The 57,671-nt window shown below is 65.0% G+C and carries 49 protein-coding genes (1 of these 49 running past the window's edge); 35 read left to right on the top strand and 14 right to left on the bottom strand.

Annotated elements, in window-relative coordinates:
- Positions 1–257 precede the first annotated feature (257 nt).
- The 9 genes from wecB (at position 258) to epsA (ending at position 11,507) form a co-directional block, all read left to right on the top strand.
- Positions 258–1,364: a non-hydrolyzing UDP-N-acetylglucosamine 2-epimerase gene (gene wecB, locus ACP7DD_RS07195; RefSeq protein ID WP_426174032.1), complete on the top strand. Its 1,107-nt coding sequence runs from the start codon at positions 258–260 to the stop codon at positions 1,362–1,364.
- Between the two features lie 27 nt (positions 1,365–1,391).
- The gene (locus ACP7DD_RS07200; RefSeq protein ID WP_426174033.1) at positions 1,392–2,114 is read left to right on the top strand and encodes a WecB/TagA/CpsF family glycosyltransferase; all 723 of its coding nucleotides are present in this window, start codon (positions 1,392–1,394) and stop codon (positions 2,112–2,114) included.
- A 41-nt stretch (positions 2,115–2,155) separates the two neighbouring features.
- Positions 2,156–3,157: a UDP-glucose 4-epimerase GalE gene (gene galE / locus ACP7DD_RS07205; protein WP_426174034.1), complete on the top strand. Its 1,002-nt coding sequence runs from the start codon at positions 2,156–2,158 to the stop codon at positions 3,155–3,157.
- 18 nt (positions 3,158–3,175) lie between these two features.
- Positions 3,176–4,339, top strand: a complete 1,164-nt coding sequence (locus ACP7DD_RS07210; protein WP_426174035.1) for a sugar phosphate nucleotidyltransferase — start codon at positions 3,176–3,178, stop codon at positions 4,337–4,339.
- Positions 4,336–5,754, top strand: coding sequence for a mannose-1-phosphate guanylyltransferase/mannose-6-phosphate isomerase (locus tag ACP7DD_RS07215; protein WP_426174036.1), 1,419 nt, complete (start codon positions 4,336–4,338; stop codon positions 5,752–5,754). The genes ACP7DD_RS07210 and ACP7DD_RS07215 overlap by 4 nt, the downstream gene beginning before the upstream one ends.
- 228 nt (positions 5,755–5,982) lie before the next feature.
- Entirely contained in the window at positions 5,983–8,997 is a 3,015-nt protein-coding gene (locus tag ACP7DD_RS07220) for an ExeM/NucH family extracellular endonuclease (protein WP_426174037.1), read from the top strand.
- Between the two features lie 15 nt (positions 8,998–9,012).
- The gene (locus ACP7DD_RS07225; protein ID WP_426174038.1) at positions 9,013–9,636 is read left to right on the top strand and encodes an NF038129 family PEP-CTERM protein; all 624 of its coding nucleotides are present in this window, start codon (positions 9,013–9,015) and stop codon (positions 9,634–9,636) included.
- A 278-nt stretch (positions 9,637–9,914) separates the two neighbouring features.
- Positions 9,915–10,637 (top strand): phosphate regulon transcriptional regulator PhoB, encoded by a 723-nt coding sequence (gene phoB / locus ACP7DD_RS07230; protein ID WP_426174039.1) that lies wholly within the window; start codon positions 9,915–9,917, stop codon positions 10,635–10,637.
- A gap of 12 nt (positions 10,638–10,649) precedes the next feature.
- Positions 10,650–11,507: an XrtB/PEP-CTERM-associated transcriptional regulator EpsA gene (epsA, locus tag ACP7DD_RS07235; protein ID WP_426174040.1), complete on the top strand. Its 858-nt coding sequence runs from the start codon at positions 10,650–10,652 to the stop codon at positions 11,505–11,507.
- Here the strand turns inward: epsA and ACP7DD_RS07240 are convergent.
- The gene (locus ACP7DD_RS07240; protein WP_426174041.1) at positions 11,467–11,799 is read right to left on the bottom strand and encodes a hypothetical protein; all 333 of its coding nucleotides are present in this window, start codon (positions 11,797–11,799) and stop codon (positions 11,467–11,469) included. The two genes, epsA and ACP7DD_RS07240, sit on opposite strands and share 41 nt — an antisense overlap.
- 333 nt (positions 11,800–12,132) lie before the next feature.
- On the opposite strand from ACP7DD_RS07240, the gene ACP7DD_RS07245 reads away from it, so the two are divergent.
- Complete coding sequence (locus ACP7DD_RS07245; RefSeq protein ID WP_426174042.1) at positions 12,133–12,570, top strand: hypothetical protein; 438 nt, start codon at positions 12,133–12,135, stop codon at positions 12,568–12,570.
- A 74-nt stretch (positions 12,571–12,644) separates the two neighbouring features.
- Positions 12,645–13,349, top strand: a complete 705-nt coding sequence (locus tag ACP7DD_RS07250; protein WP_426174043.1) for a 2OG-Fe(II) oxygenase — start codon at positions 12,645–12,647, stop codon at positions 13,347–13,349.
- Between the two features lie 299 nt (positions 13,350–13,648).
- Here the strand turns inward: ACP7DD_RS07250 and ACP7DD_RS07255 are convergent, their stop codons facing one another.
- Together ACP7DD_RS07255 and ACP7DD_RS07260 are read right to left on the bottom strand one after the other, a co-directional pair.
- Positions 13,649–16,885 (bottom strand): S8 family serine peptidase, encoded by a 3,237-nt coding sequence (locus tag ACP7DD_RS07255; protein WP_426174044.1) that lies wholly within the window; start codon positions 16,883–16,885, stop codon positions 13,649–13,651.
- A 37-nt stretch (positions 16,886–16,922) separates the two neighbouring features.
- Entirely contained in the window at positions 16,923–17,597 is a 675-nt protein-coding gene (locus ACP7DD_RS07260) for an NF038120 family PEP-CTERM protein (RefSeq protein WP_426174045.1), read from the bottom strand.
- 794 nt (positions 17,598–18,391) lie between these two features.
- Between ACP7DD_RS07260 and gspG the strand changes: the two genes are divergently transcribed.
- From gspG to ACP7DD_RS07315, 11 genes are read left to right on the top strand one after another with little or no spacing between them, the layout of a single operon-like run.
- Positions 18,392–18,832: a type II secretion system major pseudopilin GspG gene (gene gspG, locus ACP7DD_RS07265; protein WP_426174046.1), complete on the top strand. Its 441-nt coding sequence runs from the start codon at positions 18,392–18,394 to the stop codon at positions 18,830–18,832.
- Positions 18,833–18,846: 14 nt separating this feature from the next.
- Complete coding sequence (locus ACP7DD_RS07270) at positions 18,847–20,022, top strand: type II secretion system F family protein (RefSeq protein WP_426174047.1); 1,176 nt, start codon at positions 18,847–18,849, stop codon at positions 20,020–20,022.
- Positions 20,019–21,719 (top strand): GspE/PulE family protein, encoded by a 1,701-nt coding sequence (locus ACP7DD_RS07275; protein WP_426174048.1) that lies wholly within the window; start codon positions 20,019–20,021, stop codon positions 21,717–21,719. Before ACP7DD_RS07270 ends, ACP7DD_RS07275 begins: the two co-directional genes overlap by 4 nt.
- Entirely contained in the window at positions 21,712–22,515 is an 804-nt protein-coding gene (locus tag ACP7DD_RS07280; protein ID WP_426174049.1) for a hypothetical protein, read from the top strand. Before ACP7DD_RS07275 ends, ACP7DD_RS07280 begins: the two co-directional genes overlap by 8 nt.
- Positions 22,512–23,057: a PilN domain-containing protein gene (locus ACP7DD_RS07285; protein WP_426174050.1), complete on the top strand. Its 546-nt coding sequence runs from the start codon at positions 22,512–22,514 to the stop codon at positions 23,055–23,057. The genes ACP7DD_RS07280 and ACP7DD_RS07285 overlap by 4 nt, the downstream gene beginning before the upstream one ends.
- Complete coding sequence (locus tag ACP7DD_RS07290; protein WP_426174051.1) at positions 23,054–23,635, top strand: hypothetical protein; 582 nt, start codon at positions 23,054–23,056, stop codon at positions 23,633–23,635. The genes ACP7DD_RS07285 and ACP7DD_RS07290 overlap by 4 nt, the downstream gene beginning before the upstream one ends.
- Entirely contained in the window at positions 23,632–24,165 is a 534-nt protein-coding gene (locus ACP7DD_RS07295) for a hypothetical protein (protein WP_426174052.1), read from the top strand. The genes ACP7DD_RS07290 and ACP7DD_RS07295 overlap by 4 nt, the downstream gene beginning before the upstream one ends.
- On the top strand, positions 24,165–26,102 hold the full coding sequence (locus ACP7DD_RS07300; RefSeq protein WP_426174053.1) for a secretin N-terminal domain-containing protein: 1,938 nt from the start codon (positions 24,165–24,167) through the stop codon (positions 26,100–26,102). The genes ACP7DD_RS07295 and ACP7DD_RS07300 overlap by 1 nt, the downstream gene beginning before the upstream one ends.
- Positions 26,099–26,569, top strand: coding sequence for a type II secretion system protein (locus ACP7DD_RS07305; RefSeq protein ID WP_426174054.1), 471 nt, complete (start codon positions 26,099–26,101; stop codon positions 26,567–26,569). Before ACP7DD_RS07300 ends, ACP7DD_RS07305 begins: the two co-directional genes overlap by 4 nt.
- Positions 26,563–26,940, top strand: a complete 378-nt coding sequence (locus tag ACP7DD_RS07310) for a type II secretion system protein (protein ID WP_426174055.1) — start codon at positions 26,563–26,565, stop codon at positions 26,938–26,940. The genes ACP7DD_RS07305 and ACP7DD_RS07310 overlap by 7 nt, the downstream gene beginning before the upstream one ends.
- Positions 26,941–26,944: 4 nt before the next feature.
- Positions 26,945–27,595 (top strand): type II secretion system protein, encoded by a 651-nt coding sequence (locus ACP7DD_RS07315; RefSeq protein ID WP_426174056.1) that lies wholly within the window; start codon positions 26,945–26,947, stop codon positions 27,593–27,595.
- A 7-nt stretch (positions 27,596–27,602) separates the two neighbouring features.
- Here ACP7DD_RS07315 and murJ read toward each other — a convergent pair whose 3' ends face one another.
- The gene (gene murJ, locus ACP7DD_RS07320; RefSeq protein WP_426174057.1) at positions 27,603–29,159 is read right to left on the bottom strand and encodes a murein biosynthesis integral membrane protein MurJ; all 1,557 of its coding nucleotides are present in this window, start codon (positions 29,157–29,159) and stop codon (positions 27,603–27,605) included.
- Positions 29,160–29,400: 241 nt separating this feature from the next.
- Between murJ and rpsT the strand changes: the two genes are divergently transcribed.
- A complete protein-coding gene (rpsT, locus tag ACP7DD_RS07325) occupies positions 29,401–29,664 on the top strand; it encodes a 30S ribosomal protein S20 (protein WP_099788800.1) in 264 nt (87 codons plus the stop codon).
- Positions 29,665–29,855: 191 nt separating this feature from the next.
- Here rpsT and ACP7DD_RS07330 read toward each other — a convergent pair whose 3' ends face one another.
- Complete coding sequence (locus ACP7DD_RS07330) at positions 29,856–30,419, bottom strand: pseudouridine synthase (protein ID WP_426174058.1); 564 nt, start codon at positions 30,417–30,419, stop codon at positions 29,856–29,858.
- Positions 30,420–30,587: 168 nt separating this feature from the next.
- On the opposite strand from ACP7DD_RS07330, the gene ACP7DD_RS07335 reads away from it, so the two are divergent.
- The 4 genes from ACP7DD_RS07335 (at position 30,588) to ACP7DD_RS07350 (ending at position 36,957) form a co-directional block, all read left to right on the top strand.
- A complete protein-coding gene (locus tag ACP7DD_RS07335) occupies positions 30,588–32,819 on the top strand; it encodes an NADP-dependent isocitrate dehydrogenase (protein ID WP_426174059.1) in 2,232 nt (743 codons plus the stop codon).
- A gap of 148 nt (positions 32,820–32,967) precedes the next feature.
- Positions 32,968–33,930, top strand: coding sequence for an IS1595 family transposase (locus ACP7DD_RS07340; RefSeq protein WP_426174060.1), 963 nt, complete (start codon positions 32,968–32,970; stop codon positions 33,928–33,930).
- A gap of 110 nt (positions 33,931–34,040) precedes the next feature.
- Entirely contained in the window at positions 34,041–35,294 is a 1,254-nt protein-coding gene (gene icd / locus ACP7DD_RS07345; RefSeq protein WP_426174061.1) for an NADP-dependent isocitrate dehydrogenase, read from the top strand.
- Positions 35,295–35,559: 265 nt separating this feature from the next.
- Entirely contained in the window at positions 35,560–36,957 is a 1,398-nt protein-coding gene (locus tag ACP7DD_RS07350) for a methyl-accepting chemotaxis protein (protein ID WP_426174062.1), read from the top strand.
- 57 nt (positions 36,958–37,014) lie between these two features.
- On the opposite strand, the gene ACP7DD_RS07355 is transcribed toward ACP7DD_RS07350, so the two are convergent.
- Positions 37,015–37,137, bottom strand: a complete 123-nt coding sequence (locus ACP7DD_RS07355) for a hypothetical protein (protein ID WP_426174063.1) — start codon at positions 37,135–37,137, stop codon at positions 37,015–37,017.
- A gap of 136 nt (positions 37,138–37,273) precedes the next feature.
- On the bottom strand, positions 37,274–37,477 hold the full coding sequence (gene cspE / locus ACP7DD_RS07360; protein ID WP_010395943.1) for a transcription antiterminator/RNA stability regulator CspE: 204 nt from the start codon (positions 37,475–37,477) through the stop codon (positions 37,274–37,276).
- Between the two features lie 326 nt (positions 37,478–37,803).
- On the opposite strand from cspE, the gene clpS reads away from it, so the two are divergent.
- Positions 37,804–38,106: an ATP-dependent Clp protease adapter ClpS gene (clpS, locus tag ACP7DD_RS07365; protein ID WP_426174064.1), complete on the top strand. Its 303-nt coding sequence runs from the start codon at positions 37,804–37,806 to the stop codon at positions 38,104–38,106.
- Entirely contained in the window at positions 38,103–40,403 is a 2,301-nt protein-coding gene (gene clpA / locus ACP7DD_RS07370) for an ATP-dependent Clp protease ATP-binding subunit ClpA (RefSeq protein WP_426174065.1), read from the top strand. Before clpS ends, clpA begins: the two co-directional genes overlap by 4 nt.
- Positions 40,404–40,485: 82 nt before the next feature.
- Here clpA and ACP7DD_RS07375 read toward each other — a convergent pair whose 3' ends face one another.
- The 3 genes from ACP7DD_RS07375 to ACP7DD_RS07385 form a co-directional block, all read right to left on the bottom strand.
- A complete protein-coding gene (locus tag ACP7DD_RS07375; protein WP_426174066.1) occupies positions 40,486–41,199 on the bottom strand; it encodes an anti-sigma factor in 714 nt (237 codons plus the stop codon).
- On the bottom strand, positions 41,196–41,762 hold the full coding sequence (locus ACP7DD_RS07380) for a sigma-70 family RNA polymerase sigma factor (RefSeq protein ID WP_426174067.1): 567 nt from the start codon (positions 41,760–41,762) through the stop codon (positions 41,196–41,198). The genes ACP7DD_RS07375 and ACP7DD_RS07380 overlap by 4 nt, the downstream gene beginning before the upstream one ends.
- Positions 41,763–41,850: 88 nt before the next feature.
- The gene (locus tag ACP7DD_RS07385; RefSeq protein WP_426174068.1) at positions 41,851–42,396 is read right to left on the bottom strand and encodes a DUF3455 domain-containing protein; all 546 of its coding nucleotides are present in this window, start codon (positions 42,394–42,396) and stop codon (positions 41,851–41,853) included.
- Between the two features lie 240 nt (positions 42,397–42,636).
- Here ACP7DD_RS07385 and ACP7DD_RS07390 point away from each other — a divergent pair, with 240 nt between their 5' ends.
- Positions 42,637–43,380, top strand: coding sequence for a hypothetical protein (locus ACP7DD_RS07390; protein ID WP_426174069.1), 744 nt, complete (start codon positions 42,637–42,639; stop codon positions 43,378–43,380).
- Positions 43,381–43,424: 44 nt separating this feature from the next.
- Here the strand turns inward: ACP7DD_RS07390 and ACP7DD_RS07395 are convergent, their stop codons facing one another.
- From ACP7DD_RS07395 to prpR, 3 genes are all read right to left on the bottom strand, one after another.
- Positions 43,425–44,606: a trans-sulfuration enzyme family protein gene (locus ACP7DD_RS07395; protein WP_426174070.1), complete on the bottom strand. Its 1,182-nt coding sequence runs from the start codon at positions 44,604–44,606 to the stop codon at positions 43,425–43,427.
- Positions 44,603–45,979, bottom strand: coding sequence for a pyridoxal-phosphate dependent enzyme (locus ACP7DD_RS07400; RefSeq protein ID WP_426174071.1), 1,377 nt, complete (start codon positions 45,977–45,979; stop codon positions 44,603–44,605). Before ACP7DD_RS07400 ends, ACP7DD_RS07395 begins: the two co-directional genes overlap by 4 nt.
- Positions 45,980–46,072: 93 nt before the next feature.
- Positions 46,073–47,683, bottom strand: a complete 1,611-nt coding sequence (prpR, locus tag ACP7DD_RS07405; protein ID WP_426174072.1) for a propionate catabolism operon regulatory protein PrpR — start codon at positions 47,681–47,683, stop codon at positions 46,073–46,075.
- A 208-nt stretch (positions 47,684–47,891) separates the two neighbouring features.
- Here prpR and prpB point away from each other — a divergent pair, with 208 nt between their 5' ends.
- The 5 genes from prpB to ACP7DD_RS07430 all read left to right on the top strand — a co-directional run bounded on the left by prpB (position 47,892) and on the right by ACP7DD_RS07430 (position 56,905).
- On the top strand, positions 47,892–48,776 hold the full coding sequence (prpB, locus tag ACP7DD_RS07410; protein ID WP_426174073.1) for a methylisocitrate lyase: 885 nt from the start codon (positions 47,892–47,894) through the stop codon (positions 48,774–48,776).
- Between the two features lie 24 nt (positions 48,777–48,800).
- Positions 48,801–49,970: a bifunctional 2-methylcitrate synthase/citrate synthase gene (gene prpC / locus ACP7DD_RS07415; protein WP_426174074.1), complete on the top strand. Its 1,170-nt coding sequence runs from the start codon at positions 48,801–48,803 to the stop codon at positions 49,968–49,970.
- 10 nt (positions 49,971–49,980) lie between these two features.
- Positions 49,981–52,575 carry a Fe/S-dependent 2-methylisocitrate dehydratase AcnD gene (gene acnD, locus ACP7DD_RS07420; protein ID WP_426174075.1) on the top strand — a complete coding sequence of 865 codons (2,595 nt, stop codon included), beginning with the start codon at positions 49,981–49,983 and terminating at the stop codon, positions 52,573–52,575.
- 2 nt (positions 52,576–52,577) lie between these two features.
- Complete coding sequence (gene prpF / locus ACP7DD_RS07425; RefSeq protein ID WP_426174076.1) at positions 52,578–53,768, top strand: 2-methylaconitate cis-trans isomerase PrpF; 1,191 nt, start codon at positions 52,578–52,580, stop codon at positions 53,766–53,768.
- Positions 53,769–54,022: 254 nt separating this feature from the next.
- Positions 54,023–56,905, top strand: coding sequence for a sensor domain-containing protein (locus ACP7DD_RS07430; RefSeq protein WP_426174077.1), 2,883 nt, complete (start codon positions 54,023–54,025; stop codon positions 56,903–56,905).
- 6 nt (positions 56,906–56,911) lie between these two features.
- Here the strand turns inward: ACP7DD_RS07430 and xth are convergent, their stop codons facing one another.
- Positions 56,912–57,671, bottom strand: partial view of an exodeoxyribonuclease III gene (gene xth, locus ACP7DD_RS07435; RefSeq protein WP_426174078.1) — the 3' portion only. Its footprint extends 5 nt past the window's final position; 760 of the gene's 765 nt are visible here — the last part of the coding sequence; its start codon lies off the right edge, out of view; the stop codon is at positions 56,912–56,914.

Raw genomic sequence — 57,671 nt, forward strand, 5'->3', positions numbered from 1 at the left:
ATCGCCCTGAAAAGCGGCTAGAACTTGGTTCTCAGGAGGCATGCGGGTTTGGATCGATAAATTTCGACTGATCATCGATAAAACCCGAAGGTATTCATGCCTTTTTCAACGCCCTGTTAGGGTGGTACTCGGGCAGCTACGAAAACCGGGAGCCGTGTGATGTTCTCAAAATAACAACACAATCGGACGGGGTTCCGGTAGCGTGCCGGATTACAATCATGTTTTTCTAACGAACGCTGATGCTGAAGGTGTAAAGAATGCTTATCTATTTGGTTGCGGGCGCCAGGCCCAACTTCATGAAGATCGCCCCGATCGTACGCGCGCTCCAGGCGCAGCAGACGCTGTCGTTCAAGATCATCCACACCGGCCAGCATTATGACCGCGACATGAACGACGTCTTCTTCGAAGAGCTCGGCATTCCCCAGCCCGACCTGTTCATGGCTGCCGGCGGCGGCAGCCACGCCCAGCAGACCGCCAAGATCATGATCGGCTTCGAGGACCTGTGCGTCGCCGAACGCCCGGCCGCGGTGCTGGTGGTGGGCGATGTCAATTCGACGCTGGCCTGCTCGATCGTCGCCAAAAAGCTCAACATTCCGGTCGCCCACGTCGAAGCCGGCCTGCGCAGCGGCGACATGACGATGCCTGAAGAAATCAACCGCCTCGTCACCGACAGCATCTCCGACTGGTTCTTCGTCACCGAGCCGGCGGCCGTCGGCCACCTGAAGCGCGAAGGCAAGAGCGACTCGGCCATCCACTACGTCGGCCACGTGATGGTCGACAACGTGCTGTTCCAGGCCGACAAGCTGACCCGCACCGACACGTCCGGCTTCGACACCGCGGCATTCAAGGCGGCGGCGACCGAAAATGGCGGCCGCTACGGCGTCGTCACCTTGCACCGCCCGAGCAACGTCGACGAAGCCGGCAACTTTGCCCGCATCGCCGGCGCGCTGAAGGAAATCGCCGCCGAGCTGCCACTGATTTTCCCGGTGCACCCGCGCACCCGCGCCAACCTGGAAAAGTTTGGCATCGACTTGGGTCCCAACATCACGCTGGCCGGGCCGCAAGCTTACATGGCCTTCCTGAACCTGTGGAAAGACGCGGCGGTGGTGCTCACCGACAGCGGCGGGCTGCAGGAAGAAACCACCGCGCTCGGCGTGCCGTGCGTGACGATCCGCGAAAACACCGAGCGCCCGGTCACCGTCGACGAAGGCTCGAACGTGCTCGTCGGCACCGACCCGGTCAAGATCCTGGCCGAGACGCGCAAAGTGCTGCGCGGCGAAGGCAAGCAGGGCAAGCGCCCGCACCTGTGGGACGGCAAGGCGGCCGAGCGCATCGTCGAGATCCTGACGCGCGAACTGGCCTGACCGACTGAAATGGCCGAGCGGATCACCATGATGGGCTGTCCGATCGACAATCTGTCGATGGAGGACACGCTCGCCACGATCGAAGGCTTCATCCGCTCCGGCCTGCCGCACCAGCATGTGGTCGTCAATGTCGACAAGCTCGTCAAGGCCAGCCGCGACGAACAGCTGCGCCGCATCATCAACGAGTGCGCGCTGATCAACGCCGACGGCATGCCGGTCGTGTGGGCCGCGCGCCTGCTCGGCAAACCGCTCAAGGAGCGCGTCGCCGGCGTCGACCTGTTCGAGGCGCTGATGGCGCGCGCGGCCGCCAAGGGCTGGCGCGTGTTTCTGCTCGGCGCCCGCGAAGACGTGGTGCAGGCGGTGCGCCAGACGTACCTGCGCAAGTATCCGCAATTGGCCATCGCCGGCGTGCGCAACGGCTACTGGAGCGGCGCGCAGGAAGAAGCGGGCGTCGTCGAGCAGATCCGCGCCAGCGGCGCCGACCTGCTGTTCGTGGCGATCAGCTCGCCAAAAAAAGAGCAGTTCCTCGGCCGCTACCAGGCGGCCATGAAGATTCCGTTCGCCATGGGCGTCGGCGGCGCCTTCGACGTTGCCATCGGCAAGGTCAGGCGCGCGCCGCGCTGGATGCAGACAGCCGGCCTGGAATGGTTCTTCCGCTTCCTGCAAGAACCGCGGCGCATGTTTCGCCGCTATTTTATCGACGACATGGCCTTCATCTGGCTGCTGATCAAGGAAGCGGCGCGGCGCTGAGCGCGGCGCCGTCAATCACATTTTAGAAAGCGACTCATCGAATGGATATTCTGGTTACTGGCGGCATGGGATACATCGGTTCCCACACCTGCGTCGAACTGCTCAATGCCGGCCACCAGGTCGTCATTCTCGACAACCTCAGCAACGCCGACCGCGGCGTGCAGCAGCGCATCGAAACGATCACCGGCAAGCCGGTCGGCTTCGTCGAGGCGGACATCCGCGACCGCGCCGCCGTCGAAGCGGCCTTCAACATGCACAACATCGACGCGGTGATCCACTTCGCCGGCCTGAAGGCGGTCGGCGAATCGGTCGCGCAGCCGCTGCGCTACTACGACAACAACGTCACCGGCAGCATCGTGCTGTTCGAAACGATGGCCAAGTTCGGCGTCACCACGCTCGTGTTCAGCTCGTCGGCGACGGTGTACGGCGACCCGGCCTCGGTGCCGATTACCGAAGACTTCCCGCTGTCGGCCACCAATGCCTATGGCCGCAGCAAGCTGATGATCGAGGAAATGCTGCGCGACGTCTCACGCGCCGAGCCGGCCTGGCGCATCGCGCTGCTGCGCTACTTCAACCCGGTCGGCGCCCACGAGAGCGGCCTGATCGGCGAAGAGCCACAGGGCATCCCGAACAACCTGGTGCCATTCATCGCCCAGGTCGCCACGGGCCAGCGCGAGCAGCTGTCGGTGTACGGCGGCGACTGGCCGACGCCGGACGGCACCGGCATGCGCGATTACATCCACGTCGTCGACCTCGCGCTGGGCCACGTCAAGACGCTCGACAAGCTGGCGACATCGGCAGGGGTAGTTACGTACAATCTTGGCACGGGGCGTGGCAACAGCGTTCTGGAAATGGTGCGCGCATTCGAGCAGGCCAGCGGCAAGAAGATCCCTTACCAGATCGTCGCGCGGCGCCCGGGCGACATCGCCAAGTGCTATGCCGACCCGGCGCGCGCCAGCGCCGAGCTGGGCTGGACGGCGACGCGCGACATCGCCCAGATGTGCGCCGATTCCTGGCGCTACCAGACCACGCCAAAAAAATAACACGACACGAGGACGATTATGAAAGCCATGATTCTGGCGGCAGGCAAGGGCACGCGGGTGCGCCCGCTGACGTACGATGTACCAAAACCGATGATTCCGTTGCTGGGCAAGCCGGTGATGGCCTATCTGGTCGAGCACCTGGCCAAGTATGGCGTGACCGAAATCATGGTCAACGTCAGCTACCTGCACGACAAGATCGAGGACTATTTCGGCGAAGGCGACCAGTTCGGCGTGCGCATCGGCTATTCGTTCGAAGGCTACACCAAGGACGACGGCGAAGTTGTGCCGATGCCGATCGGCTCGGCCGGCGGCATGAAGAAGATCCAGCAGTTTGGCGGCTTTTTCGACCAGACCACGATCGTGCTGTGCGGCGACGCCCTGATCGACCTCGACCTCAAGGCGGCGCTGTTCGAGCACCGGCAAAAGGGCGCGATGGCGTCGGTCATCACCCGCGAAGTACCGTGGGACAAGGTGTCGAGCTATGGCGTCGTCGTCAGCGACGCCGACGGGCGCATCACCGAGTTCCAGGAGAAGCCCGACCAGGCCGACGCCCGCTCGAACTTCATCAGCACCGGCATCTACATCTTCGAGCCGGAAGTGATCGACCTGATTCCGGCCGGCGTGCCGTTCGACATCGGCTCCGAGCTGTTCCCGCTGCTGGCCGAGCGTGGCCTGCCGTTCTACGCCCAGCGCCGTCCGTTCAACTGGCTCGACATCGGCACCATGTCGGACTACTGGGAAGTGCTGCAAAACGTGCTGACGGGCGAAGTGGCGCACATGGACATGCCCGGCACCCAGATCAGGGATGGCGTCTGGGCGGGCCTGAACACGAGCATCGACTGGGACGGCACCACCATCGAGGGGCCGGTGTATATCGGCTCTGGCACCCGCATCGAAGCGGGCGCGCACATCGTCGGGCCGACCTGGATCGGCCATGGCAGCCACATCTGTGAAGGCGCCGAGGTGGTGCGCAGCGTGTTGTTTGAGTATACTAGGCTGTTACCCGACGTCAGCTTGCATGAAATGATCGTGTTCAAGGACTACAGCGTCGACCGCAGTGGTGAAATGAAGCACGTGTCCGATTATGCGTCCGAAGAATGGGTCAACGCGCGCGATCGTCGCAACCGCCGCCGCAAGGAAGGCGTGCCCGCTACCAGCCAACAAGAGAAAGAACGCCAATGAAAATCTATCCAGTCATCCTGTCGGGCGGCGCCGGTACGCGCCTGTGGCCACTGTCGCGCGCGGTGCTGCCCAAGCAGCTGCTGCCGCTGGTGTCGGACAAGACCATGCTGCAGGAAACGGCGCTGCGGGTGGCGGACTGGCCTGAATTGATGGCGCCGGTGGTGGTGTGCGGCAACGAGCACCGCTTCCTCGTCGCCGAGCAGATGCGCGAAATCGGCGTCGCCCCGCTCGGCATCCTGCTCGAACCAAGTGGCCGCAACACGGCGCCGGCGGTCGCCGCCGCCGCCTACTTCCTGATGCGCATCGATCCGCAGGCGGTGATGCTGGTGCTGCCGGCCGACCATGTCATCGAACACCGCGGCGCCTTCGCCGCCGCCGTTGCGCGCGCCGCCGCGATGGTCGAGGACGGCGCGCTGGCGACCTTCGGCATCGTGCCGACTGGCCCTGAAACCGGCTACGGCTACATCCACCGCGCCGGCGCCGTCGACGGCTCCGACGGCTGCTACCAGGTCGACCGCTTCGTCGAAAAGCCGAACCGCGCCACCGCCCAGGAATTTCTGCGCGACGGCGGCTACTACTGGAACAGCGGCATGTTCCTGTTCAAGGCCGAGCGCTACCTGGCCGAACTGACCGTGTTCCGTCCGGAGATCGCCGCCGCCAGCGAAGCGTCGGTGCGCCTCGGCTACAGCGACCTCGATTTCTGCCGCCTGCACGAAGATTCTTTCAACGCCTGCCCGTCCGACTCGATCGACTATGCGGTCATGGAACGCACCGCGCACGCCGTGGTGGTGCCGGCCGATATCGGCTGGAGCGACGTCGGCTCCTGGTCGGCGCTGTGGGATGTGCAGAAGCACGACGCCGAAGGCAACAGCCAGCGCGGCGACGTCTACCTCGACGGCGTGTCCAATTCGCTGGTGCGCGCCGAGAGCCGCATCGTCGCCGTGGTCGGCGTGCGGGACTTGATCGTCGTCGAAACGCCGGACGCGGTGCTGGTGGTGCACAAGGACCACGTGCAGCGCGTCAAGCAGGTGGTCGATCATTTGAAACTCAACGAACGCACCGAGCACCTGCACCACACCAAGGTGTACCGCCCGTGGGGCCACTACGAGGGCATCGACGCCGGCGACCGCTTCCAGGTCAAGCGCATCACCGTCAAGCCGGGCGAGAAACTGTCGCTGCAGATGCACCATCACCGCGCCGAGCACTGGGTCGTTGTCAGCGGCACCGCCCGCGTGACGTGCGGCGAGTCGATCAAGCTGCTGTCGGAAAACGAGTCGACCTACATCCCGATCGGCATGAACCACCGGCTGGAGAACCCGGGCAAGCTGCCGCTGCACATCATCGAAGTGCAATCCGGCAGTTACCTGGGCGAGGACGATATCGTCCGCTTCGAGGATATCTACCAGCGCGCGTAACGGCGTTGGCATCGTGAAAAGGAGGCTGCGGCCTCCTTTTTTTGGGCCCGGTGCAAGCGAACTCAGCCGTATTGAGCTGAACGGACTAATCGTTGGTCATCATGGTGTCACCGAGTCCACTTAATATCGATTTTGCTAATAGCCAATGCTTTTTGATAACTTGCGCGGCTGCGCAGCAATATTAGATTTGCAACATGATCCGTAACCTCCACCGACCAGGACTGCTCAATGAAAAAGCCCGTTGCATCGATTAATTCCCCCGGCCAGCTGACTGTGCTGGCAGCTTTGCTCGCGGGACTGTGCGCGCCGGCATTTGCCGTCGACTCTGGCGCGAAGGTTGTTATCAGCCAGGTCTACGGCGCCGGCGGCAACGCCGGGGCAAGCTATCGCAACGATTTCATTGAGCTGTTCAATCGCAGTAACGAAGAGGTTTCGCTGGGCGGCATGTCGGTGCAGTACGCCGCCACCAAGGGCGTGTCATGGGCCCGCACCAACCTGAATTCGGTGATCTTGCAGCCAGGCCAGTACTACCTCGTCGGCGAAGCGTCCCAGGCAACGGTCGGTTCCACAACGCCGACGCCTGACCAGATCGGTACAATTGCAATGGCCGGCGGCGCCGGCAAGGCGGCGCTGGTGAGTAACACGACGTTGCTGACGGGTGCCAATCCGACCGGCGCCACTGTGCTCGACCTGGTCGGGTACGGCACCGGCACCGACGGCTTCGAAGGCAGCGGGCCGACCGGTACCCTCGGTGCGACCGTGTCGGCAAGCCGCCTGGCCGCCGGCTGTACCGATGAGAACAACAACGCGGCTGACTTCATCACCGGCGCCGTTGCCCCGCGCAACAGCGGCACCATTGCCGCCTGCGGCGTCGTCACGCCGCCTGCTAACAAGCCGATCGTTGCCAGCTGCCCTGCGTTCTCGGTCGCGCAGGGCATCGGCGGCTCCGGCGGACTCAGCGCCACCGATGAAGACAGCATCGTTACTGGCGCCAGCATCACCAGCGGCGCGCTCAGCGGCATCACGCTGGGCACCTTTACCGCCGCCGGCAGCGATGGCCAGGCCGGCAGCGTCAACCTGAGCGTTGCCGCCAACGTTGCGCCTGGCACGTATGCGCTAGGCATCACGTTCGTCAACAACGAAGACCAGAGCGCGGTGTGCAGCGCCAGCGTTACGGTGCAGCCGAACGCTCCGGCAACCCTGAAAATCATGGATCTGCAGGGCCACGGCGCGCCTAGCGCCTACAACAACACCGTGCGCACCGTCGACGGCGTGATCACCTTCAAGTTCCCCGGCACCGGCTACTTCATCCAGGACCAGAACGGCGATGGCGACCCGACCACGTCGGACGGCATCCTCGTGTTCGGAACGACCACCAGCGCTGCCGTCGGCGACCTGGTGCGCGTGACCGGCACCGTGTTCGAATACAAGCCGGCCAGCCAGTCGGTCAGCTATACCGAGATCAAGGACGCGACGTCGGTAGTGCGCCTCGGCGCCGGCACCGCCATTACGCCGACCAACGTGAGTATGCCGATGGACCTCTCCAGCGTGCAGGGCATGCTGGTGCGCTTCCCGCAGTCGCTCGTCATCAACTCGGTCGCCTCGCTCGGCACCAACGGCCAAATTACGCTTGCATCGGTACGGCGCGAAACCCCGACCAATCGCTATCGTCCGAATACGCCGGAAGCGATCGCGCTGGCCGCGGCCAATGCGATTGACCAGATTGTGCTCGACGACGGCATCTTCGTGCAGCCGAACCCGATTCCGTTCATCGGTGCCGACAACACCGTGCGCGCCGGCGATACCGTCGAGAACGTCGTCGGCGTGGTCGACTTCGGTTCGATCGGCAACCAGGACAACGCCTACAAGCTGCAGGTGCCATCGGTGGCCGGCGTCGAAATCGTGCGCCGTAACCCGCGCACCGGCCCGCCAGCCGTCGCCACCGGCAACGTGCGCGTGGCCAGCGCCAACGTGCTCAACTTTTTCACCACGTTCACCAATGGCGCCACCATCTTCGGCGCCACCGGCCAGAGCTGCTACCCGACCGCCAGTACCAGCACCAGCACGTCGAACTGCCGCGGCGCCGACAACCTGGCCGAGTTCAACCGCCAGCGCGACAAGATCGTCAACGAACTGGTGACGCTTGACGCCGATGTCGTCGGACTGATGGAAATTCAGAACAACGAGAACGTCGCCGTCCACTACCTGGTCGACCAGATGAACGCAAAGACCGGCTTCACCACCTACGCCTCGGTGGCGTTGCCTCCTGCGCGCGGCACCGATGCCATCCGCGTGGCGATGATCTACAAGCCGAACGTGGTCACCCCGGTCGGACTTCCGATGTCCGATGGCGACAGCGTCAACAACCGCGCACCGCTGGCGCAGACGTTCAAGGCCAACAACAACGGCGGCAAGTTCTCCGTCATCGTCAACCACCTCAAGTCGAAGGGCAGCTGCGGCACCGGCGCCAACGCCGACCTCGGCGACGGCCAAGCTTGCCACAATGCCACCCGCGTCGCGCAAGCGCAGCGCCTGGCGACCTACTTCATCCCGCAAGTGAAGACTGTGTCCGGCGACGACGACGTGCTGGTCATCGGCGACATGAACGCCCACGGCTTCGAAGACCCGATCCATGTGCTCACCAGCACCGGCATGGTCAACGAACTGGAGCGTTTCGGCCGCCCGAACGGCATCGTCTACTCGTACAACTTCGACAGCCTCAGCGCCTACCTCGACCATGCGCTGGCGTCGCCGTCGCTCGATGCCCAGGTCGTCGGCGCCACCGAATGGCACAACAACTCGGACGAGCCGGAAATCATCGACTACAACCTCAATGACAAGCCGCAGGACCTGTACGCCAACAACGCTTACCGCGCGTCGGACCATGACCCGGTCCTCGTGAGCCTGAACCTGCTTGGCACGTTCGCCGACGTCACTGCCAGCTTCTCGCAATACCGCTCCGGCATGGCGTGGAACCGCACCAACAACCAGTTCACCGGCACGCTGGCGCTGACCAACACGACGGCCGCTGCCGTCACCGGCCCGTTCAACGTCGAGTTCGCTGGCCTGCCGGCCGGTGTCACGCTGCTCAATGCCACGGGCATGCGCAACGGTGTGCCGTACATTACCGTCAACACCGCATCGGTCGCGGCTGGCGCCAAGTTGACGGTCTCGACCGTGTTCAGTAACCCAAGCAAGGGCGCAATCCCCTACACCGCCACCATTTCTTCCGGCTCTTTCTAAAAATAAGGACACATCATGTTTAATCCTAAAACCTTCCTAAGCCAGTGCCTGCTGGCAGTCGCACTGCTCGGCAGCTCGCTCGCTGCCATTGCCGGACCGACCTTTAACGTGAGCCTCAACACCACTGGCCTGAGCGGCACGGGTTCGGTCGATTTCTTGCTCAACCCGGCGGTCACTGCGCTGCCGCTGACTGCCAAGGTAAGCAATTTTTCCTCTAACTTTGGCGCTTTCCTCGTGACCGGTGATGCTGCTGTCGACGCCAACGGCAACTTCACGCTGTCGAACCTGAGCGCGGACAACTTCGTCGTGCGCGCCGCTGGACTCGGCAATACGTTGAGCTTCGACCTCAACTTCGACGGTGCGTTTTTTGACCGCATTGGCACCGAAGGCGGCCTGTTCTCATTCGGCCTGAACGGTGCTAATGGTGACCTGATCGGCTTTGCCACTTTCGATTTCAACGCCTCGCTGCTGCCGATCGTGGTCGACGTGACTGGCTTCGCCAACGCCACGATTACCTTGGTGGGCGTCAATGCCGTGCCGGAACCATCGTCGATGCTGATGATGATGACCGGCCTCGGCCTGGTCGGTTTCACCGCTCGCCGCCGCAAGTCGCGGGCCGAGGAAGCCGCAACGGCCTAAGCTGCCGCGCGGGCCGCGCGCCCGCATCGTCAAGGACACATGTGCTCGGAAACGACACATGTGTCTTTTTTTTGCCCGTTTTTAATCTTGCCGGACTGCGTTGCCGAGCAGCGCTGCTCGAATGGCGACGGCCTCTACGCAGGTATTTATTTGGTAAAGCTCTGAATCGCCAAACAAAATCGTATTGTCAAACGACGCAGTCTTGGTGCATAGTGAATTATTGTTGTCGAAACACACACAGTATTGTCAGTAAATATATTTTTGCCAAGGTTTGCGTCATGTCAGCATACATTCTCGTCGTCGAAGCCGAGCCCGCCATTCAGCAGCTGATCGGGTTGAACCTGAACCGCGCCGGCCACCGGGTCACGTGCGTGCCGGATGCCGAGGCGGCGCTCGAGTCGCTCGAAGACGCGCTGCCGGAAATGGTGCTGCTCGAATGGGACCTGGCCGGCCAGAACGGCATCGCGCTGATCCGCCGCCTGCGCGCCCATCCGCGCGCGCGCGACGTGCCGATCATCATGGTGTCGGCGCGCGGCGGCGAGCAGGACAAGGTGCTCGCGCTCGAATCGGGCGCCGACGACTACATCACCAAGCCGTTCAGCCCGCGAGAAATGATTGCCCGCATCCACGCCTTGCTGCGCCGGCGCGCGCCGCATGCGGCGGTCGACACGGTACAGATGGCCGGCCTGCGGCTCGACCCGAGCACGCACCGCGTCACCGCCGGCGCCCAGCAGCTGAGCCTGGGGCGGGTTGAATTTCGGCTGCTGAACTTCCTGATGCACCACCCGGAGCGCGTGCACACCCGCTCCCAGCTGCTCGACAAAGTGTGGGGCAGCGACGCCTTCCTGGGCGAACGCACCGTCGACGCCCACGTCGGCCGCTTGCGCAGCGCCTTGCAGGCCAGCGGCCACCAGGAGCACATCGAAACGGTGCGCGGCAGCGGCTACCGCTTCGTCGCGTGGGACGCGCGCGTCAAGCTGGGCTGGCAAAGCGCCGCCTGAGCCTGAGCCAGCTTGGACCCCGTCGTCATCCTCAGCAAGTTCGAGCAGGAATACCTGCTGCGGGCAATCGAAGCGTCGGTGCAGGTGCGCGACTTGCGCCAATTCTATCTGTGGACCCAGGGACAGTTGCAGGCCTTGCTGCCGCACCAGTTGATGCTGTGCATGCAGTTCGACGGCGCCGACACGCTGGTGCGGCTCGAATGCCTGCACGCGGGCGTGCTGGGCGAGGCGGTGCAGCGCCAGTTGTGCGATCCGGCCGACGGCCTGGCGCTGCGGCTGGCGCGCCATTGCCGTGCCAGCGACCGGCTGCCGGCGCTGACCGGCGGCGGGCGCCGCGCCGGCGACGCCACGCTCGAGCTGTTCCGCCGCGAGCTGCAGCTGGCCGGCTTCGACAATCTGGTCGTGCATGGCAGCGGCCGGTTGGCGGGCGCGGCCACGCTGTTTGCGCTATGCGGCTGGGAAACGCCGCCATCGGCGCGGCATGCGTATTTTCTTGCACTGCTGCTGCCGCACCTGCACCTGGCGCTGCTGCGGCTGTCGGAGTCGGGCGTGCGCGATGCCGCGCTGGACGCGGCCGACACCATCGCGCGCCCGCTGAGCGCGCGTGAAACGGAGATTCTTGGCTGGGTGAGGGAAGGCAAGAGCAACTACGAAGTGGGCTGCATTCTCGGCATCAGTGCCTTGACGGTCAAGAACCACCTGCAGCGCATCTACCGCACGCTGGGAGTGAGCAACCGCACCCACGCTTTGTCGCGCTGCATGTCGCTGCACTTGTTCGAACGGTCCGCCGGCACCGGTGCCGCGGCCAACGGCACCGCCGAGCGCCTTCTTACAGCGCCTGGCCGGGCGCGGCGGGCGCTGCCTCGCTAGCGACGGCAACGTCTGCCAGCGGCTCAGTGGAAGTTGTCGGCTCGACCGGTTCTTCATGCTGCGGCTGCGGCTGCTGCACCGCGCTGAAGCGGTACTGTTCGGCCAGGCCGTCGACGATGCGCGGCTGGTTGCAGCCTTCCGCTTCGCAGTCGGCGACTGGGGCAGCGCTATGACCGATCAGCGACGCGGTGCTGGTGAAGCCTGCTTGCTGCGGGGTCGAGCTGCCGCCACATGCGGCCAGCACGGCCAGCGCGGCAACAGCAAGCAATGATCGAATGTTCAAAGATGTCATGGCGGGGTCTTCAAGATCGTCCTTAATGGAGAACAATTGTATTGAAGAATTTTTCCATTCGCCAATCATTTTTTGATTAGGAAGCCAGGAAGCGAGATGTTGAACAGAAGTTAGCGACACGATCAGCGAGGTAGTCGCTTATTGTAGGAACTAAGTTACATGGAATACTGAACACTGATTTGTAACAATTTCCCCACAACAACACGTCGTACTGCCGGGTTGACCTTGAATTCGCAGTGTTCTGCGATAAGTTTTTGCACCGAGCACAATTGCCGAGATCGCGTCATTCAAATCGCGCTTGACCGCGTCTCCACGTCACGCGATGATGTGTCGATGAGACATCTTTCCCTGATTTTTCTGCTCGCCTGCGCGGCATGCAGCAGTGCCACATCATCGGTGTCACCGCCGCCGCCTGCCGCCACTGCAAGTGCGCCCGGCCAACAGGGCGCCGTTGCAGAATTGCGCGCCCGCATCGACGCACAACTGGGCGATGCTGCCTGCGATGGACCCCAGCAATGCCACAGCATGCCGGTCGGCGCCCGGCCTTGCGGCGGCCCGGACGGCTTTATCGCGTGGTCGAGCAAGCGCACCGACGAGAAACAGCTGGGTGCGCTGGTGGCGCGGCATGCCGCCGCCCGCAGGGAAGAAAACATGCGCAACGACATGAATTCGACCTGCCAGATCGAGACCAACCCCGGGGCCACCTGTCAGGCAGGGCGATGCATGTTGCGGCCTCGTGGTCTCGGCGCCCAGCCAGCCGACGCATCCTGAAGTGATCTTGCCTGGCCTGGCACGTCGAGCGGCTGCCGCATTGATTCCCTGTTTTTTTGCAACGAGCTCTCGACATGCCCTCCGCCGATTTCATTGAAATGTCCGATAACGCCGTCGATGCCGCCCTTTGCCGCGCCTGGATCGAGCGTTTCGAAGCGAGCGGCCAGGCGCAACGCGGGCTGACCGGCAGTGGCCTGGATCTGACGATGAAAGACAGCTGGGACATCCAGCTCGATCAGGCGTCCGGCTGGTCCGATGTGGCCCTCGGACTCAACCAGGCGGTGCTGGCAGGATTCAAGCAATACCTGCGCCGCTACGCGTATGTGGCGCTGGCCCCGCTGCAGCTGAAGATGCAGGATCCGGCCACCGGGCAGCAGGTTTTGCTCGATGCCGGCGGGGTCGCCGCGCTGTCCGACGTGTTGCTAACGGGGCTCATTGCGAAGGTATTCAGATTCGGCAGCATCAATATCCAGAAATACGTGGCCGACCAGGGCGGCTATCCGTACTGGCATTGTGAGCAATACCCCAAGCGCGACCAGGGCGAGGCCTTGCACCGCGCTCTGCTGTGGACCGTGTATCTCAACGATGAGTTCGACGCCGGCGAAACCGAATTTCTATACCAGCAGGTCAAGGTGAAGCCGACAACCGGCAGCTTGCTGATCGCGCCGGCCGCGTTCACCCACACCCACCGCGGCAACCGCCCGGTCGGCGGCAACAAGTACATCGCCACCAGCTGGATCCTGTACCAGCGCGCTGAAACGCTGTTCGGCGTGGCCTGATCAGGCAACAGCGGGGCGCTCTGGCCTGTTGCGTTTGGCCGTATGGTCGACACGAAAGACCCGAAAACGTCGAGGCAACCCGACCTGATGACTGCAGCGCAGGAGCTTGGGCAGCAGCGCAGTGCCAATCCCTGACGAACGTAGCGCGGACACCAACGCGATCATCCGCAGGTGGATTTCCGCCCCCCTGAAGTCGAGCTGGAAAGTTGCGTTCGCGGCATCCAAAAAAAGGCCGCGGCACCTTTCGGTGAAGCGGCCTTTTTACCGGGCTGCCCTGGCGGACAGCCCCGAACTAGCGATCAGTCGTCGCTGCTGACGATCGGCTTCGAACCGGTTCCCAGTGGTACCGGGTCGTTGGTCTGGATGTCGATCAGCGTTGTGCCCGACGCCACGCCGCCGACTTTGAACGTCGCCGCGCCGAGGAAGCGCTGGCCGGTTGCCAGGCCCGACCAGCTCATGCCGACCGATGCGGTGCCGCCGACATACGCGTTGGCAGGTACCAGCACCTTGAAGTTGCCGCCGACGTCGCTTGGCGAAACGATCCACGACGACAGAGTAGCCGTGGTGGTCGCACGCGTCTGCTTGTTGTAGGCAATCACGCAGGCCTTGTAGGTGCCTGGCGCCGGGTTCAGGAACGTCACCGACTCGTTCGATCCATCGTTGCCGCTGCTGCCGACGACCGCGTTCGCCGCGTTCAGGATGACCAGGTCGAGATCGTCCACCGCATCGGGGATGCTGCCGGCGGTCGTGTCGGCGTTGTACAGCGAGAAGCGTGCCGCCAGTGCGCCGGCCGGAACGACGAAGCTCGTCAGCCGCACGGCTGCATCGGTGCCGGCCACGCACAACGGCGCCTGCGTCGCCGTGCTGACGGCGCTGAAGGTAAACGTATTGCGCGCCGCCGTCTTCAGGCCGCCCTTGTCGACGCTCATCGGCCCGGCGAAACCGGTGCCGATGGTGAGCATCTTGCTGCCGCTGACCGCTTCGCTGTAGACCAGCGAAGGCACCGCCAGCGCGGTGCCGCGCACGCTGATCGGGCTGCGCACGGTGTGGCCGTGCTCGTCCGCCAGGACCAGGTTGCCGAAGCCCCAGGCGTTCAGCGGCGTCGTCGTGCGGGTTACCTTGACGGTGAAGGTCTGGCTGGCGCCTGGCGCGACCGTAAAGCTGGCCGGCGTGACCACCGCGCCATAGCCGCTGATGGTCGCCGTCGCGTTGTAGGTCGACGACACCGGGTAGACGTTCTTGACCGTGCGGGTGAAGGTTTGCGTGCCGAGCACCGTGCTCGACGTCAGCGACGGCAAGTTCAGGTCGGACGCTTTCATCGAGCCGTAGAAGTTGCAGTTGCCCGCCGGGTAGAGCTGCGTGTTCGGCGCCGCCAGGCCGCAGGACAGGCGCAGGTAGTCGATCTGACCGGCGTCGTACACCAGCCCTGGATCGCTGGCGCCGTTTGGTGCCACGTGGCCGGCGCCTTGCGCGAACGGCATGTTGCCCGCTGCGGTGGTCGAGCCGGTGGTCCATGGCAGGATCGCCGTGACGCCGTCGTTGAGCGTGTCGGTAGCCGACGTCATCATCGCCGACTTGATCATCGCTGGCGACCAGCTCGGGTTCTGCTGCTTGAGCAGCGCGGCGATGCCGGCGATGTGCGGGCTGGACATCGACGTGCCGGAAATGATGCTGGCGCCGGTCTTGGTGGTGGCGCCGCCATTTTTCAGCGTCGTCACTTCGGCCGCCGTCAGCGCCGGCGTGTAGGAGGCGACAATATCGCTGCCCGGCGCGGCGACGTCCGGCTTGAGCATGTTGGCGTCGCCCACGTTTGGTCCGCGCGACGAGAAGCCGCTGATGAACGGCGCCGGCTTGTCGAGGAAGGCCTGGGCCTTGGTCAGCTCGGCCATCGGGGCGGCGTTGGCGGCGATGTACGCTTTCAGCAGGGCGCCATCGCCCTGGCTGATGTGAACTGTCGGCACCGCGTGCACTTCGCTCACGAGGCCGGCGCCGTTATCGGACAGCACCATGCCGACGCCACCGGCGGTTCGCACCGCAGCGCTCTTCGACACGCGCCCGTTGTTGCCGCGGTCGCAGACGACAATCTTGCCGGCCACCATCGCCGGATCCATCGCGGCGTTCGACGACGCCGTCGTGCCGGCCGGGAAACCCGGGAAGGTGGTTGCACCAGCCGTATTGCGGTCCGTCTCGGTGTAGCAGAAGCGGCGCGCCATCTTGTCCTGGTCCGTCAGCGCGTCATACGCCACGACGCCGGCGTTGCGGGCGTCGACGATGCCCGCGCTTGGCAGCGCAGACTGGTTCAGCGAGGCGCCGCGGTAGCGTGCGCCGCTGCCTTCGATGACATCGGCGCCGACGCTGCGGTTATGGGTGGCCGACGCCACCGTCGCGTGCCACGGCCCCAGGTTGGCGGTAGGGGCGGTGGCGGGACCGGAGTTGCCGGCCGACGCGGCGACGAAAATGCCGGCGTTCGACGCGTTCAGGAAGGCTACTTCCTGCGGGTCGGTGATCAGGCCGCCGCCGGCGGTCGGGCCGATCGAGTAGTTGATGACGTCGACGCCGTCCTTGATCGCCTGGTTGACGGCGGCCACGGTGTAGGCGCTGGCGCAGCCGCCAGTGGTCGGCGTCGCCCGGTAGCAGACCTTGTACATTGCCAGGCGCGCGCGCGGCGCCATGCCCGACAGGGAGCCGAGGTCGACGCCGCTGATGGTGACCGGCACGCCGGCGTTGCCGCCCGCGGTCGACAACGTGTGCGAGCCGTGCCCGCCACCGCTGCCGGTGGTGCCGTCGCGGCCCGACAGGAAGTCGCCCGCGTCGATCGCGATGGTGCCGGTCGAGCCGATGTACGAACGGATACCGAGCAGCTTGTTATTGCAGTCCGACGCCTTGATGCCAGGTTTGATTTCGCAGCCGATGCCTTTCCATTTGGCCGGCGCCGCGCCGTACACCTGGGTGCCGCTGGCGGCATGGGTCGGCACGCCGTTGGCGTCGACGCGGTCGGCGAAGCTGAGGTTCTCCGGCCACACGCCGCTGTCGAGCATGGCGATGATGATGTCTTCGCCGGCGGCGCCCTTGCCGCCGACCTTGCTCCACAGGCTGTTCGGTTGCTCGAGGCCGAGGAAGTTCGGGGTGCTGCTGGTGTGCGGCTGGTGCAGGACATCGGCATGGATGCTCAGCACGCCGGCGTTTTTCTTCAGTGCGCGTACTTCGGCGTCGGTCAGGTTGGCGGCAAAGCCGTTGAGCGCGACGTCGTAGCGGTGCGTGACATTGGCCGGGTCGATCGTGGCCAGCACGTCGTTCTGTTTCTGCTCGAGGTAGGCGATGTAGCTCTGCACGTTCGCCGCCGTGATGTCGAGGTAGGTGCCTGGCGCCGGCTTGGTCGCCGGCAGGCCGGCGATGCCGCCTTCATACGAGGCCGCCGCTGCCGCCGGCAGCTGGACGATATACGAACGGCGCACTTCCTGGGCGTGCGCGCTGAACGCGATGCCGGCCACCAGCGTCATGACTGCCAGTGAGATTGGATGGAGTTTCTTGTTCATTTGAGTGATCCCGGATCTGAAAGGTGAGGGGAGTGAATCAAGCGGATTGGCGGCGGCGGGTGGCGGCGAACAAGCCGGCCAGGCTCAGCGCGACCAGCGGCAGGCTGCCCGGCTCAGGAACATACGTGATGTTGTCGATGGCGAACTGGGCCTGGTTGCCGGCGGGGTTCGCGCAGGCGCTGCGGTCGGCGTTGTACACGCAGGCGCTGAAGGTGGCCTCGGTGAAGCGCATCTGGCCGAAGGCGCCATCGAAGTTCCAGCGGGCGAACGCGAAGTCGCCATTCACGTTTTGCAGCGAGAAGTCCTGCGCTACGGTGCTGCCGTCGTTACCCATGACGATCAGGCGGCCGACCGACTGGCTCAGCTGGGTCGGCACGGGCAGGATGAAACCGAAGTCGAGACCGGTCAGGTTGAAGTCATTACCGCTCAGGCCGAAGCTGACGGCGCCGTCGTTGAGAGCTGCGTAGTAGATGCTCCGGTTGCCGGTCGGGCATACGCCGATGAAGCAGGAGAACGGATCGCTGCCATTCAAGGTGGCGCCGTCGAAGCCGCCCTGGCCGCGCACCGTGATGGTCTGGAGGCCATCGGTGAGCACGTCACCGTTGGAGTAGATGCCTGGGCCAAATGCCTCGAACGTCACCGTGCCGGCCGACGCCGAACCACAAACGCTGGCGAAAGCCATCGCGACCGCTAAGCTGATAATTTTTTTCATTTTGTTCGTCCCCGTCAAGTGCTTGATTATTTTGTATCGGTCGTGGCACCGCTTGTGGCGGCGCCCTCTCCCAGGCTTGGTAGCAACACTCTCCAAATTTTTCAGATTGTCACCAAATATAGCAAAGGAAGCAATTAACCTGTAGAGAAAGTTAACGGATATTATTTTTGATTCTAACTATTTCCAGAATAAAATTCTGTTACTACTGGGAAAATTGATTTTCGCCGCATGCAGACGAGTTGAAAAAATGCAGCAAATTCGCGACATCGTGGAAATGCCTTTTCTTTTCGACAGCGCTGTGATAGCGCAGGGAGACATCGTTGATCGGGATTGCCGACGCCCTGTTTCCAGCTTTGAATAGCTGGTTGAACTGAACTATAGCTTCGGCGATAACTTGTGTGAAAATAAGTTCATCGTTTAATAAACGCTTTTTTCAGCTTATTTTGAAATTTCCTGCGGTTTTGCCTACTAGGATTGGGCTCGGTTGCACGTCTAGCCTGGTGCTCGCAAGGTCACCCAGGATCGATTGATGTGTCGTAATTAACGAACACTCACGCGCAAAGTTCACATTTCGACATTGGCAGTGTTCAACGCGCGGGCATGGCGGGCGCCGTTCAGGGTGGCACTGCGCGCAGAATTTTCCTATGTGAACATGCCCTGTGGCGCCGATCGATACCGGTAAAGAAGAGTTGTGGGAATTGCGAGCCGCATGGTAGCCTTGCACGCCAAAATCGCGCTTTGCCCCACGAGGGCGGGGCCGCTCGAACCCACGCAGCGCAACAGGAGTCGGTCTGATGTATTCAGCAATCAAACAGGGCACCGCCCGTCGCCAGCGTGACAACGGCTTCACCTTGCTCGAGCTGCTGGTCGTGATCGTCATCATCGGCCTGCTGGCGGCCTACGTCGGCCCGAAATATTTCTCGCAGCTGGGCAAGTCGGAAGTGACCATCGCCAAGGCGCAGATCGGCGCCTTCGAAAAGTCGCTCGACACCTATCGCCTCGACGTCGGCCGTTATCCGAGCACCGAGGAAGGCCTCGCCGCGCTGCTCGTAGCGCCCGCCACCGGCGCCGGCAAGTGGAACGGTCCGTACTTGAAGAAGGCGTTGCCGCCCGATCCGTGGGGCCACCCGTTCCAGTACCGCGCGCCCGGACCGAAGGGCGAATACGAAATCGTCTCGTTGGGCCGCGACGGTCAGGCCGGCGGCAGCGGCGACGACGCCGACATCACCAACTAGGGCGGACCGAGAACATGCAGTACGTGGTGCGCGCCCTGTCGGCCAACGCCGTGGTCGAACAGCTGAGCATCGATGCGCTCGATGAAGCCGACGCCCGCCGCCAGGTCGAGGCGCGCGGCCTGTTCGTCTCGAACGTCAAGCGCCGCGGCGGCGCCCGCACCAAGGGCGGCATTTCGCTGGTGCTGTTCAGCCAGGAATTGCTGGCGCTGCTGTCGGCCGGCCTCGGCGTCGTCGAAGCGCTCGAAGCGCTGCTCGAGAAGGAAGCCAATCCGGCGCTGGCCAACGTGCTTGGGCGCCTGCTCGCCGGCCTGCGCGAGGGCAAGCGCTTTTCCAGCGTGCTGGCCGAACAGGCCGACCGCTTTCCGCCGCTGTACATCGGCATCGTCAAGGCGGCCGAAGGCACCAGCGACCTGCCACGCTCGCTGGCGCGTTACATCGACTACCAGCAGCGCATCGACACCGTGCGCGCAAAGATCGTCAGCGCCGCCATCTATCCGATGATCCTGCTCGCCGTCGGCGGCGCCGTCAGCGGCTTCCTGATTACCTACGTCGTGCCGAAGTTCGCCGAGGTCTACCAGGGCGCCGGGCGCGACCTGCCGTTCATGTCGCGCCTGATGCTGTCGTGGGGCCAGTTTGCCGCCAATCACACCGCGCTGCTGTTGGCCGCCATCGGCGCGCTCGCCGCGCTGCTCATTTTCGGCGTGCGCCACGTGCTCGCGCGCGGCGGCGTCGCCGGCCTGCTGGCGCGCCTGCCTGGTCTGCGCGAGCGGGTGCGCATCTATGAGTTGTCGCGCCTGTACCTGACGCTCGGCATGCTCAGCGAAGGCGGCATCCCGATCGTCCATGCGATCGACACGGTGCAGTCGATGGTTTCGCCCGACGTGCGCGCCGGCCTGCAGCAGGCGCGCCTCGAGATCGAATCGGGCCAGCCGCTGTCGAGCGCGTTTGCCGCCAACGGCCTGACCACGCCGATCTCGCTGCGCATGCTGCGCGTCGGCGAGCGCACTGGCGACATGGGGCCGATGCTGACCCAGTCGGCCGCTTTTTACGACGGCGAAATCAGCCGCTGGATCGACCGCTTCACGCGCACCTTCGAGCCGCTGCTGATGGCCGCGATCGGGCTGGTGGTGGGCGCCATCGTGGTGCTGCTGTACATGCCGATTTTCGATCTGGCCGGAGACATGTCGTGAACGCGCCGCTGACGGCGCCCGCGCCGCTCGACCCGGCCTTGCTGGCGCGCTGCCGCGCGCGCAGCGCGCAATCGCAGCGCTCGCTGGTCGACGAGATCGAAGCCGAAACCGGCGCCGACCCGCGCCAGCTGGTGCGCGCGCTGGCCGCGCCGTTCGGCCTGGCGGTGGCCGAAACGGCCGACATGCTGGCGTTCACGCCGGCGTTCGACCTGCTGCCGCTGTCGGAAGCGCTGGCGCGCCGCTGCGTGCTGCTCAGAAGTCCCACGCGCGAACTGATCGGCGTGCTGGCCGACCCGTTCGACCTCGACCTGCAAACCTGGCTGGGCGCGCGCGCGCGCGCCACCGCGCAGCAGCCGCTGCAGACACGCCTGGCGCTGGCCTCCGACATCCAGGCCTATCTCGGCAAGCACGAGGAGTCGGCCCGCGCCGTCGACAGCCTGTCGCCCGGCGTGCTCGATGCCAAGCGCGACGGCAAGACCACCGCGGTGCTGTCGTTCGCTTCCGTCAGCGAAGCGGCCAGCCCGGCGGTCCGGCTGGTCAACTCCACCTTATATGACGCCCTGAAGGCCGGCGCCTCCGACATCCATCTCGAGAGCACCGCCGGCGGCCTGGCCGTCAAGTACCGCATCGACGGCGTGCTCGATCACGCCACCGCCGTCAACGGCATCGAAGTGGCCGAGCAGGTCATCTCGCGCCTGAAGGTGCTGGCCGAACTCGACATCTCCGAGCGCCGCATCCCGCAGGACGGCAGTTTCCGGGTCGAGTCGGGCGGGCGCGAGATCGACCTGCGCGTGTCGATCATGCCGAGCATTCACGGCGAGGACGCGGTCATCCGGATCCTCGACAAGCGCGCCATGATCGAAGCCTACGGAGCATTGACGCTGGAGGCGCTCGGCTTCGACGCCGCCTCGCTCGTGTCGCTGCGTTCGCTGGCGCAGGAAGCCTACGGCATGCTGCTGGTGACCGGCCCGACCGGCTCCGGCAAGACCACCACCTTGTATGCGGCGCTGACCGAGATTAACAATGGCCGCGAGAAGATCATCACGATCGAAGACCCGGTCGAATACCAGCTGCCCGGCATCCTGCAGATCCCGGTCAACGAGAAGAAGGGGCTGACGTTCGCCAAGGGCCTGCGCTCGATCCTGCGGCACGACCCGGACAAGATCATGGTCGGCGAAATCCGCGACCGCGAAACCGCCGAAATCGCCGTGCAGTCGGCGCTGACCGGCCACCTGGTGCTCACCACCGTGCACGCCAATAACGTGTTTGACGTGTTCGGCCGCTTCACCCACATGGGCATCGACCCGTATGCGTTCGTCTCTGCGCTCAACGGCATCTGGGCGCAGCGGCTGGTGCGCACCAACTGCCCGCACTGCGCCACCGCGTATCGGCCCGACGACGCCGAACTGGCCGCCGTCAACCTGGCCCGCGTCGACGTCCAGGACTGGCTGTTCATGCAGGGAAAAGGCTGCGGCGACTGCCGCGGCACCGGCTACAAGGGGCGCCGCTCGATCGCCGAAATCCTCACCCTCAACGACGAGATCCGCGAAATGATCGTCGACAAGCAGCCGATCCGCAAAATCAAGGCGGCCGCTTACGACAACGGCACCCGCAGCCTGCGCCTGGCCGCGCTCGACCTGGTCAAGCGCGGCGCCACCACGCTCACCGAAATCAAGCGGGTGACCTTGCATGCGTAGCGGCTTTGGCAAAGCGCTGCGCCTGGGCGTGGCAACGGGCGGCATCGCGCTGGTGAAAACGAGCCGCTGGGGCGGCGCGCCGGCCGATCTGCTGGCCGAACACGCACTCGGACCGGGTGCGCTCGACCATGCCGACAGCGTGCGCGCGGCGCTCGCCGCCGTGCTCGAAGGCCACGCCGGCTGGCCGCTGACGATCGTGCTGGCCGACGACCTGGTGCGGCTGTGGCAAGTTGCGCCGCCCGCCAACACCACCCGCCTGGCCGACCTCGAAGCGGCAGCGGCGCTGCGCTTCCAGCGCCTGTATGGCGAGCCGGCCGCCGGCTGGACCATCCAGGCCGGCTGGGATCCGGTGCGCCCCTTCCTCGCCGCGGCGCTGCCGCGCGCGCTGCTCGGCGCGCTGGGGCAGGGCGCCGCGCTGCAGCGCTTGAACGCCGTTGAAATCGTGCCGCAGTTCGTCGCCGTGCTCAATCGCTTCGCCGGCGCGCTGCGTGCCGGCGCCTGGTTCGGCGTCGTCCACGGCGGCGTGCTCACGCTCGGCGCCGTCGAAGCGGGCGGCCAGGCCGTTGGCGCCGTGCGCGCCGCGGCCGTGCCCGACGGCGCCGACGCCGCCTGGCTCGCCGCCCACGTCGGACGCGAGGCGCTGCGCATGAACGTGGCGGCGCCGCAGCGGCTGCAGCTATGGGGCAGCGTGCCGCCTGCGTGGCTGGAAGCGGGCGCCTGCACCCGGCTTGGCGCCGCCGCGCCGGGCGGCTGGTCGGCCGCCGCGCTTCTTGCCGCCAGCGGGAGCGCCGCATGAAGCGCGTGCGCATCGATTTCGCGCCACCGAGCCTGGCGCGCACGCTGCATCGCACCGGCGCCCTGGCGTGGAGCCTGGCGCTGCTGGCGCTGCTGCTGTGCGCCGGCGCCGGCTTCATTGGCTGGCAGACGATGGCGCGCCAGCGCGCGCTCGACAACCAGCTGGCGCTGGTGCGCGCCCAGTCGGCCACGCCGGTGGTGGTGCTCGCCGCCGCGCCGCCCCCGCCGGTCGGCGCGCCGCAGGCTGCCGCCATCAACGCCGCCGTCATGCAGCTGAACCTGCCGTGGCGCGCGCTGCGCGACGCGGTTGCCGACGCCACGCCGAAAGGCGTCGCGCTGCTGGCGCTCGAACCCGATCCGCGCCGCTTCAGCATGAAGATCACCGCCGAAGCGAAAACCAGCGACGAGATGATCGGCTATATCGAGCGGCTCAAGCAGCAGGAGCTGTTTACCGCCGTCGCGCTGCAGCGCCACGAGATCAACGAGCTCGATCCGAACAAGCCGATCCGCTTCCAGATCGACGCCCAGTGGAGCGCCCGATGAATGCCGCAACCGTCCTGGCGAGTTGGTACCTGCGCCTGCGCCTCGCGCTTGCCGCGCTCGGCCCGGTGGCCGCGGTCGCCATCGTGCTGTGCGTGGCCGCGGCGCTGTCGCTGGCCTGGCTGCTGCCGGCACGCGCGCTGCAAGGCCAGCGCCAGGCCGCCGCTTTGAACCAGGCGATGACGCCGCCGCTGCGGGTCGCGCTGCCGGCGGCGGCGCCGGCCAACGCCGACCACAACCTGGCGCTGTTCTACGACACGCTGGGCGAGCGCCGCTATGCCGAGCAGCAGGTCAAGACGCTGTTCGCGCTGGCGCAGAAGACCGGGCTGGTGCTCAGCCAGGGCGAGTACAAGAGCGCATACGACCAGAACGGCCGCTTCCATACCTACCAGGTCAACCTGCCGGTCAAGGGCAGCTACGGCGCCATCTGGCAGTTCGGCATGCAGGCGCTGCGCGCCATTCCATTCGCCTCGCTCGACGAGATCAGTTTTCGGCGCGACACCATCGGCGCGCCGGCCGTCGAAGCGCGCGTGCGCCTGACGCTGTACCTGGCCGACCAGGCGCCGGGAGCGCCGCGATGACGCCGCGCCACCTGTTGATGGGCGCCGCACTGGTCGTCGCCGCCGGCTTTGCCGTGTTCGGCGACAAGACCCCGGGCGGCGGCGACGTCGTCGAACCGGTCGTGCGCGCACCGATAGCTGCCGCCGCTGCGCCGGCACGCGTCGACGCTGCCGCGGCGCCGAAAGCTGCCGCCGCCGCTCCGGTTATCCTGCGCCTGCTGCCGCGCGAAGAGCTGATCGCCGCCGGCGATGGCGCCGACGCTTTCGGCAGCCGTGACTGGACGCCGCCACCGCCGCCGCCGCAACCTGTCGTGGCGCCGCCGCCGCCGCCGCCGACCGCGCCGCCGCTGCCATTCACCTTCGTCGGCAAAGCCGTCGAAAAGGGTGAATGGGAAGTGTTCCTCGCGCGCGGCGCCGAGACTTTGATCGTGCGGAACAAGACCGTGATCGACGGCGTGTACCGGGTCGACGCCATCGCGCCGCCGGCCATGACGTTCACCTACCTGCCGATGAATCAGGTTCAACAGCTTAATATTGGAGTACGCGACTGATGGCTCACCGTCTAATTGGCACCCGCCGCCCGCTTCTCGCGCGCCGCGTCGTCGAACGTCTGGCGCTGGGCTGCGTGGCGCTGGCGCTGGCCGGCTGCGCCGCGCAGATGGCCTACCGCGACGGCGAAAAACTGGTCGCCGACGGCCAGGTCGAAGCGGGCCTGGTCAAGTACCGCGAGGCGGTCGCCGCCGAACCTGGCAACGCGCGCTACAAGAGCGCCTTCCTGCAGGCGCGCGACCGCAACACCACGCGCCTGGTCGAACAGGCCGAACGCGAACTGGCCAACGGCCAGGCCGAGCTGGCGCTGCAAAACTACCAGCGCGCGCTGGCGCTCGATCCGGCCCACGAGCGCGCCCGCGCCGGCCTGCGCCTGGTCGAAGCCGACGCCCGCCACGCCGTGCTGATGGCCGACGCCGCCGCCGCCTTCGACAACAAGGACTACGAGCTGGCGCGCCAGAAGACCGCGGCGATCCTGTCCGAGCGCCCGAACCACGAAGCGGCGCGCCTGCTGGCCGCGCAGGTGACCGAGAAAACGTCGGCGCCGGCCGCCGAAGCCGGGCTGTCGGCCGCCTATAAACTGCCGCTCAATATCGAGTTTCGCGACGCCTCGCTCAAGCAGGTGTTCGAGGTCATCTCGCGCCGCTCGGGCCTGAACTTCCTGTTCGATAAAGACGTCAAGACCGACCAGCGCACCTCGATCTTCCTGAAGAACAGCACCGTCGAAGCGGCCATCTACTATCTGTTGGTCAGCAACCAGCTCGAGCAGCAGGTCATGGACGGCAACACCATCCTGGTCTACCCGAACAACGCGGTCAAGCTGAAGGAATACCAGGAGATGACGGTGAAGACCTTCTTCCTGGCCAATGCCGACGCCAAGGTCGTCGCCAATACCCTCAAGACGATCCTCAAGTCGCGCGACGTCGTCGTCGACGAGAAGCTGAACCTGGTGATCCTGCGCGACAGCCCGGAAGCGGTGCGCCTGGCCAGCCGCCTGGTGGCGCTGCAGGACGTCGCCGAACCGGAAGTCATGCTCGACGTCGAGATCCTCGAGATCAAGCGCAGCCGCCTGATGGACCTCGGCATCTCGTGGCCGTCGAGCCTGGGCTTCGCGCCGCTGCAAACGCCTGCCGGCGGCGCGCTGACGATCAACGCGCTGCGCAACCTCAACTCCGGCAACATCGGCGTCACCGGCGTGTCGCTCGTCGCCAACGCCAACAAGACCGACGGCGACTCCAACACGCTGGCCAACCCGCGCATCCGCGTGCGCAACCGCGAAAAGGCCAAGGTCGTCATCGGCGACAAGGTCCCCAACATCACCACCATCATCACGCCCGGCACCAGCGGCGGCTTCGCTTCCGAGGCGATCAACTACGTCGATGTCGGCCTGACCCTGAACGTCGAGCCGACCATCTACCTCAACAACGAAGTGGCGATTCGCATTTCGCTCGAGGTGTCGAACCTGGTCGATTCGATTACCACCAAGTCCGGTTCGGTCGCCTACCGCATCGGCACCCGATCGGCCGCCACCATGCTGCAGCTTAAAGACGGCGAGAACCAGGTGCTCGCCGGCCTGATCAACAACGAAGACCGCACCAGCGGCAGCAAGGTGCCAGGCTTTGGCAGCCTGCCGATCCTCGGCCGCCTGTTCGGCAGCACGCGCGATTCGACCGACAAGACCGAGATCGTCTTGTCGATCACGCCTCACCTTGTGCGCAACATCCAGCGTCCGGCGCAGGGCGCGTCGGAGTTCTCGGCCGGCACCGAGACGAGCTTTCGCCGCCGTCCCGACACCAACGTCCGCGCGCCGGTCGTGATGCCGGCCGTGATTCCGGCCGCGCCGGTGCCGGCCACCGTCACGGTCACGCCGGCCGCGCCGTCGCCGACCAACACTGGCGTCATCGTCACGCCGCTGCCGGCGGCGCCGCCGGCGCAATGACCATGCGCGGCTTCACGCTGATCGAGCTGCTCGTCACGCTGGCGATCCTGGCGCTGCTCGGCACCATCGTCGCGCCGGCCGCGCAGGTCACCGTGCAGCGCCGCCACGAGCAGGAGCTGCGCCAGTCGCTGCGCGAGATTCGCGCCGGCATCGACGCCTACAAGAAGGCCAGCGACGAGGGGCGCGTCGCCAAAGGCGCCGGCGCCACCGGCTACCCGCCCAAGCTGGACCTGCTGGTCGACGGCGTGCCTGACCTGCGCAGCCCGAAGGCGCAAAAGATTTTCTTCCTGCGCCGCCTGCCGCGCGACCCGTTCAATGCCGAAGCCGGCGTGCCGCCGTCGCAATCGTGGGGCAAGCGCAGTTACGCCAGCGAAGCGGCCGACCCGCGCGAAGGCGACGACGTCTACGACGTCTATTCAACCTCGGAGCGGACCGGCCTGAACGGCGTGCCGTACCGCAAATGGTGACGCGCCGGCGCGGCTTCACCCTGATCGAGCTGCTGGTGGTGCTCGGCATCGTCGCGCTGCTGCTGACGCTCGCGGTGCCGCGCTTTTTCCCGAGCATCGACAGCGCCAAGGAGACCATCCTGGCCGACAACCTGCGCAACACGCGCGCCGTGATCGACCAGTTCTACAGCGACACCGGGCGCTATCCCGATTCGCTCGAACAGCTGGTGGAGAAAAAATACCTGCGCGCGCTGCCGCTCGACCCGATCGCCGAGAGCACTGTCAGCTGGATCGTGGTGCCGCCGGAAGACGACAGCAAGGGCGCCGTCTACACGATCAAGAGCGGCGCGCCGGGCAACGACCGCAGCGGCAAGCCGTATCTGGACTGGTAGCCAGATGGCGTGCCGCACACGTTGGCAGCACCAGGGCGGCTTCACCTACCTCGGCCTGATCGTGCTCGTCACCGTCATCGGCCTGGTCGGCGCCGCCACGCTGAAGATCGATTCGCTGATGCGCCGCGCCGCCGCCGAAGAAGAACTGCTCGACATCGGCGCCGCCTTCAGCAATGCCCTCGACAGCTACGCCGCCGCCACGCCGCAGGGCCAGCCGCTGCATCCGCCCAGCCTGAACGAGTTGCTCAAGGATTCGCGCACGCCCGGCGTGCGCCGCCACCTGCGCAAGATCTTCGTCGACCCGGTCACCGGCAGGGCCGACTGGGGCATCGTCTACCAGGCCGGCCAGGTCGGGGTGGTCGCGGTGTACAGCCTGTCGAAGGCGCCGCCGCTCAAGATCGGCAACTTCGCCGCGCGCTTTGTCGGCTTCGAGAACAGGCAGCACCTGTCGGACTGGAAGTTTGCCGCCGGCGCAATCGTGCCGGCGCTGCCGGCCACGTCGCCACAGCCGGGCGCCCCGGCCGCGCCCGTCGCCGAGCAGCCGGTGATGCAGGAAATCGTGCCGCCGCCGCCCGAGCCGGCGGCCGAGCCGGAAGAAAAAGACCAGGAGCCGGCCGAAGCGGGCAAGCCGCCGGTACGCAAGGACGAAAGCTGAGGCTCTCCTAGCGCGCGCGGCGCTTGAAGTCGCCCAGCCTGAAGCCGAGCACGAACAGCACGCCGAAGTAGCTGATGGCGCACACGCCGATGATGGTAAACAGCGCGCCGGCCCGCAGCCACGGCTGCGCCTGCATCGCGGCCCAGTCGAGCCGCTCTTGCGCGTACCACGCCATCGCGCCCATCACGCACACTGCCACCACCAGCTTGGCGAAAAACGCCGGCCAGCCGGCTTGCGGCACGAAGATGTCGCGCCGCCGCAGGACGATGTACAGCAGCAGCGCGTTAAAGCATGCGCCGATGCCGATCGACAGCGCCAGGCCGGCCACCTGCATGTTCATCTGCCAGACGAACAGGTAGTTCATGATCTGGGTGGCGACCAGCACCACCAGCGCGATGCGCACCGGCGTGCGGATGTCCTGGCGCGCATAAAACGCCGGCGCCAGCGTCTTGACCAGGATGATGCCGACCAGGCCGGCACTGTAGGCCATCAGCGGCAGCGCCGCGGCGTGGATCGTCGGCGCGGTGAATTTACCGTAATGGAACAGCGTGGCGATCAGCGGCTCGGCCAGCGCGGCCATGCCGACCGCCGCCGGCAGCGCCAGCAGGAACGTCAGCCGCAGGCCCCAATTCAGCAGCGCCGAATATTCCTCGGCGTTGTCGTCGGTGTTCGCCTTCGCCAAGTTGGGCAGCAGGATGGTGCCGAGCGCGACGCCGAGCATGGCGGTCGGGAACTCCATCAGGCGGTCGGCGTATTGCAGGGCCGACACGCTGCCGGTGGCCAGGCGGGTGGCGATGCTGGTATTGATCAGCAGGCTGATCTGGGCGGCCGACACGGCGAACACGGCCGGGCCCATCTTCTTCAGGATGCGCCGCACGCCAGGGTCGCGCAGGGCGGCCAACGGGCTGATGCCGATGCGCGGCAGCATGCCGATCTTCATCAAGGCCGGAATCTGGATGCCCACTTGCAGCAGGCCGCCGACGCATACCGCGATGGCCATCGCGTAGATCGGCGTCGCCATGTAATTGACCAGCACCAGCGCGGCGAAGATCGAGCACAGGTTCAGCAGCACCGGGGTGAAGGCCGGGATCTTGAACTGGCTCCAGGTATTCAGGATGCCGCCCGACAGCGCGACGAACGACATGCACGCTATATAAGGGAACATCAGGCGCGTCATCCAGACGCCGGCTTCGAAGGCGTCGGGCTGGTCGGTCAGCGTGCCGCCCAGCCACATCAGGATGAACGGCGTGGCGGCGATGCCGGCCAGCGCCACCGCCATCGTCGCCCACAGCAGCACCGTGGCGGCGTGATCGACCAGCGTCTTGGTCTGCGCCTCGCCATGCTTGTTCTTGTATTCCGACAGGATCGGCACGAACGCCTGCGAGAAGGCGCCCTCGGCAAACAGGCGGCGCAGCAGGTTGGGCAAACGGAAGGCGACGATGAAGGCGTCGGTGAACGCCGAGGCGCCGAAAGCGCGGGCAAACAGGCTCTCGCGCAGCAATCCGGTGACTCGGGACAGCATGGTCATGCTGGAAATGGCGGCGAGGGTTCTGAGCAAGTTCATGGCGCGAGATTATAGCCCGGCAACAGCGGCCGAAGCGCCTACGCCCAACAAATGTTGATTTTTGAATTGCCGGGGACGGATTAATTCGCTATAATCGAAGGCTGTACAGAATTCTGTTACGCAGACACACTTGTTTGACAGGCACTGGTTTGACAGCAAGGTCGTTCAGAAAGTATGGACTTACCGGTTTGCCAGACGCTTGTGTTTGCAAACGCAACTTGACCCCGATTTAGGAAATTCCATGGCAAATACCGCACAAGCGCGCAAACGCGCTCGTCAAGCAGTTAAGCAGAACGCACACAACTCGTCGCAGCGTTCGACCCTGCGTACAGCAATCAAGGCTGTGCGTAAAGCGATCCAGGCTGGCGACAAGGCAGCTGCTACGACGATCTTCCAGGCATCGGTCTCGAAGATCGACAGCATCGCCGACAAGAAAATCATCCACAAGAACAAGGCCGCTCGCCACAAGAGCCGCCTGGCTGCTGCCCTGAAAGCGCTGGCTTAACAGCCGCGTTGGCGGCTGCTTCGGCGGCTGCTGCAGGAAGTACCCGTGGTTAAAAAACCCGCCTGACTCCGGTCCGGCGGGTTTTTTGCGCTTGCTTCACAACATCAATTTCTGGTGTCAGGTCTGACATTAGTACATCAGTCCGTTTGATCGGGCGGACTCATGTACTAATGTCGGACCTGACACCAGCATTAGATTTTTTTCAGCGCGCCGGCCGGTACCGCCACCGATTCTCCCGGCATCAGCGGATGCGTCGCCAGCGAAAACGGTCCGATACTGCTGCGCACCAGCCGCAGGGTAGGGTAGCCGACCGCCGCCGTCATCCGCCGCACCTGGCGATTTTTTCCCTCCTGCAAAGTGACGGCGATCCAGCTGGTCGGCTTCTCGAGCCGCACCCGGATTGGCGGCGCGCGCGGCCACAGCCACTCGGGCTCGGCAATCTTGACGGCGCGGCAAGGCTTGGTGACGAAGTCGCCCAAATCGAGCGGCGCCTGCAACCGCCCCAGCGCCGCCGCGTCGACGTCGCCGTCCACCTGCACCAGGTAGGTCTTCGCTTCCTTGTGATCCGGATGGGCAATGCTGTGCTGCAGGCGGCCGTCGTCGGTCAGCAGCATCAGGCCCTCGCTGTCGGCATCCAGCCGTCCGGCCGGATAAATGCCCGGGGTGGCAATGAAATCGGCGAGCGACTCGCGCCCCTCCTGCGGCGTAAACTGGCACAGCACGTTAAATGGCTTGTTAAATAGAATCAGGGGCATAGGCGATTGGTCTGGCTGAAAGCCAATTGTTAGTGTCGTAAACCGTAGCGCCTAGTAAAATACTGGTGCATAATGTGAAACGTGTCTCTTATGTCTTATAGAAGACCTTTCGAGCCCGCACCTATAATTGTAACCAGTTTCAGATTCCAGACCTCCGAGGATAAGCGCATGAGCAGTGATCAGACCATCATTTACACCTTGACCGACGAGGCGCCGCTGCTGGCAACCCACGCCTTCCTGCCAGTCGTCAGCGCGTTTGCCAAAGCGGCCGGCATCACCGTCGAGAGCAGCGACATATCGGTTGCCGCCCGCATCCTCGGCGCGTTTCCCGAGCGCCTCAAGCCCGAGCAGCGCGTGCCGGACGCGCTGTCCGAACTGGGCAAGCTGACCCTGACGCCGCAAGCGAACATCATCAAGCTGCCGAACATCAGCGCTTCCGTGTCGCAGCTGGAAACGGCCATCGAGGAACTGCAGGCCAAAGGCTACGACATTCCGCACTACCCGGCCGCGCCGAAGACCGACGAAGAAAAAGAGATCAAGGCCCGCTACGGCAAGTGCATCGGTTCGGCGGTGAACCCGGTCCTGCGTGAAGGCAACTCGGACCGCCGCGCCCCGCGCGCGGTCAAGGAATCGGCCCGCAAGAACCCGCACGCGATGGGCGAATGGTCGGCTGCCTCGCGCACCCACGTCTCGCACATGACCGAGGGCGACTTCTACCACGGCGAAAAGTCGATGACCCTGGAAGCGGCGCGCGACGTCAAGATGGAACTGATCACCAAGAGCGGCCAGACCGTCGTGCTGAAGCAGAAAGTGTCGCTGCTGCAAGGCGAGATCATCGACTCGATGTTCATGAGCCGCAAGGCGCTGCTGGCGTTTTACGAGCAGCAGATCGAGGACGCCAAGAAGACCGGCGTGATGTTCTCGCTGCACGTCAAGGCGACAATGATGAAGGTGTCGCACCCGATCGTGTTCGGTCACTGCGTGCGCATGTTCTACAAGGAAGCGTTCGAAAAGCACGGCGCGCTGCTCGACAGCCTGGGCGTGAACGTCAACAACGGCATGGCCGACCTGTACAACAAGATCGCCGAGCTGCCGGTGTCGCAGCGCGATGAAATCATTCGCGACATCCACGCCTGCCAGGAAGACCGTCCGGCGCTGGCGATGGTCGATTCGGCCAAGGGCATCACCAACTTCCATTCGCCCAACGACGTCATCGTCGACGCGTCGATGCCGGCGATGATCCGCGCCGGCGGCAAGATGTACGGCGCCGACGGCCGCCTGAAGGAAGTCAAGGCAGTCATCCCGGAGAGCACCTTTGCCCGCATCTACCAGGAGATCCTCAACTTTTGCAAATGGCACGGCGCCTTCGATCCGAAGACCATGGGCACCGTGCCGAACGTCGGCCTGATGGCCCAGCAGGCCGAAGAGTACGGCTCGCACGACAAGACCTTCGAAATACCGGAAGACGGCGTGGCCAACATCACCGACCTGGCAACGGGCGAAGTATTGTTGAGCCAAAACGTCGAGCAGGGCGATATCTGGCGCATGTGCCAGGTCAAGGACGCGCCGATCCGCGACTGGGTCAAGCTGGCCGTCACGCGCGCGCGCAACTCCGGCATGCCGGCGGTGTTCTGGCTCGACCCGTACCGTCCGCACGAGAACGAGCTGATCAAGAAAGTGCGAACCTATCTGAAGGACCACGATACGAGCGGCCTCGACATCCAGATCATGTCGCAAGTGCGCGCCATGCGCTACACGCTCGAGCGCATGATCCGCGGCCTCGACACCATTTCCGTCACCGGCAACATTTTGCGCGACTACCTGACCGACCTGTTCCCGATCCTGGAACTGGGCACCAGCGCCAAGATGCTGTCGATCGTCCCGCTGATGGCCGGCGGCGGCATGTACGAAACCGGCGCGGGCGGTTCGGCGCCGAAGCACGTGCAGCAGCTGGTCGAAGAAAACCACCTGCGCTGGGATTCGCTCGGCGAGTTCCTGGCGCTGGCCGTGTCGTTCGAAGACCTCGGCATCAAGACCGGCAACGCCAAGGCCAAGATTCTCGCCGCCACGCTCGACGACGCCACCGGCAAGCTGCTCGACAACCGCAAGTCGCCGTCGCCGAAAACCGGCGAACTCGACAACCGCGGCAGCCAGTTCTACCTGTCGATGTACTGGGCGCAGGAATTGGCCAAGCAGACTGACGACGCCGAACTGGCCGCGCATTTCGCGCCGCTGGCCAAGTCGCTGACGGACAACGAAGCGAAGATCGTCGCCGAATTGCTGGCAGTGCAGGGCAGGCCGGTCGATGTCGGCGGCTACTACAAGCTCGACGAGGCCAAGGTGTCGGCCGCGATGCGTCCTAGCGCAACGTTCAACAATGCGATCGCGACGCTGGCTTAAGCTCAGGCTGCAAGTGGACACAAAAACCCCGCGCGGCCATCTGGCCGCGCGGGGTTTTTTATGGCTATGTCACCGTTAGGTGGGGGATTTTGAACTAACGCCCAACCGTTGAGGTCTGAACCAGACCTTATCGCGTTGGGAGGCCCTGGTGGATCCGGGCAAATTCGGGCAGTTCATCGAGCAGGCCGCCACGCTGACGCTGCGTCAGCGCACCGACCTTGCCGATTGCTTGAACCGTACTTCGCTGCGCGAACAGACCTGCGCGCTGATCGAATCGACCTGGCGCAAGACGTGTCCGCACTGCAGTTCCGGGCGCTTGCATCGTCACGGCCACGCGCACGGGCTGCAACGCTATCGCTGTGTCGACTGCGCCCGCAGCTGCAACGCGTTGACGGGCACGCCGCTGGCCAGAATGCGCGAGCGCGGCAAATGGCTGCCCTACCTGGACGGCAGGCTGCAGTCGAACACGGTGCGCCGCGCCGCGACAGTCGCCGGCGTCCACAAGAACACCAGTTTTCGCTGGCGCCACCGGTTCCTGATGCAAACCAAGCGCGACCGCATTTGTCCGCTTTCGGGCGTCACCGAAGCCGACGAAACTTATCTGCTCGAGTCGCAGAAGGGATCGCGCCAACTGAACCGGCCGGCGCGCCGCCGTGGCGGGTCGGCCCGGAGGCGCGGCATTTCGCATGAGCACGACTGCATCCTGGTGGCGCGTGACCGAAGCGGCAGGACGGTTGACTTTGTCACGGGACGGGCGCCGCTGCGGCACGCCCACCTGCAGCGCTGCCTGGCGCCGGCGCTGGGCACCGATATTCTGCTGGTCACCGACGGCCATCCTGCCTACCGGGTGTTTGCCCGCGCGAGCGGGATCCCCCACCATGCCGTCAACCTGTCGGCCGGGGCGCGCGTGGCAGGCGATATGCACGTGCAAAACGTCAACGCCTATCACAGCCGGTTCAAGCAATGGCTGCATGGATTTCACGGCGTTGCAAGCCGGTATCTGCCGAATTACCTGGGTTGGCAGTGGGCGATCGACGGTGGCCGCATCGATTCACCGGAAATGTTGCTCAGGTCGGCGCTCGGCGCCTTCCCACACTTAATGGTGACATAGCCTTTTTTATCGATTGACGACTCAAAAAGTCGTTTTCACTTTTGAGTGGCATAATCTTGACTCTTATGCACGACCGGCAGTCGCAGCAACGTCCAATAGGGAGACACACAATGTACCAACACATCACCGTCCCGGCCGAGGGCCAGAAAATCGGCGTCAACGCCGACCTGTCGCTCGCAGTGCCGGATAATCCGATCATTCCCTTCATCGAAGGCGACGGCACCGGCATCGACATCACGCCGGTCATGATCAAGGTGGTCGACGCCGCGGTCGCCAAGGCCTACGGCGGCGCGCGCAAGATCAGCTGGATGGAAGTGTTCGCCGGCGAGAAGTCGACCTCCGTGTACGGCCCCGACGTGTGGCTGCCGGAAGAAACGCTCGGCGCCGTCAAGGACTACGTCGTCTCGATCAAGGGTCCGTTGACGACGCCCGTCGGCGGCGGCATCCGTTCGCTCAACGTGGCGCTGCGCCAGCAGCTCGACCTGTACGTGTGCCTGCGCCCGGTGCGCTATTTCGCCGGCGTGCCGTCGCCGCTGAAACAGCCCGAGAAGACCGACATGGTCATCTTCCGCGAGAATTCGGAAGACATCTACGCCGGCATCGAGTGGCAGCAGGGCTCCGAGGGCGCCAGGAAACTAATCGATTTCCTGATCAAGGAAATGGGCGTCAACAAGATCCGCTTCCCGGCAACGTCCGGCATCGGCATCAAGCCGGTCTCGATCGAAGGCACCGAACGCCTGGTGCGCAAGGCGATCCAGTACACCATCGACAACGACAAGCCGTCGGTGACCATCGTCCACAAGGGCAACATCATGAAGTACACCGAGGGCGGCTTCCGCGACTGGGCGTACGCGCTGGCGCAGAAGGAATTCGGCGCCGAGCTGATCGATGGCGGCCCGTGGATGAAGTTCAAGAACCCGAAGACCGGCCGCGACATCATCATCAAGGATTCGATCGCCGATGCCTTCCTGCAGCAGATCCTGCTGCGGCCGAACGAGTACAGCGTCATCGCGACCCTGAACCTGAACGGCGACTACATCTCCGACGCGCTCGCCGCCCAGGTCGGCGGCATCGGCATCGCGCCGGGCGCCAACATGTCCGACTCGGTGGCCATGTTCGAAGCGACCCACGGCACCGCGCCGAAATACGCCGGCAAGGATTACGTCAATCCCGGCTCGATGATCCTGTCGGCCGAAATGATGCTGCGCCACATCGGCTGGCTCGAAGCTGCCGACCTGATCATCTCGTCGATGCAAAAATCGATCACCTCGAAGCGCGTCACCTACGATTTTGCGCGCCTGATGGAGGACGCCACCCAGGTGTCGTGCTCCGGCTTCGGCGACGTCATGGTAGAAAATATGTAGATGTTTGCCGGCCGAGCAGCTCGGCCGCCGCATCCGCCAGGCCCCGCTTTCCGATCGATGCGGGGCTTTTTTCATCGGAAAAACGGATCGATGTGGCGGTTTGGACAACGCAATAGCCACTTGTTGTAGCGCCGCCGCGGCGGCTGTTCGATTGCGAATGAATATGTGCGCCGACGCGTTATAATTTCCTCCCGATAATTAAAATGTCCGTGTATCCATGAACTCTTCAGTGATGAGGAAGCATTTTCGCCAAGCCGACCGCCTGATGCTGGTCATCCTCTGGGGCCTGTTTGTCATGGCGCTCGGATTGTCCGCCTTGCACGACACGCTGCGCTGGGCGCTGTGGATCGGCTTGCCGGCGGCGCTGTTGCCGACCGCGATGATCGTCTATAACGGCGGCACCCGGCTGACCGCGTCGACGGTGGCGGTGGCGCTGATGGTGTTTAGCGGCTTGCACATCCACCAGGGCGGCGGCATCAACGAACTGCACTTCGGCATTTTTGTGCTGCTCGCTTTCCTGCTGTGCTATCGCGACTGGGTGGTCATCGTTGTGGCCGCGGCCACCATTGCCGTCCACCACCTGTCGTTCAACTACCTGCAGGAACTGGGCTTCGGCGTGCGCTGCATGACGGAACCGGGATTCGCACGCGTACTGGTGCATGCCGCGTACGTCGTCGTCGAGTCGGCCGTGCTGTGCTTCCTGGCCGTGCTGTCGCGCCGCGAAGCGATCCAGGCGGGCGAACTGGCGTTCGGCGTGGCCGGCTTGTCGCGCGGCGCCCCCGGCAGCATCGACCTGCGCCAGCCGGCGCACGCCGCCACCAGCGTTACCGCCCAGGCGCTGCACGACATGATCGATACTTTGCATGGCGCGCTCGAACGGGTGCAGACCGGCGTCGGCGCGATTGCCGGCGCCTCGCGCGAAATCGCGTCAGGCAATATCGACCTGTCGCAGCGCACCGAGCACCAGGCTGGCGCGCTGCAAGGCACGGTCGCGTCGATGGAAGCGCTGACCGAACGGGTCCGCCAGAACGGCGACAATGCGCGCCTGGCCAACCAGCTGGCCATCTCCGCTTCCGGCGTCGCCGTCAGCGGTGGCGAAGTGGTAGCGCGGGTCATCGAGACGATGGCGTCGATTAATCAGTCATCGAAGAAAATCGTCGACATCATTTCGGTGATCGACGGTATCGCCTTCCAGACCAACATCCTCGCGCTGAATGCCGCCGTCGAGGCAGCCCGCGCTGGCGAGCAGGGTCGCGGATTTGCCGTGGTCGCATCCGAAGTTCGCAACCTCGCGCAGCGCTCGGCCGCCGCGGCGAAGGAAATCAAGACGCTGATCGGCGACTCGGTCGGCCGCGTCGAAACCGGCACGGCGCTGGTGAGCACGGCGGGAACGACGATGGGCGAAATTGTCGCCAGCGTCGAGCGCGTCACCGGCATCATCGGCCAGATCAGCGCCGCCAGCCAGGAGCAGGAGGGCGATATCGGCCGCATCAACCTGGCCCTCACCGACGTCGATGCGGTAACCCGGCAAAATGCGGCACTGGTGGAACACGCGGCGACGGCTTCCCAATCGCTGCAGGATCAGGCCGACAGCCTCTCCGCCGTCGTCGCCACGTTCACGCTCGATGCGGCTGGCCGCCGGCGCCCGCGGATCGACGCCTGACGCCGCGTCTGTCGACAGCAAAACGTCGCTGCTAGCACTTTTGCCGGTCTTGCTCTGCTAGTAATAGTAACTGTCTCCGATTTGCGGCACTTCGGCGTCCGGATGCGCGAAAAGGCGGCCACGGCCGGGTTCGCGCACCACACCTGCAGCTGTGTCGTCGCCGGTGTCGATCTGCGCCACAGATGCGCCGGAACCGGACGGCAGGCGATCGTCAACCCAAGCGTGCGCAGCCTGTTTTCCGAAAACGGTACAGTGCGAACAATCGCGAGGGCGAAAAAAAACCCCGCCGCAGCGGGGTTTTTTACATCGGGTGTTTTTACGCAGCCTGGATGTTGGAAGCTTGCTTGCCTTTAGGGCCTTGCGTGACTTCGAATTGAACTTTTTGACCTTCTTTGAGGGTCTTGAAACCGTTCATGTTGATCGCGGAGAAGTGCGCAAACAGATCTTCGCCGCCGTCATCTGGAGTGATGAAGCCAAAACCTTTGGAATCATTGAACCACTTAACTGTACCTGTTGCCATAAAAAGAACTTTCAAAAAAAACTAATCACACGAGCCATAAAAGCAAGAAGCTTCTTGCCTCCTCCTCAGCCTACTTACTTCTTATCTATCAACAAGTACAAAAAGTACAAGTCAATAACCGCATTGTTGGCGGAATAACTATTGAAGTCAAGCGCTTTTGAACAGGGGTTGTTTTTTTGGCTAGATGGGTCTGAAACGCAACTCTTGATTTTTCGAATCGGGTCGCCATCTGCGCACTAGTCGGAAAGCGCGTAAGATGGAAAACAAATGTAAATGCCCTGATCTTTACGCATTGCATCACCTTCGAAAGCATTAGAATAAAGCGTATGGCGACCAAGCAAGATACCGAACAAGTACTGGAGCGGCAGACCGTCAAACCGCCGCCGCTGTATCAGGTGGCACTGCTGAACGACGACTATACGCCGATGGAGTTTGTAGTGGCCATAATCGAGGAGTACTTCAACAAGGATCGGGAGACGGCGACGCAGATCATGCTGGCCGTTCACCGCCATGGTAAAGGGGTGTGCGGAGTGTTTTCCAAAGATATAGCGTGTACCAAAGTGGAGTTTGTTTTAACGCATGCGCGCAAGGCGGGGCATCCCCTGCAGTGCGTGATGGAGGAAGTATGATTGCGCAGGAATTGGAAGTCTCTTTACACATGGCCTTTGTCGAAGCACGGCAAGCACGGCATGAATTTATTACCGTTGAGCATTTGCTGTTGGCGCTTCTGGACAACCCATCGGCCGCTGAAGTCCTGCGCGCCTGTGCGGTCAACATCGATGACCTGCGGAAAACCTTGACGAACTTTATCGGCGATAACACGCCGACGGTGCCGGGCACGGGCGAAGTCGATACCCAGCCGACGCTCGGATTCCAGCGCGTGATTCAGCGTGCGATCATGCACGTCCAATCGGCGTCGAACGGCAAGAAGGAAGTAACCGGCGCCAATGTGCTGGTGGCTATCTTTGGCGAGAAAGACTCGCATGCCGTTTACTACCTGCACCAGCAGGGCGTGACCCGCCTCGACGTGGTCAATTTCATTTCGCACGGCGTGCGCAAGGATCAGCAGGCTGATACCCAGAAGACTTCCGAAGGCGTCGAAGAAGCGCAGGTCGAAGGTCAGCCGAAGGAAAGCCCGCTCGACCAGTTCACCCAGAATCTGAACAAGGCCGCCGCCGAAGGCAAGATCGATCCGCTGATCGGCCGCGAGGACGAAGTCGACCGCGTCATCCAGATCCTGTGCCGTCGCCGCAAGAACAATCCGCTGCTCGTCGGCGAAGCCGGCGTCGGCAAGACCGCCATCGCCGAAGGCCTGGCCTGGCGCATCACGCAGGAAGAAGTGCCTGAAATACTGCAGAACGCGATCGTCTATTCGCTCGACATGGGCGCGCTGCTGGCCGGCACCAAATACCGCGGCGACTTCGAGCAGCGCCTGAAGGCGGTGCTCAAGCAGCTCAAGGAAATGCCGCACGGCATCTTGTTCATCGACGAGATCCACACCATCATCGGCGCCGGGTCGGCATCGGGCGGCACGCTCGACGCGTCGAACCTGCTCAAGCCTGCGCTCGCCAATGGCCAGCTCAAGTGCATCGGCGCGACCACCTACACCGAGTTCCGCGGCGTGTTCGAAAAAGACCACGCGCTGTCGCGGCGCTTCCAGAAGGTCGACGTCAACGAGCCGAGCGTCGAGCAGACGATCCAGATCCTGCGTGGCCTGAAGTCGCGTTTCGAAGAGCACCACGGCGTCAAGTATTCGTCGTCGGCGCTGTCGACCGCTGCCGAACTGGCGGCGCGCTTCATCAACGACCGTCACCTGCCCGACAAGGCGATCGACGTCATCGATGAAGCCGGCGCTGCCCAGCGCATCTTGCCGAAGTCGAAGCAGAAGAAGACCATCGGCAAGGCCGAGATCGAGGACATCATTGCCAAGATCGCGCGCATCCCGCCGCAAACGGTCAACCAGGACGACCGCAGCAAGCTGCAGACCATCGACCGCGATCTGCGCAACGTCGTGTTCGGCCAGGAGCCTGCGATCGATGCGCTGTCGTCGGCCATCAAGATGGCGCGCGCCGGGCTGGGCAAGACGGACAAGCCGATCGGCTCGTTCCTGTTCTCCGGTCCGACCGGCGTCGGCAAGACCGAGGTGGCCAAGCAACTGGCGTTCATCCTCGGCATCGAGCTGATCCGCTTCGACATGTCCGAGTACATGGAGCGCCACGCGGTGAGCCGGCTGATCGGCGCGCCACCGGGTTACGTCGGTTTCGACCAGGGTGGCCTGCTGACCGAGGCGATCACCAAGAAGCCGCACGCGGTACTGCTGCTCGACGAGATTGAAAAAGCCCACCCGGACATTTTCAACATCCTGCTGCAGGTGATGGACCATGGCACCTTGACGGACAACAACGGCCGCAAGGCTGACTTCCGTAACGTCATCATCATCATGACCACCAATGCGGGCGCCGAAAGCCTGACCAAGCGTTCGATGGGGTTCACCGAGTCGAAGGCGCCTGGCGACGAGATGGCCGACATCAAGCGCATGTTCACGCCGGAGTTCCGCAACCGGATCGACGCGATCATCAGCTTCCGTGCACTGGACGAGGAAATCATCCTGCGCGTGGTCGACAAGTTCCTGATGCAACTCGAGGAGCAGCTGCACGAGAAGAAGGTCGAGGCGATCTTCACCGAGAAGCTGCGCAAGTTCCTGTCGCAGAAGGGCTTCGATCCGCAGATGGGCGCGCGCCCGATGGCACGCCTGATCCAGGACATGATCCGCAAGGCGCTGGCCGACGAGCTGCTGTTTGGCCGCCTGGTCAACGGCGGGCGCATCACGGTCGACCTCGACGACAAAGACAACGTCGTGCTCGAGTTCCCCGAGTCCGATGCGACGCCGCCGACCGCGCCGCCAGAGACCGTCGAAATCGAGTAAGCGCAGCGCCAACAAAAAACCCGTCGGACGCAAGTCCCGCGGGTTTTTTTACGTCTGCCCGATGCGCACTGCGCGTGCCGGCTTACATCACTTTGACGGCCCGTCCAATGAACAGCACCGGACCTGTCGGCCGGCTCAGCGGCGAGCCATTCACCGGCTCCAGCGTGACCTCGAACAGCTGGTCCGGCTGCACATTCGGCAGCGCGTCGAGCGCAATGGTGATCGTCTGGCCTGGCTTGACTAAGCCCAGCGACACCGGTCCCCGCCAGCCGTTCGCCTTGGTCCAGAACTGCAGCGATTTATCGCTCGGCACCGCCGCCGAGGAAAGCGGCGTCAGCGTCACCTGGCGCGACGCGCTCGCCTGCACCACGTAGCCCGGCGTCTTGTCCTGCGGCCCAGCCAGCACCACCATGTACTGCGGCGCGCCAGGCGCCGCCAGGCGCGTGGCCAGCGTCGCCGTCAGCAGCGCGCTGGCGATCAGCGATCCAGCCGTCAGCGCGCGCCACAGCCCGAGGCTGCTCCACATCGGCGTCGGCTGGGACGGCGCCTGCGCCGCTTCCGCCATCGCGCTACGCTCGATGCGCCGCCACAGCCGGCTTGATGGCGCGATCGGCTCGACCAGCGCCGTCAACGGCAGCAGGTCCGCTTCCCACTGCTGTACGGCCAGCCGCAATGCCGGTTCGTCGCGCACGCGCCGCTCGATATCGCGCCGCGCTTCGCCCGACAAGGTGCCCAGCACGTACTCGGCCGCCTGCGCGCTCGATTCTTCGGAAAGGGAGGGAAGGGGACGACTCATGACAGGCACACTTTCAACGACGCCAGGCTGCGCTTGATCCACGACTTGACGGTACCCATCGGCGCATCGACGCGCGCGGCAATTTCACTGTGCGACAGGCCTTCGACATAGGCGTGCAGCAGGCAGTTGCGCCGCACCGGTTCGAGCTGTTCGAGGCATTCGCCGATCTGTCCTGCGCTGGCGCGAAACGCAAACGCATCGGCGACATCGGCCCAGCGCTCCATCGACGCCTTCGCATCGATCGCGGCGGCCGCGTCGTCGTCGACCATCACCTCGCGGCCATGATCGCGCACCGCGTTCAGCGCCAGGTGGCGGGTGATCGAGTACATCCAGCCGCGCGCCGCGCCACGCAGCGGATCGTAGCTGCCGGCGCCGGTCCACACCTTGATAAATGCATCGTGCACGATGTCCTCCGCCAGTGCGCTGTCGCGCACAATGCGCTGGGCCACGCCGAGCAGGCGCGCGCTTTCCTGGTCGTACAGGCGGCGCAAGGCCGCCTGCTCGCCCGCGGCGCACGCGTTCAACGCAGCTTCGTAATCAAATTCTTCGGCGCGGTCTGGCAAAGGAAAGCCTGTTGGTAAGCCTGATAACAGGCAACGTCGATAGGAGAAATTCTTTGCTGAATCCTAACACACGACCATTCCCGTTCGCTTAGCTCGCTTTCCAGAAGATGTAGTCGCCCTGGTACATGACGACGGTGCGCTGGCCCCTCGATTCCGGCGTGCATCCGGTTGCCGGCGCCGCGCCGCCTTTGAGCGCAACGCGCTGGATGTACGTGGTGCCCATCATCGCGCCGCTCCCCATTGCCGGGTTTGCCTTGACCAGCTGGAACGGGATGTTGCCCGCTCCGGAAGGCGCGAGCGCCACCTGGGTGCCGCTCACGGTCGAGCCGTCGCTGGAAGCCCAGGTCGCCGGCGGGCCGTAGTAAGTTCCGACCGCGTTGCCGCTGCGATCCATCAGCGCCGCTTTCGGGCCGATAAAGGTCCACTCGACCTGGCCGGGCATGCCGGCCTTGTCCTTGCACTCGTACGTCAGTTCGCCTTTGGCGACCGTTTCCATGGCGACGACGTTGCCCGCCGGGACCTTGACCGACTCGGGCAGCGCGTCCTGCGAATACGTGCTCTTCGCGGCCATGGTGGTGCAGGCGCCGAGCAGGCTGACAGCGGCGGCGAGGGCAAGCAGGGAAGGTGGTCGCATGGTGTTTCTCCTATGGGGTAAGTGGAATGTGCAGCGCGTCGTTGTCGACACTGCTGTTAGTACTACCCGCGGAGGCGACGTTTGGATGCACTGCGTTAAAAGTATTTTTTCGGCGCCGTCAAGGCGACTGCACAAACGTCTTCGATGTGCTCATCCATTTGTTTGATCTGTGTCAAGCCGCGAAATAGTGGCAAGAGCCTAATCAATAATGTTGAGTTCAGCGAAAATCCGGAGATGCCCATGCCGCTAGAAATGATCCGCCCGCGCATTAGCGGGACAGTGCGCGACCTGCGCGGCAGCGTGCCCGCCACCATCGCGCTGGCCGGGCGCGCGCTGCGCGGGCCGGTCAACCAGGGCACCGCCCTCTGGCGCTTCGCCGATTTCGAGCGCATCTTCGGCGGCCTGTGGGCCGACAGCCGGCTTGGCTTCGACGTGCGCGACTTTTTCCACCGGGGCGGCGCCCAGGCCATCGTCGTGCGCCTCTACCATCCCGGCGGCGCCGGCAACAGCCATGCCACGCTCGACGCCAATGGCTTGCTGCTGCGTGCACTCACGCCCGGCAGCTGGGGCAACCTGCTGCGCGCCCGCATCGACCACAATATCGTGCCCGCCAATCCGAGCCGCTTCAACCTCACCGTGCGCGACTGCGGCACCGGCAAACTCGAAATATTCCGCGACCTGTCGTGGCACCCCGGCGATCCGCGCCGCGCCGACGAAGTCGTCGCCGCCATGTCGCACATGGTCAGTGCGTCCTTGCCGGCGGCGCGCCCGCACGCCCACGCCGATCTGGCGCCGGCCGCCAGCCCGCCGCGCGTTGCACTGTGGGCCGATAATGCGCCCGCCACCAGCAGCCGTGCCAACGTCCTGGCCGACGACGGCGGCACGCTCGAACAAGCCGACTTCACCGGCCCCATCGACTTCGACGGCAAAAAGGGCCGCTACCTTCTGCGCGACCCGGATTTCTTCACGCTGGTGCATGATTAGTGAACCCGACCGGGAGCGATCCCGTCCCGCATCCGACCTGACCTTCACACCGCTGCCAGTGCGCGCCGCAAGTCCTCGCGCTGGTCCTCGATGTGTTCCACCCCAACCGACAGCCGGATCAGCGCATCGCTGATCCCCAGCTGCGCGCGCTGCTCGGGCGGGATGGTGGCATGCGTCATCAGCGCCGGATGCTCGATCAGGCTCTCCACCCCGCCCAGGCTTTCGGCCAGCGTGAACAATTCGCAGCGCTCGAGGAAGCGGCGCGCGCCCGCCAGGTCGCATGCCAGCTCGATCGAGATGATGCCGCCGAAGCCATTCATCTGCCGCTTCGCCAGCGCGTGCTGCGGATGCGATTCGAGCCCCGGGTAAAACACGCGCCTGACCTTCGGCTCGCGCTCGAGCCAGCGCGCCAGGGCCATGGCGTTGTCGCAGTGGCGCTCCAGACGCAGCGCCAGCGTCTTGATCCCGCGTAGCACCAGGAAGCTGTCGAACGGACCCTGGATGGCGCCGACCGAGTTTTGCAGGAAGCCCAGCTGCTCGGCCCACGCCTCCTGGTGCGGCTCGCGGCCTGCCACCGCGATGCCGCCGATGACGTCCGAGTGCCCGTTCATGAACTTGGTCGTCGAATGCACCACGATGTCGATCCCCGCTTCCAGCGGGCGCTGCACGATCGGGCTGGCGAAGGTGTTGTCGCACACGGTGATGATGCCGCGCGCCCGGCACAGCGTGGCGATCGCCGCCAGGTCGGCCAGCTTGAGCATCGGGTTGGTCGGCGACTCGACCCACACCATTTTCGTCTCCGGCCGCAGCGCCGCCGCCAGCGCTTCGGGGTCCGACAGGTCGACGTAGCTGAACTGGTGGCCCGCGCTGCGCCTGCGCACCCGCTCGAACAGGCGGTAGGTGCCGCCGTACATGTCGTCGCCGGCGATGATGTGGGCGCCGGCGTCGAGCAGCTCGAGCACCGTCGAAATGGCGGCCAGGCCCGACGCGAACGCGAACGCGCGCGCGCCGCCTTCGAGGTCGGCCACGCAGCGCTCCAGCGCCCAGCGGGTCGGGTTGTGCGAGCGGCCGTAGTCGAGCCCCTTGTGCACGCCCGGGCTTTCCTGCACATACGTCGAGGTAGCGTAAATCGGCGGCATCACCGCGCCGGTACTGGGGTCGGGCGCCTGGCCGGCATGGATGACGCGGGTGGCGAGATGCTTCGGTGCGGTGCGGTCAGCGTTCACGATAGTGTCCTGCGCAAGTGGTTGAGGAGGTCGAAACGCGTGATCAGGCCATGGAACCGCGTGTCGTCGGCAATCACCGCGGTCAGGCCGCGGTCGAGGATGTCGCGCAGCTGCTGCATGCTGGCCGACGGGCGCAGCGTCTGCAGCTGCGCGGTCATGGTGTCGGCTACCGGCGTGCCGAAGCCGCCGCCGTCGGCCGTCACGTGCAGCAGCAGGTCCGATTCGTCGATGATGCCGGCCAGCCGGCCGTCGTCGATCACCGGCAGCTGCCCCAGGTCGGCGCTGCGCATGCGGTTGAACGCGGTCAGCAGCGTGTCGGTCGGCGCGACCGTGACGACGTCGCCGCCGTCGTAGCGGCGCCCGATCAGGTCGCGCAGGTCGCCCAGCCGCGGGCGCGCCAGCAGGCCCTGGTCGAACATCCAGCCGTCGCTGTAGACCTTCGTCAGGTAGCGCGTGCCGGTGTCGCACACGAACGTGGCGACCCGTTTCGGCGTTGTCTGCGCGCGACAGTACTTCAGCGCCGCCGCCAGCAGCGTGCCCGATGACGAGCCGCCGAGGATGCCTTCTTCGCGCAGCAGCAATCGCGCCGACTGGAAGCTTTCTTCGTCGCTGATGGTGTAGGCGACGCGCACGCGCGACAGGTCGGCAATCGACGGGATGAAGTCTTCGCCGATGCCTTCGACTGCCCACGAACCGGATACTTCCGACAGGTGGCCCGTCTGCACGTACTCGGCCAGGATCGAGCCTTTCGGGTCGGCCAGCACGAATTCGAGCGCCGGCTGCACGTCGGCGAAATAGCGCGTAAGACCCGCCAGCGTGCCGCCCGAGCCGACGCCGACTACCACCGCATCGAGGTCGTGCGCGCTCTGCTGCCACAGCTCCGGACCGGTGGTGCTGTAGTGCGCCAGCGGATTGGCCGGATTGTTGAACTGGTCGGCGAACCAGGCGCCCGGGATCTCGCGCGCCAGCCGGGCCGCGTAGTCCTGGTAGTACTCGGGATGGCCCTTGCCGACGTCGGAGCGGGTCAGGTGGATCTCGGCGCCGAGCGCCTTCAGGTGCAGTACCTTCTCGACCGCCATCTTGTCCGGCACCACCAGCACCACCCGGTAGCCCTTGATGCGCGCCACCAGCGCCAGGCCGATGCCGGTGTTGCCGGCGGTCGCCTCGACCACCACGCCGCCAGGCTGCAGGCTGCCGTCGGCTTCCGCGGCGGCGATCATCGCCATGCCGATCCGGTCCTTGATCGATCCGCCGGGATTTTGCGACTCGAGCTTGAGGAACAGCTGGCACAAGCCCGTGTCGATCCGCTTGACCTCCATCAGCGGCGTGTTGCCGATCAGTGAAAACAACGCCGCTTGCGATGCATTCTGCATGATATTGCCTCCGTCATCCTGTTTGTATATACCTGGACTTCGAATTCTGCGCCTTCGAGGCGACCGGCTTTTGACCTGCCTCTCTATCGACGCTTATGCGCCTGCCTTCAATTTTCTCCAAAGGGTAGTGCGGCTGATGCCAAGGTATTGCGCCGCCTCCTCGCGCTTGCCGCCGAAGCGCGCCAGCACCTGCTGCACGGTTTCGGCAGGCAGCAGGGCGGCCACGGGGGCCGGCTCGGCGTCCGCCGTGCGTCCCAGTTCCGGCACCACCGCCAGCACGAAGGTTGGCGTCAGCGCTTGCAGCGGCTCGGCCGCCAGGTACAGCGCCAGGCGCTGCGTCAGGTTGCGCAGTTCGCGCACGTTGCCGGGCCACTCGTAACGCTCGAACAGCGCCGCGCACGCTGCGACTTCGGCGTGCAAATTGGGATGCGGCCGCGCCCCCAGCGCCGCCAGCGCATTCTTCAGCGACCATTCGGCCAGCGCCGCGATGTCGCCGCGCCGCGCGCGAAGCGGCGGCAGGGCGATGCGCAGCACCGCCAGCCGGTAGTACAGGTCGGCCCGAAAGCGTCCCTCGCGCACGCGCGCCTCGAGGTCGCAGTGGGTCGCGCTGATCACCCGCACGTTGACCGCCACCGGCCGCGTGCCGCCGACCCGCACCACCTCGCGTTCCTCCAGCACCCGCAGCAGGCGCGTTTGCAGCGCCAGCGGCATTTCGCCGATCTCGTCGAGGAACAGGGTGCCGCGGTTGGCCGCCTCGAACAGGCCGGCGTGGCCGCCGCGCCGCGCGCCGGTAAACGCGCCTTCCTCGTGGCCGAACAGTTCCGACTCCAGCAGCGACTCGGCCACCGCGCCGCAATTGAGCGCCACGAACGGCCGGTTCATCCCCAGGCTGCGCGGACTCTCGCGGTGGATCGCCTGCGCCGCCAGTTCCTTGCCGGTGCCGGTTTCGCCTTCGATCAGCACCGTCGCCGGCGAGCGCGCGTACAGCACCACCTGCTGGCGCAGCTTCTCCATCGGCGCCGAATCGCCGCGCAGGTCGTTCAGGCCGTGGCGCGCGCGCAGCGTGTCGGCCACCGCCACCGTGCGCCGGCCGCGGTTCGATTCGAGCTGGGTCAGGCGCGCCATCTCGAGCGCATCGTCGAACGCCTGGCGGATCGACGCCGCCGAGTACACGAATACGCCGGACAGGCCCGCTTCCTCGGCCAGGTCGGTGATCAGGCCGGCGCCGACGATCGCCTCGATCCCTTCAGCCTTCAGTTCATTGATGCGCGCGCGCGCGTCTTCTTCCGTCACGTAAGTGCGCTGCGCGATGCCGGCGCCGAAGGTGGCCGAAAACTCGGCCAGTTCCGGCAGCGGCGACTGGTAGGTGATCACGCCGATGCGCTGCGAGATGCGGCGCGCGCGCGCCAGCGCCTGCATCATGTCGAAGCCGCTCGCCTTGGCGATGACCACCGGCGCCGACACGCGCCCCTTCAGGTAGGCAGCGTTCGAGCCGGCGGCGATGACGACGTCGCAGCGCTCGGTGGCCATGCGCTCGCGGATATGGCGCGCGGCGTCATCGAAGCCGAGGTGGATCGGCTCGATCGTGGCCAGGTGGTCGTACTCGAGCGTGATGTCGCGCAGCAGGTCCGACAGGCGCGACACGGATACGGTCCAGATGACCGGGCGCTCCATGTCTTCGGTTGTGGCGGCAGAGTAAGGCATCCCATTATTGTACTCCTTCGCCGTTCCACTGTTTCAACTTGAAACGTCGCTTGAAACGAGAGCCGACCGCTTGACTTTTTGATAAATTGTTGTGACTCCATGATTTTAAACGCTTTCCAGCGTCAGGCAGCCGTCGGAGCGGTCGCTGGCACGGTCATTGCAATGTAAAGCGCATGCAGTTTGATGAAACACTACAGGAGAGCACACCATGAGAGAAACCCGGGGCGCGATGTTTCGCCGAGCGGTCGCCGAAGAATCGCCGTTGCAGGTCGTCGGCGCCATCACCGCCTACACTGCGCGCATGGCCGAGCAGACCGGCTACAAGGCGCTCTACCTGTCCGGTGGCGGCGTCGCCGCCAATTCGCTCGGCATGCCCGACCTGGGCATCAGCACCATGGACGACGTCATCACCGACGCCCAGCGCATCACCGACGCCTGCGGCCTGCCGCTGATGGTCGACATCGACACCGGCTGGGGCGGCGCCTTCAACATCGCCCGCACGATTCGCCACATGATCCGCGCCGATGTCGCCGCCGTCCACATGGAAGACCAGGTCTCGGCCAAGCGTTGCGGCCACCGTCCGGGCAAGGAAATCGTCAGCAAGGAAGAGATGGTCGATCGCATCAAGGCCGCCGTCGACGCCCGCCACGACGAGAGCTTCGTCATCATGGCGCGCACCGACGCGCTGGCGGTCGAAGGCCTGAACGCAGCGATCGACCGCGCATGCGCCTATGTCGAAGCGGGCGCCGACATGATCTTCCCTGAAGCGATCACCAGACTCGAGATGTACAGCCAGGTGCGCGACGCGGTCGGCGTGCCGATCCTCGCCAATCTCACCGAATTTGGCGCCACGCCGCTGTTTACGCTCGACGAACTGCGCGAGCACAAGGTCGACATCGCGCTGTACTGCTGCGGCGCGTACCGCGCCATGAACGCCGCCGCGCTCAACTTCTACAAGACGCTGCGCGCCGAAGGCACCCAGAAGAACGTCGTTGCGACGATGCAGTCGCGCATGGAACTGTACGACTACCTCGGCTACCACGACTACGAGAAAAAGCTCGACTCGCTGTTCGCCCAGGGCAAAGAAAAATAATCGATCCACACCGGAGATAGAAAAATGACTGACAAAGCAAACGCCCCGACCGAAGCGGTCGCCTTCAAGCCAAAAAAATCCGTCGCGCTGTCCGGCGTCGCCGCCGGTAACACGGCCCTGTGCTCGGTCGGCAAGACCGGCAACGACCTGCACTACCGTGGCTACGACATCCTCGACATCGCCGACACCAGCGAATTCGAGGAAATCGCCTACCTGCTGGTGCACGGCAAACTGCCCAACGCGGCCGAACTGAAAGCCTACAAGACATACCTGAAATCGATGCGCGGCCTGCCGCAGGTTGTCAAGCTGGCGCTCGAAGCGCTGCCGGCTGCGGCGCACCCGATGGACGTGATGCGCACCGGTGTCTCCGCGCTCGGCTGCGCGCTGCCGGAAAAGGACGACCACAACGTGCCGGGCGCGCGCGAAATCGCCGACCGCCTGATGGCGTCGTTCGGCTCGATGCTGCTTTACTGGTACCACTTCAGCCACAACGGCCGGCGCATCGACGTCGAGACCGACGACGACTCGATCGGCGGCCACTTCCTGCACCTGCTGCACGGCGAGAAACCGTCCGACGCCTGGGTCAAGGCGATGCACACTTCGCTGATCCTGTACGCCGAACACGAATTCAACGCGTCCACCTTCACCGCGCGCGTCATCGCCGGCACCGGCTCGGACATCCACTCGGCCATCACCGGCGCCATCGGCGCGCTGCGCGGACCGAAGCACGGCGGCGCCAACGAAGCGGCGCTCGAAATCCAGGAACGCTACGAGAACCCGGACGAAGCCGAAGCCGACATCCGCCGCCGCGTCGAGAACAAGGAAGTCGTCATCGGCTTCGGCCACCCGGTCTACACCATCTCCGACCCGCGCAACGTCGTCATCAAGGAGCTGGCGCGCAATCTGTCGCAGGAAGCCGGTTCGACCAAGATGTTCGACATCGCCGAGCGCCTCGAAACCGTCATGTGGGACGTGAAGAAGATGTTCCCGAACCTCGACTGGTTCTCCGCTGTCTCATACCATGTGATGGGCGTGCCGACGTCGATGTTTACGCCGCTGTTCGTCATTTCGCGCACCTCGGGCTGGGCTGCCCACGTCATCGAGCAGCGCATCGACAACAAGATCATTCGCCCGAGCGCGAACTACGTCGGTCCCGAAGACCTCAAGTTCGTACCGATCGCGGACCGCAAGTAAGGAAAGCCATATGAATATCGACTACCGCAAACCGCTGCCGGGCACCGCGCTCGACTACTTCGACACCCGCGCCGCCATCGACGCGATCGAAGAAGGCGCCTACGACAAGCTGCCGTACACCTCGCGCGTACTGGCCGAGAACCTGGTGCGCCGCTGCGACCCGGCCACGCTCACCGCGTCGCTGCGCCAGTTCATCGAGCGCCGCCAGGACCTCGACTTCCCGTGGTTCCCGGCACGCGTCGTCTGCCACGACATCCTCGGCCAGACCGCGCTGGTCGACCTGGCCGGTTTGCGCGACGCGATTGCCGCCCAGGGCGGCGACCCCGCCATGGTCAACCCGGTGGTGCCGACCCAGCTCGTCGTCGACCACTCGCTGGCTGTCGAAAGCGCCGGCTTCGACCCCGACGCCTTCGACAAGAACCGCGCCATCGAGGATCGCCGCAATGAAGACCGCTTCCACTTCATTGAATGGACCAAGAAGGCCTTCAAGAACGTCGATGTGATCCCGCCCGGTAACGGCATCCTGCACCAGATCAACCTCGAGCGCATGTCGCCGGTCATCCAGGTGCAGAACGGCGTCGCCTTCCCCGATACCCTGGTCGGCACCGACTCGCACACCCCGATGGTCGACGCGCTCGGCGTCATCGCCATCGGCGTCGGCGGCCTTGAAGCGGAAAGCGTCATGCTCGGACGCGCATCGTGGATGCGCCTGCCCGACATCATCGGCGTCGAACTGTCCGGCAAGCCGCAGCCGGGCATCACCGCCACCGACATCGTGCTGGCGCTGACCGAATTCCTGCGCAACGCCAAGGTCGTCTCGTCCTACCTCGAGTTTTACGGCGCGGGCGCCTCGCACCTGACCCTGGGCGACCGCGCCACGATCTCCAACATGGCGCCCGAATACGGCTCGACCGCGGCGATGTTCTACATCGACGAGCAGACCATCAAGTACCTCAAGCTCACCGGCCGCGACGACGAGCAGGTCGCGCTGGTCGAGACCTACGCCCGCCACACCGGCCTGTGGGCCGACAGCCTGGCAAACGCGCACTACGAGCGCGTGCTCGGTTTCGACCTGTCGTCGGTGGTGCGCACCATCGCCGGCCCATCGAATCCGCACACGCGCGTGCCGACGTCCGACCTGGCCGCGCGCGGCATCAGCGGCGTCGTCGAAAACGAGCCTGGCCTGATGCCCGACGGCGCCGTCATCATCGCCGCCATTACCAGCTGCACCAACACCAACAACCCGCGCAACATGATTGCCGCCGGCCTACTGGCGCGTAACGCCAATCGCCTCGGCCTGACCCGCAAACCATGGGTCAAGAGTTCTCTCGCGCCAGGCTCGAAGACCGTCGCGCTGTATCTGCAAGAAGCCAAGCTGCTGCCCGAACTCGAAGAACTCGGTTTTGGCGTCGTCGCCTTTGCCTGCACCACCTGCAACGGCATGAGCGGCGCGCTCGACCCGGTCATCCAGCAGGAAGTCGTCGCGCGCGACCTGTACGCCACCGCCGTCCTGTCGGGCAACCGCAACTTCGACGGCCGCATCCATCCGTACGCCAAGCAGGCTTTCCTCGCCTCGCCGCCGCTCGTAGTCGCCTACGCCATCGCCGGCACCATCCGCTTCGACATCGAAAAAGACGTGCTGGGCTACGCCGACGGCAAGGCAATCAGGCTGGCCGACATCTGGCCGCTCGACGAGGAGATCGACGCCATCGTCGCATCCAGCGTCAAGCCCGAGCAGTTCCGCCAGGTCTACACGCCGATGTTCGCGCTGCAGGCCGACAAGGGCGACAAGGTCAGCCCACTGTACGACTGGCGCGCGCCGAGCACCTACATCCGCCGCCCGCCGTACTGGGAAGGCGCGCTGGCCGGCGCCCGCTCGCTCTCCGGCATGCGCCCGCTCGCTGTCCTTGGCGACAACATCACCACCGACCACCTGTCGCCGTCGAACGCCATCATGATGGACAGCGCCGCCGGCGAGTACCTGCATAAAATGGGCCTGCCGGAAGTCGACTTCAACTCCTACGCCACCCACCGCGGCGACCACCTCACGGCGCAGCGCGCCACCTTCGCCAACCCGACCCTGAAGAACGAAATGGTCAAGGTCGACGGCCGGGTCTTGGCAGGCTCGCTGGCGCGTATCGAGCCCGAAGGGCAAGTCACCCGCATGTGGGAAGCGATCGAAACCTACATGGAACGCAAGCAGCCCTTGATCATCATTGCCGGCGCCGATTATGGCCAGGGTTCCTCGCGCGACTGGGCCGCCAAGGGCGTGCGCCTGGCCGGGGTCGAGGCGATCGCCGCCGAAGGCTTCGAGCGCATTCACCGCACCAACCTGGTCGGCATGGGCGTGCTGCCGCTCGAATTCAAGCTCGGCGTCAACCGCATCACGCTCGGCATCGACGGCACCGAGACGTTCGACGTCATCGGCGAACGCACCCCGCGCGCCACCTTGACCCTGGTGATCAACCGCGCCAACGGCGACCGCGAGGAAGTGCCCGTCACCTGCCGCCTCGACACGGCCGAAGAAGTGTCGATCTACGAAGCCGGCGGCGTGCTGCAGCGCTTCGCCCAGGACTTCCTCGAATCGACGGCAAAGGCGGCCTGACCATGTCCCACGTACCTCAAGTGAAAATTCCCGCCACCTACATGCGCGGCGGGACCAGCAAGGGCGTCTTCTTCCGCCTGCAGGATTTGCCGCAGGCCGCGCAGCTGCCGGGCCCCGCCCGCGACGCGCTGCTGCTGCGCGTGATCGGCAGCCCCGACCCGTACGGCAAGCAGATCGACGGCATGGGCAGCGCCACGTCGAGCACCAGCAAGGCCGTCATCCTGTCGCGCAGTAACCGCGAAGGCCACGACGTCGACTATCTTTTCGGCCAGGTCGCCATCGACAGGGCGTTCGTCGACTGGAGCGGCAATTGCGGCAACCTGTCGTCGGCGGTCGGCTCGTTTGCCATCAGCGCCGGCATGGTCGACCCCGAACGCATTCCGCACGACGGCGTCGCCACCGTGCGTATCTGGCAGGCCAACATCGGCAAGTCGATCATCGCTCACGTGCCGGTCAGCGGCGGCGAGGTACAGGAAACCGGCGAGTTCATGCTCGACGGCGTTACCTTCCCGGCGGCCGAAGTGCAGCTCGAATTTCTCGACCCGGCAGCCGAGGAGGAGGGCGCCGGCGGCGCCATGTTCCCGACCGGCAACCTGGTCGACGACCTCGAGGTGCCCGGCGTCGGCACGCTGAAGGCGACGATGATCAATGCCGGCATCCCGACCATCTTCATCAACGCGCGCGACATCGGCTACACCGGCACCGAGCTGCAGGAAGCGATCAACGGCGACGACAAGGCGCTGGCGATGTTCGAGACCATCCGCGCCCACGGCGCCGTGCGCATGGGCCTGATCCATCACGTCGCCGAAGCGGCCAAGCGCCAGCACACGCCGAAGGTGGCATTCGTGGCCGGCCCGGCCGACTACGTCTCTTCAAGCGGCAAGCAGGTCGGCGCCGCCGACATCGACCTGCATGTGCGCGCTCTGTCGATGGGCAAGCTGCACCACGCGATGATGGGCACCGCCGCCGTCGCCATCGGCACCGCGGCGGCCATTCCCGGCACGCTGGTGAACCTGGCCGCCGGCGGCGGGGCGCGCAGCGCCGTGCGCTTCGGCCATCCGTCCGGCACCTTGCGCGTCGGTGCCGAAGCGAGCCTGGTCGACGGCCAGTGGAGCGTCGGCAAGGCCATCATGAGCCGCAGCGCGCGCGTGCTGATGGAAGGCTGGGTGCGCGTTCCCGGCGACGCATTCTAAGTGAACCAAATGGCCGTTTTCATGGTCTGACTCTGTAGGAGTCAGACTCCCGCGCACCCTTTGCAATCCTCCTGCGAGCCGACCTCGTCGTCCGCAGTCCCGCCCAGGCCATGGACTGCGGCCAACACAGCGCCAAGGTCGCTCCTCCGAACGGCGTATATGTTTCCCAATTGCCGCTCTTTGTAGTTTATGATCCCATCAACAGCGGCCCGTTTGAGAGGCCGCGTGCACACCATTTTGCACGAAGCGGGGACATGGATCGATTACCTACTTATCACCTAACGCTGAGCATGGCCGGCGCGCTGGAGCTGATCGGCGCGCCGGCTTGCGCCGTCGATGGCGCAGGGTTCGTCATCGCCGCCAACGCCGAACTCGAGACGCTGCTCGGCGCGCCGCTGGCCGGCCGCGCGCTGGTCGACTTCCTCATGCCGGCATGCCTGGCCCCTGGCCTGGCGCTGCTGCGCGTCGGCGTCGCCGCCGCGCAAGCGTGGGACGCGGTGCTGGTGGCCGGCAGCGAGGAGATCGCGGTGCAGTTGCACGCCAAGCCGCTGGCTGCCGGCGGTCCTGGCTGCACCGTCGTCATCACCGACACGCGCCGCTTCGTGCGCGACCAGGCCGAGCTGCGCCAGACGCTGCTCGAACAGAAGGCCATCCTCGACAACGCCTCGGTGGGCATCCTGTTCAGCAATCATGGCATGATGATGTCGTGTAATCCGCGCTTCGCCGAGATGTTCGGCTACACGCGCGAAGAAATGACCGGTCAGCCGTCGGTAAGTCTGTTCACGTCGCCCGAGGCATACCGCCGCTTCGGCGAGGACGCCGCTCCGCTGCTTGGCAATGGGCTGCCGTTCGAACGCGCCGAGATGCAGTTCGTGCGGCGCGATGGTTCGCTGATCTGGTGCCGCGTGCGCGCCAAGGCGGTCGACAGCGACCGCAGCCGGGAAGGCACCATCTGGATCCTCGAAGACGTCACCGACGCGCGCCAGACGACGGTCGAGGTGCAGGCGATCATGACGAATGCGTCGATCAGCATCCTGTTTACCAAAAACCGCCTGATCACCCGCTACAACCGCGGCTTTGCCGAGATGTTCGGCTACGAGGGCGACGAAGGGCTCGGCCTGCCGGGGCGCGCGCTTTACCCGGACGACGCCACCTACGCGGCGGTCGGCGAAGTGGCGTTCCCGCTGCTGTCGGTCGGTAAACCGTTCCAGACCGAAGTCGAGATGGCGCGCAAGGACGGCTCTGTGATGTGGTCGCAGCTGATCGCCTACGTCGTCAACCCGGCCGACCCGGCGGCCGGCACCATCTTCATCATCGAGGACCGCACCGAACACAAACGGGCCGAAGAATCGCTGCGCAACACGCTGCTGGAAAACCAGGCGATCCTCGACAGCGCGGTGCTCGGCATTTCGGTGGTCGAGAACGGCTTCAACCTGCGCTGCAACCGCAAGATGGAGGAGCTGTTCGGCTACGCGCCGGGCGAAATGGCGGGGCTGTCGGTGCAGGACCTGTACCCCGACATGCGCAGCTGGGGCGAGGCGCGCAGCGAGACCTCGCGCGACTTCCACGCCGGGCGCGTCAGCATGTACGAATACCAGCTGGTGCGCAAGGACCGCAGCCTGTTCTGGGCGCGCCTGTCGGGGCGGCCGTTCGACCTGGCGGAAGTGACCGGCCGCTCGGTATGGCTGGTCGACGACGTGACGGCGCGCCGCGAGGCGGCCGAATCGGTGCGCCGCGCGCGCGACGAGCTGGAAGTGCGGGTGCTCGAGCGCACCGCCGAACTGGCCGGCGCCAATGCGCTGCTGGAGGCCGAAATCGTCGACCGGCGCCAGGCCGAGGCGCGCGTGCACCACATGGCGTACCACGACAACCTGACCGGGCTGCCGAACCGCGCGCTGCTGTCGGACCGGCTGGACCGCGCCATGATGACCGCCGAGCGGACCGACCGCAAACTGGCGCTGATGTTCATCGACCTGGACCGCTTCAAGACGATCAACGATTCGCTCGGCCACCAGACGGGCGACCACCTGCTCAAGGAAGTAGCCGGGCGGCTGTGCCGCGCGGTGCGTGCCAGCGACACGGTGGCGCGCCTCGGCGGCGACGAGTTCGTGGTGCTGGTGCCGGGCGTACGCAGCGCCGACGAATGCAACCGCGTGGCCGAAAAAATCATCGAGGCGCTGGCGTCGCCGTTCCCGTTCGAAGGTCGCCTGCTGCATATCACGCCGTCGATCGGCATCTGCGTCTATCCGGACGATGGCGGCGACGTCGAGACCTTGATGCGCCACGCCGACGCCGCCATGTATCACGCCAAGGCGAGCGGTCGCAACAACTACCAGTTTTTCACCGAGCGCATGAACCAGGCGGCGGCGCTGCACTTCGAGCTCGAGAGCAGCTTGCGCGGCGCGCTGGCCAAGGAAGAGTTCGAGCTGTTCTACCAGCCGATCATGGACATCGGCACGCGCCAGGTGCACACGATGGAAGTGCTGCTGCGCTGGCGCCGGCCCGAGCATGGCCTGATCCTGCCTGACCACTTCATTCCGATCCTCGAAGAGAACGGCCTGGTCGTGTCGGTGGGCGAATGGGTGATCCGGCGCGCCTGCGAGCAAAGCATGGCGTGGCAGCAGATGGGATTGCAGCCGGTGCCGCTGGCGGTAAACCTGTCGCCGCGCCAGTTCATGAACCGCGGCCTGATCGATTCGGTCCGGCGCATCGTCGACGAGACGGGCATCGACCCGGCGCTGATCGAGTTCGAGATCACCGAGACGGCGCTGATGCAGCACGGCGAGCAGACGCTCGAGATCCTCGGGCAGATCAATGCGATGGGCATCCGCTTGTCGATCGACGATTTCGGCACCGGCTATTCGAGCCTGGCGTACCTGAAGCGATTCCCGGTCAGGAAGCTCAAGATCGACCGCGCATTCATCAAGGACCTGGAAGGCAGCGCAGAAGACCGCGCCATCGTGTGCGCCATCATCGCGCTGTCGAACAGCCTGCAGCTGTCGGTGGTGGCAGAAGGCGTCGAGACGGAAGGCCAGTTCGAGATACTGCTGCAAAACGGCTGCCAGTTCGCGCAGGGCTACCTGTTCTCGCAGCCAACCGACACCGCCGCGGCGCAGGCGCTGCTGCGGCCCGCGTGAACCGGGCTAGGCGAGGGTGGCCACTACCGGCACGTGGTCGGAAGGCTGCTCCCACTTGCGCGGCGCGCGATCGATGACGCAGGCGGTGCAGCGCGCCGCCAGTGCGCCAGAGAGCAGGATATGGTCGATGCGCAGACCGCGGTTGCGGCGAAACGCCAGCTGGCGGTAGTCCCACCAGCTGTACGATTTTTCGGCCTGTTCGAACATGCGGAACGAATCGACCAGCCCCAGTTCGTTCAGCGCCACCAGCGCGGCGCGCTCGCGTTCGGAGCAGTGGATCTGGCCTTCCCATTCGGCCGGATCGTGGACGTCGCGGTCGGCCGGCGCGATGTTGTAGTCGCCCATGATGGCCAGCTGTGGGTGCGCCGCCATTTCGTCAACCAGCCACTCGCGCAACGATGCCAGCCATGCCAGCTTGTAGGCATACTTGTCCGAATCGACCGCCTGCCCGTTCGGCACATACGCGCAGATGATGCGCATGCCGTCGATGGTGGCGGCCAGGATGCGCTGCTGCGCGTCCTCGTAATGCGGGTTGTTGGCGACGACGTCGGTGATCGCCAGCTTCGACAAGATGGCCACGCCGTTGTAGGTCTTCTGGCCGCTGAAGGCGACCTGGTAGCCGGCGCCGTTGATGGCGACGACCGGGAATTTATCGTCCGTCAGCTTGGTCTCTTGCAGGCATACCACGTCGACCGGGTTGTCGGCCAGCCATCGAAGTAGATGGGGCAGGCGGACGTTGAGCGAATTGACATTCCAGGTGGCGATT

The organism is Massilia sp. TWR1-2-2 (genome assembly GCF_049897565.1).
Classification (GTDB): Bacteria; Pseudomonadota; Gammaproteobacteria; order Burkholderiales; family Burkholderiaceae_D; genus JAFCUW01.

Coding starts and splice junctions, on each gene's coding strand:
- wecB (WP_426174032.1), top strand. CDS start 258: ATGCTTATCTATTTGGTTGCGGGCGCCAGGCCCAACTTCATGAAGATC.
- ACP7DD_RS07200 (WP_426174033.1), top strand. CDS start 1,392: ATGATGGGCTGTCCGATCGACAATCTGTCGATGGAGGACACGCTCGCC.
- galE (WP_426174034.1), top strand. CDS start 2,156: ATGGATATTCTGGTTACTGGCGGCATGGGATACATCGGTTCCCACACC.
- ACP7DD_RS07210 (WP_426174035.1), top strand. CDS start 3,176: ATGAAAGCCATGATTCTGGCGGCAGGCAAGGGCACGCGGGTGCGCCCG.
- ACP7DD_RS07215 (WP_426174036.1), top strand. CDS start 4,336: ATGAAAATCTATCCAGTCATCCTGTCGGGCGGCGCCGGTACGCGCCTG.
- ACP7DD_RS07220 (WP_426174037.1), top strand. CDS start 5,983: ATGAAAAAGCCCGTTGCATCGATTAATTCCCCCGGCCAGCTGACTGTG.
- ACP7DD_RS07225 (WP_426174038.1), top strand. CDS start 9,013: ATGTTTAATCCTAAAACCTTCCTAAGCCAGTGCCTGCTGGCAGTCGCA.
- phoB (WP_426174039.1), top strand. CDS start 9,915: ATGTCAGCATACATTCTCGTCGTCGAAGCCGAGCCCGCCATTCAGCAG.
- ACP7DD_RS07240 (WP_426174041.1), bottom strand. CDS start 11,799: ATGACATCTTTGAACATTCGATCATTGCTTGCTGTTGCCGCGCTGGCC.
- ACP7DD_RS07245 (WP_426174042.1), top strand. CDS start 12,133: ATGAGACATCTTTCCCTGATTTTTCTGCTCGCCTGCGCGGCATGCAGC.
- ACP7DD_RS07250 (WP_426174043.1), top strand. CDS start 12,645: ATGCCCTCCGCCGATTTCATTGAAATGTCCGATAACGCCGTCGATGCC.
- ACP7DD_RS07255 (WP_426174044.1), bottom strand. CDS start 16,885: ATGAACAAGAAACTCCATCCAATCTCACTGGCAGTCATGACGCTGGTG.
- ACP7DD_RS07260 (WP_426174045.1), bottom strand. CDS start 17,597: ATGAAAAAAATTATCAGCTTAGCGGTCGCGATGGCTTTCGCCAGCGTT.
- gspG (WP_426174046.1), top strand. CDS start 18,392: ATGTATTCAGCAATCAAACAGGGCACCGCCCGTCGCCAGCGTGACAAC.
- ACP7DD_RS07270 (WP_426174047.1), top strand. CDS start 18,847: ATGCAGTACGTGGTGCGCGCCCTGTCGGCCAACGCCGTGGTCGAACAG.
- ACP7DD_RS07280 (WP_426174049.1), top strand. CDS start 21,712: ATGCGTAGCGGCTTTGGCAAAGCGCTGCGCCTGGGCGTGGCAACGGGC.
- ACP7DD_RS07285 (WP_426174050.1), top strand. CDS start 22,512: ATGAAGCGCGTGCGCATCGATTTCGCGCCACCGAGCCTGGCGCGCACG.
- ACP7DD_RS07290 (WP_426174051.1), top strand. CDS start 23,054: ATGAATGCCGCAACCGTCCTGGCGAGTTGGTACCTGCGCCTGCGCCTC.
- ACP7DD_RS07295 (WP_426174052.1), top strand. CDS start 23,632: ATGACGCCGCGCCACCTGTTGATGGGCGCCGCACTGGTCGTCGCCGCC.
- ACP7DD_RS07300 (WP_426174053.1), top strand. CDS start 24,165: ATGGCTCACCGTCTAATTGGCACCCGCCGCCCGCTTCTCGCGCGCCGC.
- ACP7DD_RS07305 (WP_426174054.1), top strand. CDS start 26,099: ATGACCATGCGCGGCTTCACGCTGATCGAGCTGCTCGTCACGCTGGCG.
- ACP7DD_RS07310 (WP_426174055.1), top strand. CDS start 26,563: ATGGTGACGCGCCGGCGCGGCTTCACCCTGATCGAGCTGCTGGTGGTG.
- ACP7DD_RS07315 (WP_426174056.1), top strand. CDS start 26,945: ATGGCGTGCCGCACACGTTGGCAGCACCAGGGCGGCTTCACCTACCTC.
- murJ (WP_426174057.1), bottom strand. CDS start 29,159: ATGAACTTGCTCAGAACCCTCGCCGCCATTTCCAGCATGACCATGCTG.
- rpsT (WP_099788800.1), top strand. CDS start 29,401: ATGGCAAATACCGCACAAGCGCGCAAACGCGCTCGTCAAGCAGTTAAG.
- ACP7DD_RS07330 (WP_426174058.1), bottom strand. CDS start 30,419: ATGCCCCTGATTCTATTTAACAAGCCATTTAACGTGCTGTGCCAGTTT.
- ACP7DD_RS07335 (WP_426174059.1), top strand. CDS start 30,588: ATGAGCAGTGATCAGACCATCATTTACACCTTGACCGACGAGGCGCCG.
- icd (WP_426174061.1), top strand. CDS start 34,041: ATGTACCAACACATCACCGTCCCGGCCGAGGGCCAGAAAATCGGCGTC.
- ACP7DD_RS07350 (WP_426174062.1), top strand. CDS start 35,560: ATGCTGGTCATCCTCTGGGGCCTGTTTGTCATGGCGCTCGGATTGTCC.
- cspE (WP_010395943.1), bottom strand. CDS start 37,477: ATGGCAACAGGTACAGTTAAGTGGTTCAATGATTCCAAAGGTTTTGGC.
- clpS (WP_426174064.1), top strand. CDS start 37,804: ATGGCGACCAAGCAAGATACCGAACAAGTACTGGAGCGGCAGACCGTC.
- clpA (WP_426174065.1), top strand. CDS start 38,103: ATGATTGCGCAGGAATTGGAAGTCTCTTTACACATGGCCTTTGTCGAA.
- ACP7DD_RS07375 (WP_426174066.1), bottom strand. CDS start 41,199: ATGAGTCGTCCCCTTCCCTCCCTTTCCGAAGAATCGAGCGCGCAGGCG.
- ACP7DD_RS07385 (WP_426174068.1), bottom strand. CDS start 42,396: ATGCGACCACCTTCCCTGCTTGCCCTCGCCGCCGCTGTCAGCCTGCTC.
- ACP7DD_RS07390 (WP_426174069.1), top strand. CDS start 42,637: ATGCCGCTAGAAATGATCCGCCCGCGCATTAGCGGGACAGTGCGCGAC.
- ACP7DD_RS07400 (WP_426174071.1), bottom strand. CDS start 45,979: ATGCAGAATGCATCGCAAGCGGCGTTGTTTTCACTGATCGGCAACACG.
- prpR (WP_426174072.1), bottom strand. CDS start 47,683: ATGCCTTACTCTGCCGCCACAACCGAAGACATGGAGCGCCCGGTCATC.
- prpB (WP_426174073.1), top strand. CDS start 47,892: ATGAGAGAAACCCGGGGCGCGATGTTTCGCCGAGCGGTCGCCGAAGAA.
- prpC (WP_426174074.1), top strand. CDS start 48,801: ATGACTGACAAAGCAAACGCCCCGACCGAAGCGGTCGCCTTCAAGCCA.
- acnD (WP_426174075.1), top strand. CDS start 49,981: ATGAATATCGACTACCGCAAACCGCTGCCGGGCACCGCGCTCGACTAC.
- prpF (WP_426174076.1), top strand. CDS start 52,578: ATGTCCCACGTACCTCAAGTGAAAATTCCCGCCACCTACATGCGCGGC.
- ACP7DD_RS07430 (WP_426174077.1), top strand. CDS start 54,023: ATGGATCGATTACCTACTTATCACCTAACGCTGAGCATGGCCGGCGCG.